Below are 55,331 nucleotides of genomic sequence, written 5' to 3'. Positions count from 1 at the left end.
GGCTTCACCGGGGGAACAGGATGCACACACCCGACACGTCGGAACGGCGTGGCGACATCAGAGCGACGGCATCAGCCGGCGCGGTGAAGGCGTTCCGGACGGCACGGCCGGAGAAGCCGCAGCCCTTGACCTTCGCCATCAGACCCTAGCCGTATGGCCCGAAACCCGGAGGGGTTCGGCGGAGCCCGGCGGGTGCGCAGCGGCCGCCCTGGCGGAGTGGGGCTCGACGACCGGACAGCAACGCTGGCCGGGAGCCGAAGGGGGCCATCGCCCTGCCCTGTTTTCGGGTTATGGCCACGAAGCTGCAGCATCACTTCTGCATTCAGGTCACCAGGCAAGAGAGGAAATTTTGAACACTCCGATGATTAATGCTAATGTACGCATCCATTAGCATTAATAACTGGTGCATGAAATGGCTGAAGAATCTCAGACTGAACAGTCCCGTGCTTATTTTTACCGCAACTTTAAATACACTCTCGAACATCTGACCCTGGATTATCAGGCCGACTGCAGCGTTATTCTGATGATTCGTGGGAATTCCCTCAGCGAGCTGCACGTCTCAGCGCTGCAGTTAAACGCTATAAAACGTACCGGATGCTGAATTTTATTTTTGAGATAGCTGACAGCATCGATCTGGATTTAACGCCGCTTATTGTAAAGCGTCTTTGTATGCGTCTTTTCGGCCGCTCGGGTAGCCAGGACATCATTGTCGCCACTTTTGGCCAGAAAGGTCGCCAGCACCGCAGCCGCGACAATACGCCTGCCATCCTGGATGAAATAGCTTCCCGCTACCGTCTTGCCGCACAATCCTGCCATGACTCCACCCTCAGTGATATTGAAAGTGTGAAAAAGCACTATCAGACAGGCATCCGCGCGGCACGGAACAGGGAAAAATGACTTTTGCCTATAATGCTAATGGATGCGTACATTAGCATTAATATAAATAGCGGAAGGGAAGAGAGCGGGCAGCGCCGGAGGCGCTGCCGCCCAGCCCCGTTCCCCGCAGGGGAACTGCCCTTCCCGGAAGTTCAGGCGTGCGGTCGCGTCGGGAAGGAAAAAGGGGCTACCGTTAAACCGGTAACCCCTTCATAAAGGCGCTTCAGGCATGTCCAGACAGCCTCAGCCCCTTAATGGCGGGGGTTTCCCCCCGCCGGGGTTGGCTACTTAGCGGATTCGTAAGCCATGAAAGCCGCCACCTCCCTGTTCGTGTCCCTGTAACGGATTTCGCAGAGCGATTTCCGTGTCAGGTAAGTGAATATCAGTAGTGTGAGACACACAATCAATACACACCAGATCAGGGTATTTCGTGGCAGTTTCATAGCCGTCTTCTCCTTGCCTTGCGGCTGCTAAGAGGCTATTCTGTTGGTGTCTAGTCAAGCAGATGGCCTCGTTTGGTTGGTTAATGAAAATTAACTTCCTACGGGGCTTTCTTCTTTTTGCCACACAACCGGTAACAAACCACCTTCACGTCATGAGGCAAAAAGCCTCAAGCGCCATCGCCATTATATCCCGTCGTCGATCATCTGCCCAGGAATAACAGTCTGAAAACTGTATAAATCCTCATCATTTTTCCGCGTCATTCAGTTCCTGAAATCCCCAGAGCCTCACGAATTTCAGCGGCTCGCTGTTTGCTTCCGGCGGCCACGCCGGCGTTATAGACAAGGCTGATTATCGCCTGCACTATCTCCCAGTCATCCCGCTCCAGCCGGGCATCGAGACGATACATGATCTTCCCGCTTTCAGCATGGCGGAACACGGTTCCGGGTTCTTTTTTGTCGAACCTGCGACTGATGATGTTCAATATCCCTCCCGGTTATCCGTACCTACTGACCATTCACGGATCTGGTCTTCGAGCGCCTCAAGGTGCCTGTCTATACTCTCAGCCAGCTGCTCGCTTTCGGTTTCCAGCCAGCCACTCAGTCCGTCCCACTCGCAACACATTTCTTTCAGCTTTGCGGACATGGTACGAAGCTTATTTCGCTGGCTGCGGGCGACCTTCAGCTCCGTTTTACAGGGGTTATTTCTCATTCTGCCCCCTGCTGATAACGCAGCTTGTTCGGTATCTGCCAGCGTTCAGCGACCCGGATGTGCTCAGGTGTTTCCCGGACAATAAACGGGATTTGGTACATGACTGAATACAGCGGGTCGCCGCTCATGCGAAGCCAGTCAAGTTCCTTCAGCGACGCGAACCGCGTCTGCCAGTTCCAGAACGGTGTGGCCAGCTCTGCCGCGTCAAACTCGTCGCTCCACCGGGTATACCAGGTGCAGACGGTTTCCGGTGACTGAAAATTCAGGTCGATTTTTGCCTGTTCCAGCAGGTTCTGGCGCAGTTTCCAGCGCTGTTCGTACTCACGGGACTGGCGGCGAAGCTGACGCGTGGTCTTAATGCTGGACCTGTGCAGCCGTCGACCCGTGCGGGTGTGCATGACTTCAGGGAATAGCTCGGCCTGAACGTCAATCGTGAGCGGCAGCGGGCAGGCTTCCCCTCCGGTGGCGATCATGGTGTTGAGTGCCTCCTCGACCTGTTTCAGGTTCGAATGGCGGTTGTTTGGTACCCAGTGCAGGCCAGGTATTTTATTGGCCACTGTGGCGTTGAGGCGACCGCTGCCCGTAAGAAGGCGCAGAAAGGTACGCACATACGGCATGGCGGGCAGTCGTGCGCCGCGTTCGCGGGCAGACTCAACATGGCTGATAGCCTGTATTGCTGCCTGACGGGCGGGCTTCAGGGAAACGAGCGCGTGTGAGGACGGGATCATGCTGTCACCTCCCCGCTCATCAGGTTCACCACGGTGCTGGCAGTGCAGTTAAAGCGGCGCATACCTGCCAGCTGCGCGATCAGCTGATTTATCCAGTCAGGCTGGAGCGTGTCGCTCTGGTATAGAGTACGCACCACATCACCGCCGGAAGAGAGCAGTACCAGAAGCCAGTACGGAGAGACTTCGCCGGGGCTGCACACGCACAGATGCCAGTCATCACTGCCGTCCGCGCTGAAGCGGCACTGGACGGGGAAGAAGCCGCCGAACTCGCTGCGGTATTCGGCGCAGACGCGCCATCCTTCTGGTGTCGACAGGAGGCCGGTCACGGCATCGCTGAGGGCGCGGCGCGCGTCCTCACCCTGCTGACGGATAAACTCCAGGTCGGAGGCGGTCAGGGTGTTGATTCGGTTCAGGTCATATTGCATGGTCATGTCTTTTCCCGCCGCCCGAAGGCGGCGGCCTCCGGTATTAAGCAGCATGGTCAGTGGTATCAGCGTCGGATTCAGTGGCTTCTTCAGCCTCAGCGGCTGGCGCTGTGCGCACCATCCAGTCAGGCAGCCAGCCCTGAGCATTCAGATCCTGCTCGGCGGCCTTCGCCGCATCGCGGCGCTTGAGCTTCACAACTTCACCCGCACGGGCGCTGAGTCCGGCTTCTTCATAGGCTTTGCCAATCTGGGAAATCGTGAGCTTACCGAAGTAGCTCTCAGCATCCGGCTGCCACCATTTGCGCAGGTCAAAGTCCAGCGCCGCTTCCAGCCCGTCCAGTTCGCTTTTCTGCGTATGGTTATACAGACGTTCCTGAATACCGTTGATACCATGCGCGGCACAGAATCCCAGCAGGGTGTTCACCTGCTCTGCTGACCATGACAGCAGCCAGGTGAAATCGAGATGCCAGTTTTCGGGCAACGTTGCCTGAAGCGCTTTTTTCTGTGCATTGAGCGCCGTCAGCGCCTTCCCTTCTTCACCGGATGGAGCCAGTGATGCAAGGTGATACTGATTCGAGGACACGGAGGCTTTCAGCGGTTCATTGCGCTTGCCGTAGGTGCGGTCAAAGAGCGCAAGACACAGCGTCCACGTCAGGAGCGCCACCGATACATCGGGGCGACCCGCCAGTTCTGCCTGAACGGCGAGAGTGCGCTCCGCAGACATGGCCTTAACCAGCGTTGCCGGATAGGCGTCAGCGGGTATTTCAGGCGTGGTGTGTCTGATCACGTTGCTTTCACGCTCCTGACGCGCCTGTTCTTCTTCTGCCCGGTCTTCGTCGGTCAGCCTGCGGATACCAGGCTGAACCTGGAAATTGTCACCATCCCATGACACCCAGATACCGTGCGCGGCGCGAAATTCCGGCGTGGCTTCGCGGTACTTCGCCTCGCAGTAAATGTCATCGATCTGCTGCTGAAGCTCGTATTCGTCATCGTAGGTTTCAGTGGCGTCCCTTTGTTCTTCCAGCTCACTGACGCGCTTCTGTTCTTCTTCCGTCAGGACTGCTTTCGGCATGGCAAAACGGTACAGTTTACCGTCCTCACCGCTGAAGCGTAGTTCCGTCATACGGAACTCAGCCCAGCCCCAGCCCTGCTCCTGCTTAACACGGGCGGCGAGCACGGTGAGCTTGCCAGCCAGCAGGGATTTCACCAGCGCCGCATCGGCAAAGGTGCTGTCCCTGTCGCTGAACAGGTCGGCGGTCAGCGTACCGCCAGCGGCGGTATAGGCTTCCTCGCCCACATACTCAAACATCGGGTGACTGATGGCCATCTTGTCGTCAGTCACCATTTTGCGCAGGGTCTGTACGGCAGGATCGCGCCACTGTTCAACAGCCTCTTTCCAGACCTGCTCCTGACGCTCATGGGTATCAGCAAGTGTCAGGACTTCACACTGTTCAAGGGAGATTTCATCCCGCGCAAGCGCATCCAGCAGGGAGGGGGCAAGATTCGCCAGCTTCAGGCAGCGCTGAACGTGGCGCGGGTGATAACCCATCAGTGCGCCGATCTGAGAAGCCGTTTTACCTTCCTGCTGAAGGGTACGAAAACCGATAATCTGCTCGGCGGGATGCATGTTTTTACGTCGACCGTTCTCGATCATCGAGGCCGCCACAGCCATCTCCACGGGCAGGACTTTCACCGGAACAAACGGCGTGTCTGCATCGAGAACACCGCGCATCACCAGAATGCCTGTGCCTCTGCGGCGACCTTCCCCGCCGACAATGCCGATCGTACCGTCCGGCAGTTCTGCACCGATCAGGTTTTGGAGGATGCCCATTGCCTGAATGCTGTCTGCCATCTCTTCCACTTCCTGATCGGTATGCGGAATGATGCGCGTGTTTAAGTCAGTGCGTGACAGGCGGGAGTACGGGAAGATTTGCACGGGCGTATCAGCGAGCAGCTGGACGAGCTTCTGCTCGGTAGACTGCGCGATTTTTTCCGCAGATTTTGTCTGACGGGTGGTCTTGGCTGGTTTTTTTGCCGTAGTATTGGTGGCGACCATGATTTTTACCTCTCAGTGATAGTTGTGGTTAGCCGTGGCCGGATTGCCCTCCGGTCACGGCACTCGGTTAATCAGTAATGCGTTTAGGGTGTGCTGCCAGTGCTGCAAAGGACGGATAGCCATCAAGAACCTGCATCATGACTTTTGCCCCTTCCAGCATCGCTTTATCCGTTACGCTGCCGCTGTTTTCACACACGTTGATCGTTGCCACGATCCCCGATTTCACATCTGAAAAACGCTCATACATGCGGTTGCTGAACAGGACACGTTTGCCTTCTGCCATCACCTGCCAGTTGTTGCAGTCATTAAATCGGGTGTCCACGTTGTCAAACTCGACCACGTGGGTGTCGCTGGCCTGAATGCGCAGCAGCTTCACGATTTCGGTGCTCTGCCCGACCTTACGGGTCGCCGGACGGGTGTTAAGGTTCTGCATGTTTCCTCCTTCTCTGGGTTAAGGCCGGACATCCGGCCTCCGGTTAAAGCTGCACGTATTGCAGATTGCGTTTCAGTTCAAAAAGAAAATCCGGTTCAAACGACCAGGCGTGCCAGTTAAGCGTTCCGTTGGTGCGGATCTCCACCTGCACGTCGCCATACCGGGAAACGTCGGACAGGGTGACGGTGACCCCCGCCTTCAGCGAAGTGGCCTGAGCCACCCACTCCCGTGCGACAGAAACAGGGTTTTGTTCTTCCCCCATCTTCCTGGAAGATTCTTGAGCGGCGGTTTTGACGTTGACGTTTCGTGTGTGCATCCTGGTTTTCTCCTGTGGTGATGGCTGGCCATCTCCCTGGTGAGTTCTCTCGCGGCAAAGGGCAAAGGAGCAACGGCGAAGGGAGGAAGGAAAGGGGCGGAGACAAAAGTTTTTGCGCCCCGCAAAAAGTTTTGGCGGAGTGCATTTCACCCCTTGGATGACGACCCGACGGTGCTACAAGCAGCCCTCCGCGTGAGGACGCACGGGGGATGGCTTCACCGGGGGAACAGGATGCACACACCCGACACGTCGGAACGGCGTGGCGACATCAGAGCGACGGCATCAGCCGGCGCGGTGAAGGCGTTCCGGACGGCACGGCCGGAGAAGCCGCAGCCCTTGACCTTCGCCATCAGACCCTAGCCGTATGGCCCGAAACCCGGAGGGGTTCGGCGGAGCCCGGCGGGTGCGCAGCGGCCGCCCTGGCGGAGTGGGGCTCGACGACCGGACAGCAACGCTGGCCGGGAGCCGAAGGGGGCCAGACTGGGGTTGATTTTTATTGTCGGAAATTTGCTGATCGGGTTTCAGAGCCAGTGGCCACGCCACGCCACGCCACGCCACGCCACGCCACGCCACGCCACGCAGGAGCGTATCCGTGACAAATTGCCCTCACAATGCTGTGCTTCAGCTTTGCTCTGACATCACACAAGGGCGAAGAGGGGTAGCGCCGCAGGCGCTTCCCCTGCCGCCCGTCAGCCCGCAGGGATGACAGGGTTTTTCGCGCGCGTACAGGCGGTGCATCAGCCCCGCCCTGCCGCATTACTGCCCGTCGCCCTGCCCGCCCTGGAGGATGAAGTGGCCACATAGATAGACCGCGCACTGGCGGGTTGCGGATTCGCAGATCTCATCCAGCACTTTCGCTGTGGTTACGGGGCAGAGTCCTAATTCGCGACGTCGCTCGTTAATGAGCGTTTTATACTGGAGCAGGATGCTGCGGGTTTCCGGTGACAGTTGCATGTTTTTCTCCTTTAGTCGGGCGGCATCGCCGCCCGTGGTCAGTCAAGGGCACGCCAGATGGTGGCGCTTTCCGGATGGGTATCAGCAAATGCCATAAGCTGTTCGTAACGGCGGCAGAAGTGGCGGCACAGCTCCTCATTGTCATGGTTACTGTGGTGCCAGCTCCGGTGATTCAGTACCAGCGCCGTGAGGATGATCCCCGCCACTTCCCCGCTGACAGTCTGCTCAAACCAGTTGTCCTGATTGCACAGGGTCAGGCTCTCCACGTCAGGCGCCATATATCCGCCGCCTTCCGGCAGCCGGTAAAACTGCCAGAATCCCCCCTGATACTCGGGGCAGTAGCGCTGGGCGTAGGCATACACGGACGCCTCGGACGTCATAAAATCGCCGCCAAACAAATCAGGCAGGAAAGTCAGGCGCTGCGCACCCTCAAGACGAACAGCATCACAGGTCACGGTCTGGTTCATAGATCCTCCACGGTTAACATATTCTCGGTTCCGGCATCGCCGTGACGACACGACAGACCGGCGAAAAGCGGAGGACACAGGGGCGACGCCGCAAGCCGCAGCGCAAAGCCTTCACGGGCTGAATGCACCGTGAAGGGTGCGAACGGGTGAGGACGGAGGCGTCAGCGAACCCTTGTGGCCGATGCGGCCGGGCTACAGTGAAGTCACGGCGCATGCCGTCACCGCACGGAGCTTCAGAGGAGTTTCATTGTCCCGACGTGGCCCGGAGGGCGGCGGCGGATAAAAGCGGAAGGCACTGACATCCTTTTCGCAGTGGATGGCCACCGGTTGCCGGGGCGTTACCCCGGCGTTCTCTCAGGCGGCCAGCGCCTCCTGTAGGCGCGAACGTTATTCAGCTCCTTTCTGACGGATTCCGGCTCCCGCCGCCCGGCTTCCCAGGCCATACCGATCCGGTTTTCCAGCTCGCATTCATAGTTACGCAGGACGCGGGACAGGAGTACCGCCGGAACACTCACCTGACGGTTTGCCGCTTCGCGCTGACGGGTCAGGAGATCGCTGACAGTCAGATTATTTACCCCCTCCTGTCGGTATTGCGTCATTTTCATTTCGCCGAGCGCCTTCATCACCTCCCGGATTTCACCGCCGTCCGGTTCTGGCTGGGCTTCACGGCAGGCCACACTAATCCCCTCTTCCGTCCAGACCAGCAGGACCAGGAGTTCGTCAGGCGTGAACATGTTTTCAAGCTGTACACAAAGTTCTTCGCGGGTTCCGTACATTGTTTATTTTCTCTTGTAAGGGGTTACAGGCCGGGCCTCAGCCCGGCAGGGTCAGTCAGTCCTGAAAAGTCTCGTCCAGCACCAGGGCTTCGCGGTAGGCTTCCAGAAGCAGGGTGTTGATCCGGCGCAGAGTCTGCGCTGCCATACGTTCAGTAAGCGTTGCCGCGTCGTGCCGGTGCTGCGATTCGAGGCGGTTCAGCAGCATCCGCACATCACACATGGCATTGCTGAGCGCGGCCACGTCCGCGCGCAGGTGTTCAAGGCCCGGGTAATTCATGCTGCCTCCGGATAGTCAGGGTAAAACGCGCCGTCATTGGCCGCCGGCATCCTTATCGCCCGTTCAACCTGTGCCAGACGGCGGACGCCGGCGGCGTGGTACTGCTCAAGCATCTCGATCCCGATATAGCGGCGGCTGGCTTCGGCGGCGGCCACGCAGGTGGAGCCGCTGCCGGCGAACGGGTCAAGGACAATGGCCCCCGGACGCGTGAACGATTCAATCAGTGGCCGCAGGCTCTGCACCGGCTTCTCCGTCGGGTGGTGTCGGTTGCCCGTGTATTTCCAGGGGATCACGTCCGGGATGGGACGGTCCGGGGTTTGCGGCCTCCCCTTCGCCAGCAGGTAGGCGCTCTCATGGGTGTAACCCACGAACGTCGATTTTGAGGCGTAGCTCTTGGCAAAGACGATATGGCCAACCACCCGGAAGCCGGCCGCTTTCCACGCATTCAGAAACAGATCCGCGCGGTTCCAGGCATAGAAGCTCACCATAAGGCTGTCGTTTTTCAGCACGCGGTACATTTCATGACATGCGGGCTGGAGCCATTCGGCAGAGTTGTCCCCGGCCAGGGTGCGGCCGGTACGATCCTTATAGCCAACCAGATACGGTGGATCGGTAAGAACAAAATCGACGGCACGCGCCGGAAAACGGGACATCACCTGCACGCAGTCACCCAGAATAAAACGGGACATAGACACACTCCTCTCTGATATGCGGCACCCTCTTGCGCCGTGCCGCCACAAAAACCCGGCGGAAAGCGGAGGGCGCAGGGGCGACGCCGCAAGCCTTTCACGGGCTGAATGCACCGTGAAAGGTGCGAACGGGTGAGGACGGAGACAACGTGAACCCTTGCGACCGCAGCGGTCGGGTTAGCGTGAAGGCACGGCGTTGAACACGCCGCCGGCTGGCGGCAATAAAGCGGAGAGAAACGACTTCCTTTTTATTCAGGAGGAGGAGGCAGAGGATAAGGACGAGGTAATGTATGGCGGCAGGGACACGATATCAGCCTGCCGTTTTTTAGTTCTGAAGTGTACGGGGCCGGATTTAACGCGCAGGTGCAGCACCGATACGTCTCAGCGCATCCTGAACTTCACGCAGCCCAAAAATATCTTCCGGCGGCTGCTCTTTTCCGGCCAGACTACAGACCGTAAAGACGGCATTTGATGCGGCTAATCTCTCACGGTGCAGCGCCTGCAGTGCCACAACGACCAGTGTGCGTTCGTCTCCTGACAGTTCTTCAAGCTTCATACCGTTTCCTTCAGGTTAATGTTCATATTCATCCCCGCCCCTTTGGTTTTTTCTCGTCAAACGCCAGGAGAACCCCGAGGCCGATCAGTGAGGCGTAGCAGACCTGCATCGCGATTGTCACCGGCAGGGAGATGTTATCAACCAGAACGCCGGGAACCACAACGGCCACGCCTGCCAGTATCATTCCCCTGCCGGTCTTTTTGACCCGTTCCGGCCACTGAGATTCAGGCACGTTCCTGGCGCGCAGAAAGTTATGAATGCACTGCTCTGCCTTCTGTTTAATCACTGACATGTTCTAGTCTCCGAATGCCCGTCGCATATTTTTCTTTATCCTGGTCGCTTCACCGGTTACCGGTGCGGCAGGCTCTGCTGGTTTCTCCGGTACTGCAGCTTTACTCACGCCAGCCGTACCGGCCATCTGCTGAACCAGAACCTGCAGCTCTCTGACCGTGCCGGGCGGTACCGGCATGCTGGCCAGCAGACGCGGCAGCTCCGGCGCGGTCGTATGCAGGGCCAGACCGGTGATAATCAGGTTTCTCAGCAGCTCTCCACGCAGGCGCGATGACACCCCCGTCAGCACACGCTCAACCCGTTCACTGCTCCGGTCATCCAGAAGCGTCAGGGTGTAACGCCGGCGCTGGTATTCCGTATCCGGTGACATGGCCAGAGCCGCCACGCCACCATCAGGCTCATCAGGAAGTCCTGAGAGTGAAGACCAGGTGCCGGAGACCAGGGCCATCACGGCGCAAAGCCGGATGGCGCTCAGATGCCCGTCAAAGAACACCGGGATCAGTGCCGGTAAACGGGCATCCGTCTGGTACATCACCGCCCCGGCGGTGGCGGCGGTCCGGATGAAGTCACCGCGCAGGGGCTGTGAGATGGTGCTGATGGTCGCCATCGCCGCGATGTCGGTGCGATCGTCGCTGTGCAGATAGAAAGAATACTGGCCGTCCGGCACGTTTAGTCCTCTTTATTGTAAAGGGCAATCTCTCTGGCCAGCGCCAGCTGCGGATCGCCTATAACCTCGATACGGTCAGGAGCCAGAGGCCAGGCCTGACGGATAGCCTCTTCAATGAGGGATGCCCCTCCCCCGACCAGGAATACCCGGTTAACGTTCCTGAAGGCCGTCAGCTCACTGGTGACACGCGCGCCCAGGGAAGTGATTGCCTCTGTAATTTTGTTCAGCACATCGTCGATTTTTCCGGCATCGTTGATCACACGCTGCAGATACTGACGATCATTGCGGTTGCGGATGACCGTGTCAGCAATAAGCGCGCTGGTTTCGCTGTCTGCAGCCCGCAGCGCGCCTGCAGCTGCGCGGGTGACCTGCGACACGCCGACAGACGGATTGCCGTGTACCGCACTGATATCGTCAAACTGTCCGACAATCACGCCGGCATCGAGCGTGGTTCCGCCGAGATCGATAATCAGGGTGGTCTCTGCGGGTCCGGGCTTCAGCTCCGCGAGACGGGAGAACGCCGCCGGCAGTGATTCCGGCATCACCTTCACGTCCGTTACGGTAAATGCCCTGCCCTTATTCAGAACCAGCTCACGCATCAGGTTTTCCCGTTTACGTCGGATGTTCTCCTCGTTCCGCTGGCAGTCCCCGTCATAATACTCGCTCAGGGGCAGCGTCACGGTCAGGCTCACCGGCTGCGGCTCAAGCCCGCTGTTCAGCAGCGCATGATGCACGGCCAGCAGGTTGAGATCACCGTACTGATACTCCACGTTTGTTGTCGGGATGGCATCCCGGCTGACGCTGTCCCAGGTGTATTTCAGCGTGCCCACCTGATAGTTGAACGTTGCAGCACTGAACTCCGCCACTTTCCAGCCATGCCGGAAGGAGTTAGCAGAAACCCGGGACTGCAGCTCGTTTCCTTCAAACCATGCCAGCTTAACATTAGTTGAACCATCATCGCAGTAAATATTCATCATTATGCTCCGTCAATTAAACTCAATTTGATACACATTATAAGAGCAAAATGGAAAAACAAAAGCCTTATTTCTCATTATGAGCAATATAAAATAATCAAAATGATATTTAAGAACATTTTGAGTAGCTTAGGTTACTTACACAGCACATTGAGCAGGTGATCTGGATTATCCTCACGCTGTTAAATATACTGTATGTATAACCAGTATATTTAGCCGTAAGGAGGAAAGATGAAACTGCAGCTTTTCAGCACCGGGAAAGAACTCCCGCCACAGGCCCATCCGTTGTTTGCAGACCTGGCCAGCTGCGGTTTTCCCAGCCCTGCAGCTGACTATGTCGAGTCCGACCTGGATCTCCATGATTACTGCATACGTCATCCGAGCGCGACTTACTACCTGCGTGCCAGCGGTGACAGTATGTCCGACGGCAGCCTTTACAACGGCGATCTGCTGGTTGTGGACAGTGCAGAGAAGCCTCAGCACGGTGATATCGTTGTGGCCAGCGTACAAGGGGAGTTTACGGTTAAACGGCTTCTGCTGACGCCACGACTGACGCTGCAGCCCATGAACGCCTCGTGGTCGCCGATTTATCCCGACCCGGACGATCTGGATATCTTTGGCGTCGTCACGCACATCATCCACCGCCCGAGGGAGATGTACTGATGTTTGCCCTGGCCGATGTGAACAGCTTTTATGCGAGCTGTGAACGTGTTTTCCGCCCGGATTTGAAAGGAAAACCGGTAGTAGTGCTCAGTAACAACGATGGCTGCGTAATCGCAAGAAGTGCCGAGGCAAAGCCCTGGATCATAATGGGCACGCCGTGGTTTCAGATGAAAAACGAAAGGTACCCGGAAAAAATATACGCGTTCTCAAGCAACTATGAACTTTATGCCTCGATGTCGGCGCGCGTGATGAGCTGCCTGGAGGAGCTGGCGCCCAGAGTAGAATTTTACTCAATTGACGAGCTCTTTGTTGACCTGGCTGGAGTGGAGCATTGCATGGACCTGGAGGACTTCGGCCGGCAGCTGCGCCAGCACGTGTATGACTGTACCCGTCTGACCATCGGCGTGGGCATCGGTCCGACGAAAACGCTGGCAAAATCAGCACAGTGGGCCTCAAAGGAGTGGAAACAGTTTCGTGGTGTGCTCGCCCTGACCCGGGGTAATCCTCAGCGAACGCGGAAACTGCTTTCACTGCAGCCGGTCGAAGAGATCTGGGGCGTGGCAAACCGTATTGCACGCAAGCTCAATGTTCTCGGCATCAAAACCGCGCTCGATCTGGCCCTGACGAACCCGGCCTTTATCCGCAAAAATTTCACCGTGGTTCTCGAGCGAACGGTGCGGGAACTGAACGGGGAAAGCTGCATGTCGCTTGAGGAAGCACCGCCAACAAAGCAGCAGATAGTCTGCAGCCGCAGCTTTGGTGAGAAGGTCACTGAATACGATTCGCTCCGCCAGGCTGTCTGTCAGTACGCAGAGCGGGCCTCTGAAAAGCTGCGTAAAGAGCACCAGTACTGCCGGCATATTTCCGTATTCATCAAAACGTCTCCGTTCGCCGTTAAAGAGCCTTACTACGGGAACGTGGCCACGGAGAAACTGCTTACCCCCACTCAGGACACCCGGGACATCATTGCGGCCGCCACAACGGCTTTGGGGCGAATCTGGAAGGACGGGCACCGGTATGCCAAAGCCGGTGTGATGCTGAATGACTTCACCGGCTCCGGCGTCTCGCAGCTGCAGCTGTTCGACGAACGTCCGCCACGTCCTCACAGCGCTGAGCTGATGAAGGTTCTCGATGGCATTAATCATTCCGGTCTGGGACAGGTCTGGTTTGCCGGACGAGGGATTGCGCCTGCATGGCAAATGAAACGCGATATGCTCTCCCCTGCGTACACCACCCGCTGGAAAGATATTCCCGTTGCGAGGATCAGATAAATTCTGCTTTTCAGAGAGGGCCAGTAGTGCTCGCCGCAGCCGAACGACAGGGCGAAGCCCGCGAGTGAGCGAGGAAGCACCAGGGGAACAAAACGAACATAATCTTCTTACGCACCGAAAACAGGAATCACTGTAACAATCTCAAAATCGGTATTGTGATAGAAACAACTGAACAGAGTGGGACCATGGTCCCAGTTAAATCCGGGGTGTGGAATCGATATTCCCAGTGGGGTTTGACGGGTGAGTTCTGCCACGCAAGTAGGAGGTGGGACCGTGGTCCCAGTTTAATCCGGTGTGTGGAATCAACATTCCGGGCGGGGTTGACGGATGAGTTCTGAAACGCAAGTAGGAGGTGTGACCATGGTCCCAGTTAATCTGGTGTGTGGAATCAGTATTCCGGGATGGGCTACCGTCTGTGTTCTGATATGCAGGTTGAGGGTGAACCGTGGAACTAGTTAAGAAAAAGTAGCATGAACTAGATTTTAGATTATGGTAACAATCAGGTTGAGAGAAGAAAACAGACCTTTTTAACAACACTGGGCTAGAGTGCAGAGAATAGCTGCTCCGGATGTATATATTCCGAAGCAGCATGTAACGCATTAAGGATATTGGAAATTAATGATAACGCTCGCTTGTATCATTAAACAGGCTAAACTTTTTGTAAGTCGCGAAGTATGCTTTCTATCTTCTCGATACACTCGGCAGGCAAGCGTGATTTGTCGAGATTAAAAATGACCCTATCGCCTTTGTAAAGAGCTGTAGCTCCAGGTACAAACTGGTGACGGGTACTGAGATTAACTTTTTTACCGGATGGCTCTTTAAGTACATCTGTTAGTAAACCGATAACTTCCTCGGGTTCAAATATAACCCCCGCTTTCTTTTGCTCATGAAGCTGCTGTGTCTGTTGCAATAGTAAAGCTTCTTTTCCCGAGAATGCCTTATACAGAGCCTCACCGGAACGGGCAGAAAGTTCACCGGGATGAGTAAAGAGGGCAACCACGGATTTTGGTAACAGAGCCGTGTTTATGCAGCGCGTGATAATTTTACGGGAAATATTCTCGGCGTCTGCCAGGGCGGAGACATTGCCGCTAAATTCATTTTCCAGCCGTAGTGCATAGCGCTTGCCCCGTTCATAAGCACTGACTGGGCGGTAATCATTACCCAACCTGGATAACGACATCATCTGTTCGTCATCGAGATCGCCAACAAGAACGCGATAATCCGATGATGTCAGTATGGCTGCTTTCCGACGACGACTACCATCTGCAATCTCGATGACACCTCCTTCTACCCGTCGTCCGAACGCAGGCGTCTGCTGACCACTCAGGAGGAAAGAGGGGATCAGATCATCAAGCGCGTCTTCGGTCAGTAGTTCCTGGTCACGTTCATTACCTGACCAGACCCTTGATGCCGTTTCAACGCTCTCGCCCGGGATGGCTTCGAGAATAAATTTCACTTCCCGGCCACAAACCGGAAGCAGAATGGTATTCCCGCGGGCCATGGCTCCCACCCGTGCAATTAATGAATCAACCATCGGTGCAGCGGGTGCCGCTGACGGATCAGTTTCGGGGCGGATATCTTTTACGGTATGTTTTGGAATAACTGGTGCACGTTTCATTATCTGATCTCCCAGCGAGGTTTAATCAGGCGATCAAAAATTTCATTACAGACAGGTTCCCAGATAGCCAGCGCATTTCGCCAAGCTCCTGTAGACGAGCGCTGATCGATAGCCTGCTCAAACACTGTTCTCATACGGATCTGACCTTTACCAACCTCGTCGGTCTCGCGTACAACGTTTTTCAGTACCATGCTTCCCCAAGCATCGCGGATCTGTTCCTCCATCCAGGGTGACTGTGAGCCATTGTTATTGCTGTACTTGGTCAGAAGAATTCTGACGTCAGGTTCAAAACCCTGCAGATCCACGTTTTTTAAAAGATCGCGCAGCATGTCAAAAAACTGAAGGGCAGAGGTGTAATCGAATAACTCTGCGGGTGTTGGCACGATGAGCACATCCGCAGCACAGACGACATTGATGGTACCAATACCGAGGTTTGGTGCACTGTCGATAACAATGACATCATAATCATGAGCCACCGTTTCGATGGCCAGACGAAGCATCATGTGAGGTTCTGTCGGCAGTTTCCCGTCGTCAAACCTTCCCATGAGCTCTGTCTCAATGCGGTGCAGGGCCAGGCATGACGGAATGATGTCGAGACCCGGCCAGCAGGTGGGCTTGACGGCATAGGCAGCATCATCGCGCTCACCCAGATAAAAAGGCAGCAGTGTATCTTCGGCATGGATATGCAAATCAGGAACCCAGCCGTGGTACATGGAGGCAGTGCCCTGAGGATCGTTCCCTTCGACAAGAAGGACCCGCAGCCCTTTCAGCGCCAGATCCTGTGCCAGATGGACAGATACGGATGTCTTATAGACCCCTCCTTTATGTGCTGCTACTGCGATAACGGGCGGAACGCTGTCATCAGGACGGCGCAGACGGGTGCCAAATACATCCCGCATGTGGTTAATTTGCTCAATGGTGTAGCCCACCCGTTGCTCCACACGTCCACGCATTTCCATATCAGGATGGGGAAGGCGTCCAGCTTTTTCTGCATCGCGGATCGCCTGAGAAGAAACGCCAATCAGATCAGCGGCTTCACCCACACGCCAGCGCCGGGTGATTTTCCTGGCCTCCGGGCTGTCATCATTAAACTGAGCAATCGCGATAGCTTTCGTCATTTCATGACCGGCCGCTATGCACTGGTCAAGCGTGTCCATCAGTCCCATTATATGTTCCTTGTCTTCAGCTTTGCATTAAGCTATTAAATCTTGATGAAAGTTGCAAAGCAACATTAAAATTGCAAACCACATCAAAAATTGCAAAGCTGATCGGAATACAACCATATTCATTTCAACATGACCCTGAGATGCCAGCCTGCACACCTTAGTAAATATCATCCGCTCGCCGCAGAAAGCGTGCGCACAGGCGCATGCGTCGAGGAAGCGGAATTACTGCACACTTGAAGGATCTGGTGACGCTCTACAGCTGACAAGGGTCACCGGTGGTCTGAAGTATGAATACTTCACTAAAGTATGCAGATTATTGACTGTGGTATGTAACTGATTAGGGTAAGGGGAGTGCAATGGAATGCATTTTCCTGCATATCGCAGTCAATATTATTATCTTTCGGGCTACTGAACTATCTCATTGTTGTACCTGAATTCGTTTTTTGTAATGTCAGTCGCCATGTGTACAGGACGCTGACAGTTATTCCATACTTCGATCCAGTAATTGATCCTTAAGGAGATCATCTTGAGATCAAAAAGAGATCCCCGGATCGTTCAATGCCCCGTTGCGCCTGGGCCTGGATGCTGTCTTCATTAACTGCGGTGTGTGGTATGTTGACTGTTGTGTGCGGGATCACCTATTGCGGTATGCGATTGTATTAACTGGGGTATGTATTTCCGTTGACTGTGATATGCATATATACTTTCCTTTGTGGATAACTGCGGGTTAATAAAATGGCTATGGAAAATAATGAGTTACCCCTGAATCTTCAGGAGGTCAACAAGACAACGGGCGAAGTTGTTAAGCTGGATGTCAACAGCGCCAGTACTGTTCAGCCTGTAGCGCTCATGAGACTTGGTCTTTTCGTTCCTACCCTGAAATCGACCTCCAGGAGTAAGACTAACCGCAAAAACGTCACGGATGCGACTGAGGAGCTCGTACAGCTGTCCATTGCCCGTAGTGAGGGGTACACCGATGTCAGGATCACCGGATCGCGCCTTGATATGGATACTGACTTCAAAGTCTGGCTCGGGATCATCCGTTCAATGTATGATTTTGGCGTCAAGGATGACACGCTTAAGCTGTCTTTTGTTGAGTTCGTTAAAATGTGTGGTTTTGACTCCCGACGCTCTAACAAAAAAATGCGCGACAGGATCAGCAACTCTCTGTTCAAGCTTGCGTCCGTGACCCTCAAGTTTCAGAGTGAAACGAAAGGGTGGACCACACACCTGGTTCAGTCTGCCTATTATGACATCACTGCCGATGTCGTGGAGATCAGGGCAGAGCCCAAGCTCTTTGAGCTTTATCAGATGGACAGGCGGGTTCTGTTGCGTCTGAAGGCCATCGATGCCCTGCAGCGCAAGGAGTCTGCGCAGGCACTCTATACCTACATCGAAAGCCTGCCACAGAATCCGGCTCCCATATCCATGAAACGTATGCGTGACAGACTCAATCTGACGTCTAACATCTACACGCAGAACCACACGGTGCGCAAAGCTATGGCGCAGTTGAAGGATATCGGCTATCTGGATTACACCGAATTCAAACGCGGCCGGGCCACCTACTTCAGCGTGCATTACCGTAATCCGAAACTCATTAGTAGCAAGGTCGTTGTTCCCCGTGAGCCGGAAGAGGAAGTACCTGAGCAGAACTATGACGAAGTGATTAAAGCCCTGAAGGCTGCAGGTATTGATCCTCAGAAACTGGCAAAAGCGCTCAGCAGCGTGAAATCGGAAAATGACTGAGGTATGCCATTTTAGGATGTGTTGACTGTGGTATGCGCTCTGCATACCACAGTCAATTTATACGGATTCATCATCCCGTTTAGGTTTTGCCTGCCTTGACTGCAATATGCGGATACGCCTCCCGGGGTATTGATATTGACTGCGGTGTGTGTAATAGCGGGCAGTCTACTGAACATCTTCACTGCAATATGTGTCCCTTCATCACTCAGTCAATATTGTGCGTTAGGCCGGATGCCCTGAGTCCGGTACTTTCACAAAGGGTCTTAACCCGTCGAGATCAAAGGATTCCGGGGTCAGCGTCCGGGATTCACCGATCCGCACACCGGTGTTCCAGAAAGTGGAGAACAGTATGTAATGGCGAAGATCCGGCATGTAGATGAGCAGGGCTTTCACTTCGGAGGCGAGGAGGAACGCCAGGGAGCGCCGGTTAAGATGGCCATCCTTCTGAGTGAGACCGCGGTCGCAAAGTCGACCCCATGGGCTATCGGCAACAGTGAAATGCGTTCTGGTGAAATGGGGTAATGCCAGGATGGACAGGATCGGAACGAGAAGGTAAATAATAAAGAAGAAGTAAAGTGTGCTACGTGAATTCCGGCCTTGTACCCTGTCAGTTTTCACGTAACGCAAGATTAATTTATTATCGAATAAGTGGGTTTCGTTACAACTGTCTGTAAACGTTTGCAAATTTAGTTATCTGGTTTTCAGCATTGCAAGAGCATCAGCCTCTGCCATTGAAAACTGTACCCTGTGTCTTGCTGCGACATCGAGCGCAAACACCTTCGTATACACCTCCGTCGAGCTGATGCTCTTATGTCCCATTAAACTCTGGAGCACCTTCAGCGGTATGCCGGCATACAGCATGTGCATGGCATAGCTGTGGCGGAATGTATGCGGTGTAACCGGCACGGAGAATGTCACCCCGTCTGCCGCCGCGGCCTCCACCGCTTCGCCGATCCAGGTGCGGACCGTCCGGTCGGTGATCTCCCAGATACGCGCCTTCTCGGTTCTTCCGCTTCGCTTGTTACGTCGTTCAAGGGGTATTTTAAGCGTGGCCACCATCATCTCCAACTGACCGACATAGTTAGCATCAGAAAGCGGAACGATACGATGAGGCTGGCTACCGGCCGGAGCACGGCCGGCCGTTCTGGCTGCCTTCTCGGCGCGCTGTTTGAGCGTGGCCAGCTGCACGAACGGGTACGGCGGTGCCAGCGAAAAATCTCCCCTTGTCAGGGCCAGTGCTTCGTTAATACGGGCGCCGGTGTTCCACAGGGTGGCCAGCAGCATCTTGCGGTGAAGATCGGGCACGTAGTGGAGCAGGGCGCTCACTTCCGGCGCCAGCAGGTATTTCGGCAGTTCGTCCTGAACGAGCGCCATCTGGCGCAGGGCCAGTGCGGCAGGATAGTCGATGGCCACCGGCAGCTGCGTGGCCGAAAAGGAAACGCCCTGGCCTGGTATTGCCGGCATCATTGCTTGTTGTCCCTGTCGGACAGGTATTGCTCTGTAAGTCGTGCCAGTGCTTTCTGCGCGTAATCCTCGCCCGGGAGCACACTGATTTCTCCCCGGCGTTCCATCTCGGCGCCGATGGCGCTGAGGGTCGTCGCTACCGGAAGCAGCCGGCGCAGCTGCAGGGCGTGCCCGCATGCGGAACGGATGCGATCGGCAAATTCATCCTCATCGCGGGAATATGCTCCCGGCGCCGGCCGTTCCCGGCCATCCTTTTCTGACTGCAGCTGCTGGCACAGTTCCAGAAGCTCGACAATATTATCGGAGATAGCGATTGCTTCAGAACTGTCATTCACTGCTTTCATTCTTCTTTCCCGGTAAATCACAAAGAGCCCTAATTTCTTTTTCCAGCTCAGCACATTCCTCAGAAAGATGCCTGTACCTTGCACGCCTTTCACGGAAGTAGGAGGCATTCTCCGGATAGTCATCGTGGACATCACTTTCAACTTCCAGATAGCGTTCAGTCGACTGTTGTCGCAGAGAAAGCTGTCGGATGCGGAGTAGCAATTCTCCCGGGAGCACAGCCCAGTCTCCCTCAATATCGCTTATATCAGGGAGTTGAGCATGGCGTGTAGGAATGCGGACCATTTCTTCATTCGCCTGGTTTCTGTATTCACCGGAGTCCGAAGCCACAAGTTTAAATTGATAGCGGCACTCTTTCAGATAGAGGATAAGGCCGGCACCGATGAATGCTCTGTCGGAAGCAAGTTTTTGTACCTTTTCATTTTTTTCCTTCCGCGCGATAAACCACTGGGTTACGATACCGCCGGCGATTGCCATCAAACCACCAATGAAGGCGGAAAACACTGGCACCCAGATTTGCAGATTATCAGCTACTGGCTGGGTACTCTTGATCATTGTTGTTGCTGGCTCAAGTCCCTGCATTCCTTCATGCGTAGCCGCGTCAGCGACACAGGAAGTACAGCCTAGTAATACCAGGGTGACCCCTTTTTCGGTAAGCTTTTTCATTATTCGTACCATTCTCAATTCCTTAAACCCTTTGTACCGGACTGCACCAGGGTAGCTGAGAAATCCCGCCTTCCCACCTGTTAATGCTTCTTTCTGAAGCCTGCCAAGAAGTCAGGCTGAATGTCATGCAGCATTGTGTCACCAACATCAGCCAGCTTTTGATCAAATTCTCCATTATCGGGTGAACAACCGTCCTTAACACCCGAGCCATCACAAGGTAGCCGCAGATGCCAGAACTCGCAGTCTGGCTCCTGAATAGCAATAACAAAGCCAGATGAATTCACCAGATAACGTGGATTAATCGGATATTCTAAATCCCGAATCCATAATGGAGTGCTGTTTGGGATACCAAGAGCCATTCTTATTTCCAGTAGTGTCCTGTAACCAGTTCGACCAGCAATACATCGGTTGCACATAAAATAGTCACTCAGAGTAATTATGGCGCGCAGCACAGTAAGCTGAGCACACCTTGAGTCCGTCATCCGGATGATTTTCCCATGACGTAATCATTTTCAGGCTGATAATAAGTAGCCATATAGCAACGCTGTTAAATTACCGGAAGCCCGTTTCATGGTGATCCGACTTTTCCGTTATTTCACGGTTTCCGGAAGTGTACCACGCGCACGGAATAACCACACCGCACTTTTCCGGTGGTGAGCGGCCGGTCACGGGGCAGGGGATAAACACAACATATTGACGATAATGCAGCTGATGGAGGGTCACATGTTGTGTTTCTGCGCCGCTTCGCGGTGTGGGGAAGAAAGCAGATCCGAAACTCAGGGTTTTCGGATCTCCGCTGAAATGAGAAGGGGCAGGCGTTGCTATAGCATTAAAATCATCACATTCAGTAATTCATACCTCATCACAAACTACAGCTTTAAATTATATTAATTTATAGCTCTTTCCATAAATGCTAGGTTAGCATGAAGAATGAAACAAATATGAAAGGAACGATGATGCTCAGCCAGCTTAACCTGCGTTTTCACAAAAAGCTGATCGAGGCGCTGAAAATGCGCGCCGGTCGGGAAAATACTTCGGTCAACGCCCTGGCCGAACGCTTCCTCGATAACGGGCTGAAAACGGCCGCCGCCGGCGACGGATATTTTCAGCTGGTCGCCGATCCGGAGGCGACGGTCCGGCAGCTGTACCGGCATATCATTCTCGGCCAGACCTTCGGCACCGCTCCGGTCTCCCGGGATGAGTTGCGCTTCATCCTGGCGTATGCCCGGGAGGCCTTTATTTGCGGCCGGAACAGAGTGGCCACGCTCCCGGCTCTGGACACACTGCTCGATATCACCCGTGACCTGCTGGCCTGGCAGGTGGAGCATGACCGCCCGGTGGACGGTCATTACCTGAAGGGGATCTTCCGCCTGTCCGGGGAAAACTGGATGGAAGAGTTTGACGCCTTCCGTGCAGCGCTGCGCCCGGTCGTGGATCAGATGTATGCCGAACACCTTCTGCGTCCGCTGGAGAGCGACTGCTTTAACCTCGCCGATATTCCCGCCAGTGCGCTCGCCGGGATTTTCACCCTGCCGCGTCTGAAAGCCATTTTCCCGCTGATGCTGCGTGGGCTGGACTGGAGCGGGGAAAAGGCCAGAGATCTGGCGCAGGAACTGCGCCCGGTTATTACGGCCGTCACGCAAACCATTGAGGCCGGCACGCTGCGCCTTGAGATCCGCATTGACGGCCAGCATCCCGGAGAACGCCCGGGTGCCTGGTACACCACGCCACGTCTGCACCTGCTGATCACCGGCCAGGACTTTGTGGTGCCGTACGGCTGGGAAGCCTTCTCCGAACTACTGGGCCTGTTCAGCCTGTACGCCAGACATCCGGAAGCCCTGGCGCACGGCCATCAGGGAGAGAGCGTGATGTTCTCCCCGCCCGGACATGTCACGCCGGAGGGATTTTTCGGGATAGACGGCCTGCGGATTTTTATGCCGGCAGAGGCCTTTGAGGCGCTGGTCCGGGAGCTCACCATGCGGTGCGCTGAAGGCATGCTGGCGGAGGCCCTGACCGGGCTGCGCTGTCTGTACGGGGATCTGTAATATGAAAATACTGAGACAACTGTGGAACCAGAAAGGGCTTGATGCGGCAGTTGAGGATGTATCTGAGGATCGGTACGGTTTCAGTAACATCGCAGAAAATATATCCCGGTCCATCCTTTCCCTTCCACAGGAGGCTTCAAATGTTGTCGGAATAGAAGGAGCATGGGGATCGGGTAAAACAAGCCTGCTGAACCTGATCTTGAAAAAATTTGCCCAGAAAAAAGACGGGCACACGCATGTGCTGCATATTTCCCCCTGGCTGAGTGGCGGCAGTGCGGTTGAAGCGCTCTTTCTTCCTGTTGCCACGGTTATCCAGCAGGAAATGGAAAAACGCCATCCTCCGAAGGGCTTCAAAAAGCTCTGGCGTAAATATCTGTTGTCACCGGAAGCGCAGAAAGTGATTGAGTATGCTCAGGATACTTCATCGCGCGTCCTTCCGCTGGTTCAGTATATTGGGCAGTTTTCCAGCATCGTCAACTGGATAGCTGGAGGGATAAAGGTATTTTCAGACAGCCGTCTGGCTGTTGATCAGAAAACAACGACAAAGCTTCGGGCTGAAATTGCAGGGCAACTGGTCAGTCTGGATCTGAAGTTCATTATTGTCATGGATGATCTGGACCGACTGGAGCCGTCCCAGGTGGCGGAAGTGTTCAGGCTGGTCCGTGCAGTGGCCGATCTGCCTCGCTTTACCCATATTCTTTGTTATGACAGGCAGATTATCACTCATGCCGTCGAGCATGCGCTGAATATCAAAGACGGCAGTCGTTACCTGCAGAAAATCATTCAGCTCAGTTTTAAATTACCCCGCCCTGAAGCCTTTGACCTACGCAATGAATTTCGCCAGCGGGCTGAGGAGTTGTATCAGCAAATTAATAATCAGCCGCAAGATTCCGGAATGGCAAGGGATCTCGCCGCGGTGACTGATACATATGGTGCCGCACTTTCGACGCCACGCGAGATCCATCAGGCCATTAATTCCCTGATTTTTCTGTATCCGGGGATGCGGGATTTTGTTTATTTCCCTGATTTGTGCCTGCTCCAGCTTATACGGGTGAAAAACCCGGCCCTGTATGACTGGGCAGAGCATTACCTGACAGAACGGTCCGTGATTGAAACCGGCCAGGGTATGCTTTCTGACAGAGAAAAGGCTGATTTCCGGAAGGGGCTTATCAGGTGTATGAAGATGTTGAGGGCTTCGAATGCAGACTCATATCTCAGTCTCGCCGAATGGATCCCTGGTATCAGCGGACATGATGATGAACATCTGAATCTGTTCGAGCCGGTCAGTGAAGATTTTCGTCACATCCAGACGACAGATAAACGACTCAGCAGCCTGACGCACTGGCGTTATTATTTTTCCTTCTCCTCACCTCAGAATGTTCTGCCCCCTGAATTTTTTAGCCAGCTTTTTGAGCTGGCTAGCGTACCGGAAAAACAGCAGCAGCTCTCTGAATTGCTCCTCTCAAAAATCAACAGCGTGGGCAGTCTGTCCGGAACCTGGTTCGAACATATACTGAGCAGACTGACGCCGGGCCTGATAAAAGAACGCAATTTCGAAGAATGCGCAGGGTTGGTTCGGTTTTTCTTCGATCACACCGATGAGGTAAGCACTCGCTTCCGGCTCCGTAACCCATGGTTTTCCCTGCGTGAAACCGGCATTAATCAGGTTGTACGGAATCTGCTGAAGCATATGCAGGCTATTGACGAGGCCAGAACAATCATGCGGATGGAAATGCTGATCGTTACGGGCGCTTCGCCATTCTGGATAGCCGATTTTATGCGGGGACTTATCTGGGAACACGGTCTTGCACAAAATGCGGTGCCTTCTGCCTCTGAAACTTTATTTAGTCGTGATATTACAGAACGGTTGCGTGACAGGTTTGCTGAACGTATGAATCAGCCAGAACTTCAGCAGCAACTGCTCATGCGCAAGTCTATTCTCGGATATCTCTACGCATGGAGGGACATGAGCTCAGTTGAAACGGTGAAGCAATGGGTCAGAGAAATGGCTTCCACCGATGAAGGCCTTGTTGACCTGTTGATACGTTTACAGACCAGTGTCTTTAGTTCTGACAAAGGGGCATATCGCCGGATTGCACGTGACCAGGTCAGCCCGTTCTTTGATGACTGGTCTGCAGTCGAAGAAAAGCTGAAGGGGATGCTTTCCGGCAACGAACTGACGCCAGAGCTGGAAGCGCTCAAAACTGCGCTGGAAAATGACGACTGACCCAAAATGAAGGCCGCATAGCGGCCTTTTTCTTACAAAATAAAGTGGATCAGGCGCTTAACGCTTTTTCCTTGTCAAAAGGAACACCGGCATATGACAGCTCACTCAGCAGCTTGCGTTTCCATCCACCATGCCCATCAAGCTCGGTATAGAGAACCCCGGCAAGATCTGAAGGGATTTCGATATCTCCCTTCCTCAGTACAAGTACCTTCCCGCGTCCAAGCTTCCCCGCGAAATATCCGAGCTCATACAGGACGTTCTGGCGTGCACGCAGACGTGTGCTTTCAGATGCCAGGGCACTGCCGCTGTCGTCGGGCGTCATCAGCACGATGGCAAAGCTGACATCCCCTGACTCCGCTTCAAATTTCTCGATTACCGTCCTTGAGCCATCAGGACGTTCAGAGAGAATGATTTCCTCCAGCCCTATCCGGGATATAAAGCGGGCAACAGACTGAAGGGCATCATTATCATGGCCGTGAACAATAAAAATTTTGCGCGAGACCTGACGTATTACTACTGGATCAGGCTCGAATTCATTCTCAACATACAGCTGGTAGTCACGAACAAAAGTTACCAGTAGCGAGGAGGTGAACTTACGGACAGATTCAATAATTTTTCGGTCATAGAAAAACGTATGGCAAAAATTGAATGCGAAATTATCGTTAACGGACATTTTCCTGATTAATAAAAGCTTCAGGCCTAAAATTTCACGCGGTTCTTCAGGCCACTGCAGGACGGCGGAGCCAGCCATACTGGATTCGGTTTCATGACTTTTCGCAAGAAAGGCGTCAAGATCGACATCACATGTCAGGCGTTCGTTAACAGCCTGTAGATTACCGTCGTTCAGCAGCCGGGCCAGTTGTTTCAGTGGTTGCTGATAGTTCTGTGCATCAGCACGCTGCAAATCATACACACAATTTTTGAGTGACTGAAAAATGTCAATTGCCATCCTGCCCGTTCTCCTGTCTTTGCTGTTCGGCACTATCCAGAATTTGCTGACGCAAATCCTCTTTCATGGCCTCGATCATGGGACTAATCATCGGATTATCGGCATACCGTGAGGCTCGCTCATCCAACATGCTGTACGCTTCCTGAATCGCAGTTTCAATGCTGACAGGATCGTTTGCATCAAAATTTACCGGATAACTACCATTAAGGGTTTCAGCCGCTTCCTCAACTTCTTTCAATTGTTTCTGCAATTTATCTATACCTGTAATTTTTACACCCAATGTAGCCTCCGCATCAGTGAAGTTCCTCAGCCGGTTATAGATAACATTTTGAAAATGGGAAGGAGTGGAGCCAACTCAAAATTCATACGATTTTACTGAGATCCGGAACTACCTTTTTTCGGAACTCTGCGAAAGAAGAGTGAATTGTGTATAGGTGTGACATATCCATATGCCAAGGATCTGCATATGTCACATCTATACATATGCTGCACATCTGCATATACTGAACATATGCACACACCCGGTGCAATGAACCTCATTCCGGATATGCATCACATATCCATACTTACCCGGGAGAAAAATCATGAGAATCGTATCTATTTTTAAAAACGGCAACAACCGTGCCATCCGCCTGCCCCGCGATCTGGATTTTGAGGGGGTCAGCGAGCTGGAGATTGTCCGGGAAGGGGACAGCATCATCCTGCGTCCCGTCCGGCCGACCTGGGGCTCATTCGCCAGCCTGGAAAAATCCGATCCGGATTTTATGGCGGAGCGTGAGGACGTTGTCACCGACGAAGGACGATTTGACCTGTGAACAAGACCTATATGCTCGACACCTGTATCTGCTCATTCATCATGCGCGAGCAGCCGGAAGCGGTGCTGAAGCGCCTGGAGCAGGCGGTGCTGCGCGGCCAGCGCATCGTGATCTCGGCCATCACCTATTCCGAAATGCGCTTCGGCGCCACCGGGCCGAAGGCTTCGCCCCGTCACGTGCAGCTGGTTGATGAATTCTGCAGCCGCCTCGATGCCATCCTGCCGTGGGACCGCGCCGCAGTGGACGCGACCACTGAGATAAAGGTGGCGCTGCGCCTCGCCGGGACGCCGATCGGCCCGAACGACACAGCGATTGCCGGACACGCCATTGCCGCCGGTGCGGTACTGGTGACGAATAATACGCGGGAGTTTGAGCGGGTGCCGGGCCTGGTGCTGGAAGACTGGGTAAAGTAGCAGCGTAAGAATTTCTTCGATCTGATGTCCGCTTTGTGCCAGAGTCGGACGTGGATGCTCTGAATGAACGGGAATGTCCTGAAGCATAAAGGGGAAATAAAAGATGGAATATACTGCTGTGGCATAATCGATAAAAGCATGTACACCACAGCAATGAAAACTATCAGGTAAAAATACTGTCTTTCAATAAATTATCCATCAAAGCCAGCGAGAGCGTTTGAGTTTAAGCCACAGTAAAACACAGGCTCCCAGCGTGACAGCGACTGTGGCCGGATAGCCATAGAGCGTCTTGAGTTCCGGCATATGGTCGAAGTTCATACCATACATGCTGAAAACCACCGTCGGGATCACGAGTATGGCCCCCCAACCGGCCAGTTTCTTCACGACTTCGTTTTGCTGCACTGAAACCAGTGCCAGGTTAACGTGCATCGCGCTGCTAAGCATCTCACGCATGTCATTAACATCCGTTACTACATGGCGTGCGTGATCCTGAATATCTCTAAATACGCCCTGAGGGGTTTTGGGATAAGTTCTTCATGAATGCGGATAAGCTCTGTACAGATTTCTTCTACTGGCTGAGCGGCGTTGCGCAGCCCGAGCAGATTACGGCGGAGTGAATACACGTCCTGAATAGCTTCACGGTCAAATTCACTGTGAAAAAGTGTCGCTTCTATATCACCAATTTTTGAGTTGAGGCGCGCTGCCAGCTCTGCATAACTGTCAACAATGAAATCCAGAATACAGAATACAGTATACAGAATACAGTATACTGTATAGAGGATAAGCCGGACCATACGAAAGCATCTCCGGGGCCTCTGCAGCACGGGCGCGTATAGGAGCATAGCTCTCTGAAGCACCATGGCGCACCGTAATAAGGAAGTTTCGGCCCACAAACAAATGCGTTTCGCCAAACTCAATATTGTCCCCCTGTCCACTGACGGTCTTCGCAACGATAAATGCCGAGCTGCCATAGCGCTCTATCTTAGGCCGCTGATGTGCATTCAGAGCATCCTCCACTGCCAGATCATGCAGACCGAACTCCTCCTGTACTTTATACATAAACGCAGGTTCAGGCTGCCAGAGCCCCAGCCATATAAACGCATCAGTGTCCTGGATGACTTCGCTGATATCCTCAATATCTACAGTTTCGGCGGGGTGGCCTGAACGGTAGACCATACAGTTAACAATCATTTTCTGACGATCCCTTAAGCATGATGATAAGAAGCTTAACCATTTCCATTAAATTTCCAAATTTTTAAGCACGAACCTCCGCTCCCCGCGCAAAGCGACTCTTGAAATTCTCACAGAATCTTTCCTCATACCACAACTCTTATCTATCACTTTTTTCCTCACCATTCCGAACCGGTGCCCATGACGGATCCGACGTTGGTAGTTTTTCGGATCTCACTAGGTGAGGAGAAGGATTATTGCCGGAAAATCATGATAAACGGCGGATTGTTGCGGTATGGGTATTATTGCAATTGAGGCAAATAAAGATGGCTTTATATGATGGACTCAAGAATGGTGATTTATGCGGTACGGCTGACTCCCGGGTCCGGCTATCGGGGTCAGCCGTAAAGAAAGGTGCCACGGTTCCGTTTTCCGGAACAGAGTCTTTCGTTTTTTCTTCAGGTACATCACTTCGTCACATTTACCGATCATTTCCGCCAGCGTCGCGTATTGGTCTGCGTTATTGATCAGTTCGCCAAAGGAATAATTGATGTTGTAGGGTTTACCCGAGGTGTCATTGTAATGATCGAGACTGGCACTCAGCGCGTGCAGAAAAGCTCCGGTGTTGCCGTCTCGCCGGAGAAGGGCGGCAAACTCATCCCCGCCGAGGCGGCCAGCAATTTCGCCCGGTTCAAGATGCTGATGCAGAAAGTCGGCAAAGACCTTAAGCACCTCGTCACCCTCAGCGTGTCCCCAGAGATCGTTAACCGGCTTGAACCTGTCCAGATCGAAATAAATAAGGCTGAACGTCGCTTCATGCTGATTCATCGAGCGGAACAGTTTTTCGCCGGCACGGTAAACCCTCGACGGTTGGGAATGCCCGTCAGGCTCGCCGGCTGGCCGGCGTAGAACCTGATGTGGGGCTCACCGGTGACCAGGGGGACGTGGAACCGCTCATCAGCAGCCGCATCGTGAATGATGAAGGGCCCCTCCTGCAGAATGGCATGCCCGCAGAACTAGATGTTACGCGGGGTTTCGCGAACATCGATTCCCTGACAGGCGAGGAGCCACTGTCGTTCGCGATCCAGCAGACTTATCAGGGCCACGGGCACCTGAAAAACTTTTCGGGCCAGCCGCGCCAGGCGCTCAAAACGCTGATCGTCACGGGTATCAAGAAGGCCGGCAATATACAGGGACTTTAGCCTCTGTTCTTCATTGTCCGGAATATCGGGTGCCTGCTTGTGATCACCTGAGATGTTCAACTTTATAAACCGATAAGAAGTATTTGAATCTGATTAAGTATAGATCACAGTTCTGCGGCTGGTAGGTTACCAGCTTTCATGTCAGTGACCTGCTCCTCGTTGATTAATACACCGCGATGTTAGTAATGTCTTCATAAGCCACATGAGGACATCTCCATGAAGAAGCGTTTTTCCGACGAACAGATCATCAGTATCCTCCGCGAAGCTGAAGCCGGGGTTTCTGCCCGTGAGCTCTGCCGCAAGCACGCCATTTCCGACGCCACCTTTTATACCTGGCGTAAAAAGTATGGTGGTATTGAGGTGTCCGAGGTTAAGCGCCTCAAGTCGCTTGAGGAAGAGAACGCCAGATTCAAGAAGCTGCTTGCCGAAGCCATGCTGGATAAGGAGGTACTTCAGGTGGCTCTGGGGCGAAAGTACTGACGACAGACCAGAAGCGGGAAGCCGTTGAGTTTATGTGTGATGCGACCGGTCTGTCGCAACGTCGTGCCTGCAGGCTTACAGGTTTGTCCCTGTCGACCTGCCGCTATGAGGCTCAGCGTCCGGCGGCTGATGCGCATTTATCAGGACGCATCACTGAGCTGGCACTGGAGCGCAGGCGTTTTGGCTACCGCCGCATCTGGCAGTTACTGCGCCGTGAAGGCCTTCATGTTAATCACAAGCGCTTGTACCGCCTTTATCATTTGAGAGGGCTGGGCGTAAAACGCAGACGACGTCGTAAAGGGCTGGCAACAGAACGTCTGCCGCTGCTCCGCCTGGCGGCACCCAACCTGGCCTGGTCGATGGATTTTGTCATGGACGAACTCGTCACCGGTCGCAGGATCAGGTGCCTGACCTATGTGGACGACTTCACGAAGGAATGCCTGACGGTCACTGTTGCCTTTGGGATTTCAGGCGTGCAGGTGACACACATTCTGGACAGCATTGCGCCATTTCGAGGCTATCCTGCGAGGATAAGAACTGACCAGTGGCCGGGGTTCACCTGCCGCGCACTGGATCAATGGGCTTTTGAGCATGGTGTTGAGTTGCGCTTAATCCAGCCGGGCAAGCCAACGCAGAACGGATTTATTGAGAGCTTTAACGGACGATTTCGCGATGAATGTCTGAATGAGCACTGGTTCAGCGATATCGTTCACGCCAGGAAAGTCATTAATGACTGGCGGCAGGATTATAACAAGTGTCGTCCATATTCAGCACTGAATTATCAGACGCCATCAGACTTTGCAGCACGGTGGCGGAATGGAAAATGTGAAGGTAAACAAACCGACATTACTAACTGACGGTTGTATCTAATACCAGGGGCAGGTCATTCGATGTACGCCTGAAAAATAGCACATTGAATCAACGTTCTAAGTTAAAAATTGTAATCTCAGTTAATTACAGAATGCTAATGTAAGATTGCTAATTAATGTAATGACAACATGTTGATAATTAATAAGTTGTAATTATAATTCATAGTGATTAATGTATTTTTAAATTAGTAGGCATGAAATATTTAAAAGATAAGCTATGATCATAGTGTCCCTTGGGTTGTTCTACTAACTAGTAAGGTTACCTCATGGCAGCTATGAAACTGTTCGAGCAAATATCATCTTTTCCTGTGGCAAGAGTTCAAACATATAACAACTTGGTTGTATTTGATACTTACGTTGCTAACAGTTCGATTCCCTCACAAAATGAAGACGATAAGCTAATTGTAAAAAAAGATGAATCTTATGGACCTGGCCACAGAATATCTTACTTAGGCTTTAATGCTGAAAGACTTAACATCCCTAATATAATTGGTTCGTTGACCTTAAGGCTCCATCCTACTAACAATGATAAGATAGGAAATGTAAGTGTTTACTTCGTTCCTGATGATTCATTTTGGAACACTACCTTTAAATATACGAATCGACCTCATGCTAGTATGTTGATTAATACATTTTCGACATCAGATACAGATGCTGATGGTTGGCTTACAATTGATATTAGCAATTCTGAAGTAATAGCTAAGTTTAGAAAGGATGGACATATCTCACTTGCGCTCATGGGGGAGAAGAGTTTGGTGTATCATGAGTTTTCATCATCAAAATCACCAGAACACTCACCGTTATTGCAGTTAAGTACTGCCAATACTGAAATTAACCCATCGAATTCAGTGCGATACGTGAGCTTTTCTATAATAAGTAATACTCCTCCCCAGCAAATATTAAAAATATCTGAATTTAATGTAATTAATTCTAATGGGGTGATTGTTGATAGAAGTAAATGGAGGGTAACTAATGCAACCAACATGGATGGATGGAATAAAATGTTTGATGGTATTCAGGGTAGTTTCTGGAAGGCAGAATCCCCAGTTCCTAATTTTTTTGTAGTGGATCTATTTGAACTTATTGACATTAAAGCTATTGTTTACACACCTGTTGTTGATGAGTTCTATGAATTTTCATCTGATCTTCTCGTTTATGGTAGTAATGATGGTAATTCGTGGTATCTTATTGGCTCAAGAGCTATTGACAAAAGCGAAAACAACTCTCCACATATTATATTCACAGGAAGTGAAGCTACATTAACTCATGTTGAAAAAACATATTCTTTTCCGATAAAAACTGCATGGGATATTGAAGTAGATAGGTTAAAAAACAAAGCAGGAAGAAGTCCGCTAAATGTTACTCAATTATGTTTCAACCAACCGGGTATTGTATGTATATGGGTTGGAGACGAAGAAGCAAAAGCTGATGATTTTCTCGAGGCCCGTGAAGGTCAATGGGATGGCTCTGAGCGTCATCGTTTGCGTTATGGCCTTAATTGTTTTCGTTCTAATTTAGGCAACCCATTATATTTGCAAATTGCTTCAAAATCTTCGCTCGATAATTCCAGAGTGGCATACGTTAAAATTATGGCATCAAACGCTCTTTTTTATCCAGTATTCATAACTCGTCAAACCGAACAATCAGATTGGCTGTCAATGATTGAAAATTATTCATCCACAAACTATTTTGAAATGATATCGAACAGAATTATTCTTGGTATTAATAGATTGCATTTTGAACCTTTTAAGAATGTGACTAATATGCAAGAACTTGCTGATACTTATGATGAGTGTCTGATTCCTACAGAACTGGCTGCAGGTATAAGAGATAACGACCATAATCCCATGCACCGACCAGATGTAAACCCATATTATTTTGTTCCCTCAAGTAGTGGCTTCATGACTACATATGTTAATAGAATCACATATCATTTAGATCTAACTAAAAGAATGGTAACGCCAAATGAAGTTAGAACATATTGGGGGATTTGGCATGAGGTAGGGCATAATCTTCAGACAACAGGCTTGAACTGGTCGGGACAGCAAGAAGTTTCAGTAAATATTTATGCATTTGGCGAGCGTGCATATTCTTCCACGCTTGATGCATTAATTGAGTCTTATGATAAAAGTTTTAGTAATTCTTTCAATGCCTTAAAAAATGTTGACTCATACACACAACTTTCAAATAGTAATAAAGAGAATCTTTTTCATCATCTTTTCTTTATTTTTGGCGAGGGGTTTATGTATGATCTACATCGCAGATATAGAGAAAATCTGAGTGGAAATGGAAATGATCCTGAGTTTTCAATTGGTGCTACGGCTGATGAGCAAATGAACACACTGGCTATAATCTCATCTAAAATATCCTCTCTCAATTTGGTTGATTTTTATATTTTCTGGAAGTTCCCATTAACAAATCAAACCATTAATAGTATTGGTAGTTATAATTTCAATGGAATTAAAGACTTTGAAAAACTGCCTTCTGCTCTTGTGAAAAGGAACCCTGATAATATGTATGATATGCGTTTTTAATGTATCTCTGATTCCGGGTTGTTTTTATCCCGGTACTTGTGAGGCCATGGTAAATTACTCCGTGGCCTTCTTTTTATGGGGCATATAGAATTTATGTTGTTTTGTAAAAACATTAGGTATTGATGCCGATTGAATCTTAATAATAAAAGTATTAGGTTGCCGTTATTTTTTTGACTGTTTTTTGATGAAAAATAATTTAAGGTGTGTTGCCATGAATTCATAGGTATCATTTATGTTCAAGGAACTGTTTGAAGTGCACAGAAGATTTGTGCATAATTCTTTACAGGATGATAAAAATGATTAATCAGTTAACTATTCACTTGGGTAATAAGAAATATTCTTATAAAAGTAATCAAAAAATCCTCTATCTATTTCGTCAATGTAGGCAAATACGGGCGCAAACCAGTCCGACTGTTCGATATCATGGCGGTGATCTAGGCGAGATATCCAGCCCCTCCTGTGACGACCTGAGCAGGACATAACGTGCCAGCAATTGCTTCAGGTGAAGCGCCGTCTGTTCGCGCAGGGCAGCAGGTTCCGTCGCGCCTTCTCGACGAGTGGCCTGCTGGCGTAACATCTCTTCCGCGGCCACTGTCTGGTTAAAGGCTTGGGTTATGAAAAAATCTACGACTTTTAAACACTCTGACCGTCATGTACTTTCCTATCTTTTCATCCAGATCATTGAGGTGTTTGGTCAGTTTCTGCAGCCAAGACATGCCTGAGTCCACCCGCGAATAGTGGGCACACGACTAAGTGAGTAAACTCTCAACCAGAGGCGGTTCATGATAAAATCCTCATGACCAGCAAAAAAACGCGTGAGCGATATACGCCTGAATTTTGTCATTAAGCCCTAAAACTCGCGGTAACGCATCGGCGTTGCCGCCGCAGCCTGTGAACTCAGTATTTACGAATCGCAGCTCTACGCATGGTGCAGTAAAATTAACAATGCCCGCAACTCTTTCGAATGTGAGCAGGAAATATCCGTTTAAATTGCCTGACTAAAGCGGCAACTGTTGGAACCGGCTGAGGAGATGGCCCTCCTCATAAAGGCCGCGACATACTTCGCGAAACACCTGAAGTGAAGTATGTCTTCATCGAGAAACATCAGGAGGAGTTCTGCGTCAAAGCCATTTCTCGTGTGCTTCGGAATTCGTTATGCCTTCCGTCTGCGTCGTCATCAGCTAGGCTGACTTCAGCACTTTCACTTCATTTGTGATGCAGCTGTCAGTATAGTCTTCACTAAAGCAAAATATCGATATGGTGCGCCTCGTCTGGCTGATGAACTGTCGGAGTCAACATCAAAACCATTGCTGCCAACCTGCGCCGTCAGGGACTGCGGCAAAAGCCAGCCGGTAGTTCAGTTAGGTCAGTTACTGTGAGTACGGCCTAGCGGTGTCTGAGAACCAGCTGAAAAAGGTTTTTTTACGACAGAGGTCCGAATCAGAGTGGGCGGCGACATCATGTACCTTCGCCCCGGTGAAGGCTGGCTGTACCTGCCGGCCATCGCAGCATGGTCGCCCTGACCTTACTGCAGAAACATATTTATCTGCGGGACCTGGCAGTGATGATTGACCGACTGTCACCCATTTTGCTGGCCGGATATCTGTCTTCATCGTAGGTGATATAGCAGGCACATTATATTTGACCGCAATATCGTCATGAAAATGACCGTTCTGACCGACGACGACCTGGCGCAGCTCCATCACTAATCCCCCTTACCTGACACTCCCTGTCCGGTCATCAGCGAATACTGGTGGGGCTGGGAGGCACCAGACTCAGGCACTGCCTCCCAGCCACAGCTTTTCAGCAGCGCATTCAGCGCATTCAGCCCGTCAGCCCGGCCGCCAATTCTGGCCGGCAATCGCATAACCTGCGTCCCGCCATCATTAAAACCGGTATCCAGCGCGCTTTTCAGCAGACAGATGCTGTTTACCGTCGCCGATGGCTGAACCTTACGCCGGCCGCTCCACTCACTGTCGCTGAGAACGTGATACACCCAGTCGTACTGCTTCGCCAGCTCCAGCGCGTAGGTCAGGCGAAAGAGATCGTTCTGCTGTGAAAGTTCATCCGTACAGCTGCGCCAGAGATAATCCAGCTTATGGCGCAGCTGCGCACGAACGCCGAGGGTCCGGCCCTGACTGATAATCCAGTCAATATCGGAGGCCACGTCACGTGAAAAACGGCGCTGTTTTTTAGCCTGCGCAAACCAGCGGGTGATAAACAGGTTTTCCTGCGACTCCGACGCCACCAGGCCATCTTCCCTGGCTGTCATGAGGGCTATAAGAGCACACCATGCCAGGTGACCCGTTTTTTCCATATCTCGCATAAAGTCCTCAGCCCGGTGCCTGTCCTTCAGCACGGATGATTATTACAGTCGGCTGTTTATCTGTGTGGTTTACTCCGGGTATACGTTAACCCTGAAAGTCATCCGGTGCAGCGTAAGGGACCGGACAATCTATTGTCCTCACAATCCGGTACACACGTCAACCATGCCGTACGGGGTACATACGTCTCCCTGTCTGAAAAGTAACGACAGGCGAAAACCACAACAAAGGGATGCAACCGGAGGGGTATGATAACCAGAATGCAAAAATGACACGCAGTTCTGCAGTTCAGAAAAAATGTAAAAAGCCCATTTCACGCAGGGCGCCGGTAATGAGCAGAATGAAGATAAGGGTATCAAACGGGTCTGGCATAAATAGCACTCCGGTTAAGCTGGTTTCGGCAGACACTGTGCTGCTCCTGAATACCCGGGCTCCCCTTCAGGTAAGGGCTTCTGTACGTAACAGCCAGGTCGCACCACCGCAACACAAACCTCCACTGACCTCCTCCCAGGTTTCGGTCTCAATCAGAAAACGGGCCAGCCCCTGAAAATCAGCGTTGCTGAGCAGTAAATCTTCCGGCTCTCCGGGGCGCTCCAGGACATAAAGGTCCGGGATTCGCGCCAGCGAGTGTTCCGCCTGCCAGGCAGCAACCCGGTAAAAGGTTCTGATGCATCCACCTCGCAACAGCGCCCCCAGAATGATGTTTTCAGCGACTTTCATTACCTGCAATCATTCGTGTGATGATACTGAAAGGATAGATAATATTTTCAGTTCAGTCATCCCGTCCGGCCGACCTGGGACTCGTTCGCGCAGCTCGAAAAAGCCGATCCGGACTTTATGGCGGAGCGTGAGGATGTTGTCAGCGACGAGTTTCGCCAAACTCAATATTGTCCCCCTGTCCACTGACGGTCTTCGCAACGATAAATGCCGAGCTGCCATAGCGCTCTATCTTAGGCCGCTGATGTGCATTCAGAGCATCCTCCACTGCCAGATCATGCAGACCGAACTCCTCCTGTACTTTATACATAAACGCAGGTTCAGGCTGCCAGAGCCCCAGCCATATAAACGCATTGGTGTCCTGGATGTCTTCGCTGATATCCTAAATATCTACGGTTTCGGCAGGGTGGCCTGAACGGTAGACCATACAGTTAACAATCATTTAATGACAATCCCTTAAGCATGATGATAAGAAACTTAACTATTTCCATTAAATTTCCGAATTTTTAAGCACGAATCTCCGCTCCCCGCCCAAAGCATCTCTTAAAATCCCCGCAGAATCTTTCCTCTTACCACTACTCTTATCTGTCATTTTTTTTCTTACCTTTCCGGCACGGTGCCCATGACGAATCCGACTTTTGATGGTTTTCGGATCGTCAAAAAGGACAAGAGAGATTGGTGCAGATAAATCACCAATTAATGAAAATTACTTCGGATAACGCATTATTGCTCAGCACGAAACTAAAATGACTTTATGCGTCATGAAATCAAAAAAGGTGTGTTTTGCTGTATGGACGAACCACGGGGCTGGGGATTGGGGTCAGCCGGTAAGGAAGTTGTCACGGTTCTGTTTTCTGTGACAGGGTCTTTCGTTTTTTCTTCAGGTACATCACTTCGTCACATTTGCAGATCATCTCCGCCAGTGTCACATACTGGTCTGCATTATTGATCAGTTCGCCAAAAGAATAATTGATGTTGTAGGGCTTACCCGAGGTGTCATTGTAATGATCCAGACTAGCGTTCAGCGACTGCAGAAAAGAGCCGGTATTCCCGTTTCGCCGGATCAGGGCGGCAAACTCATCTCCGCCGAGGCGGCCTGCAATTTCGCCAGGTTCGAGGTGCTGATGTAAAAAGCCAGCGAAGACCTTAAGCACCTCGTCTCCCTCAGCGTGTCCCCAGAGATCGTTAACCGGTTTGAACTTGTCCAGACCGAAATAGATAAGGCTGAACGATGCATCCTGCTGGTTAATCGTGCGGAAAAGTTTTTCGCCCGCACGATAGAACCCGCGACGGTTAAGAATGCCCGTCAGGCTGTCCGTCATGGCCATGCTTATGGCCTCGAGTTCGTCTTCCACAATGCAGGCAGGTCCCGGAGGGACGCAATGTCCTCATCCGTGAAGGCGCGGGGAGATGTGTGGATCAGGCACAGTGTACCGGCCACTGAGCCGTCAGGGAGGCTCACCGGCTGGCCTGCATAGAAACGGATATGTGGCTCACCGGTGACCAGAGGATTGTCATGGAAACGCGGGTCAGCAGCGGCATCTTGAATGATGAAAGGACCCTTGTGCAGAATGGCATGTCCGCAAAATGAAATATTACGCGGGGTTTCGCGGACGCCGACGCCCTGGCATGCGAGCAGCCACTGACGCTCGCGATCCAGCAGGCTAATCAGGGCCACCGGCACCTGAAAGGCTTTACGGGCCAGTCGCGTCAGGCGCTCAAAGCGTTCATCGTCACGTGTATCCAGAAGGCCGGTAATATACAGGGACTTCAGACGCTGTTCTTCATTTTCCGGAATGCCGGGTGTCTGCATGTACGTTCTGCCTGAATAAAAGTCAAAGGAAAAGGAGCTTCTGAATGAGTATAGCTCAAAGGTGTTAACCTGCCCTTAACCGCCAAGGTTCATTGAGGATATATTCAAAAGTTGGAGTCTATGGTGCTTTTTCATAAGAAAACCAAAAGTTAGCAAGCAGATTGGACTGACCCCGCCCCGGTAGACGATCCTGCCCTATAGTGGACTGAGGTAAGCATATCCACTCTGTTAAGGTAATCTAATTCAGTAAACCACTACACTATTCAGTTTGAGGACTTTCTGTGTCACGGTTGACTAGGTGCAGAGGTGCATATCGCGGATTTTGCGGCGGGAGTGGGCCCTACAGGCGGCTTCCGTTATCCGACCAGTACGGTACACCTCATTGAAACCGGCCTTTGTATCGGCCTGCAGAACGCCGCTGAAGCCAGCAAGATGGAGCTGCGTGTGTAGGCCTTTTCAGTCCAACAACAATCGAACTACGCGACCGGTGCAAGCTATAACCTTGCGTTGTGGTCATCATCTTGATGACTTTAATAAAATCGAGTTACATCCTCCATTTTAGAATGGGCAATTGAATATTCATGAGGTGTTATTCGGGTTCTCTCTCTTGCTATATTCGCAGCTCTCTTGTCGCATTGTGAGAAATCCATAGGATTCATTCCCTCTGTTATTTCACAGCCACCTCGATAATGAAAGTTAAAGGTTTTAGGAATAATCCCGGAGTAAAAGCGGCTTGAATATTCAGCTATACCTCCGTGTTTTTTTATGAAATTAACAATTTCATATCCAATATAGCTACTAGGCGTAGAGCACCGTAGGTAACTTTGCTTTCCATCTCCGCCAAAAACTGTAGCTTTAAGTCCCTTAATATTAATACCTTTTGCTTCCAAGGCACCTTTAATATCCATCAAATTTTTTTGTAAACCCAATGCTGAATCAAAATGCGCGCACAGAATATAATCTTGTTTCTCTGATAAAGCATAAAGTCCTAGGCAGGATTGTACTGCAGGCATTGACAGATTAAGCCCAGCTGTTTGAAAAATCCCATACTGCCCCTGAAATATAACAACCCTCATGTAAGTAAATACCTTCTTTGTTGATAAAACATGATGATAAACAATACAATAGCGTAAGTTATTAAAATCGATTTATTTTAGAGGCCAAATTTCCTTAGAGGTCATAGCATCTCTAAGCTTGTTAAACGTAAAAAATCATAATGCTATCGGTCAATACGGACAGGTGTAATTACCATCCTGCGCCTGCTTCCAGGGATAAAATCAAGCGACGCTGTCGGTGCTCTTTAAGGTGAGTGCTTCCGGTAAATATCGTTGAGCACGACCAGCATTACGTCTAAAAATATAATAAATATTGGCTTTAAATAAATATAGATAACAGTATATTATTTTTACAATGTTTTTCGCTCGTTCCACGCATCTGTAAACTTCACGTTACCGTCTACGTAGTGCCAGGTGATTTTTTCGTAATTTAGACTGACGTGTTCCACATGGTTAAGCTGTGAACTTGAAAGTTTCGTGTTAGGAATAGAAGTATTTACACTCGTAACCTTCACTTTTTCAAGAAGGATTATGTAATAACATACCTCTTGCCCCGCATCGTTAATTTTATAAAAACGGACTTCGGCGGATTGCAAAGTCTGTCCAGTAACTGCTGCGCGGTTAAGATAGGGCGAAGAGCGATCAATTTCCTTTTCAAGCATCATCGATGAATGCTGACGTGTGCCAGTGATTTTACCGTTCGCCCAGTCCACTGGCAGTGTCAAGCCATGGGATAACCCGATAATTTCAATACTACCTTCTCGATTCTGAACATCAACAGAGCCCTTGATGTCCGTACCACCATCATCTTTGATCCACATATTCGCAGGTATTGGCATTTTCAATTTTCCTCAGGTTGCTAGTTAATACTTTTAGAGATTGGATGTTTTTTTCTCGGAGATTAAATATCTTCCCACCTCAATCTGGTATGATGTATTGATATCATGTTTTAGGCAGATGAGATGCCGTTTAGGTCGAAGTTTTACATCAAAATTTAAATAATGTGAGGGTTGCATATTGAGCTCTTCAGATTATACTGCGGGCCCAGCAAACACTACCAGATGGCATCCATATCCCAATCGAAGCGACGAGTCTCTAATTCTTCCTGCTCAAGTTGTTTGCAACAAGTGTTCCGGTAAAATATCCGCATGCCCTCGGGTCTGATAGAGACAGACACCTTCACAGTAAGTGTTCAGACGTTGTGGCAGGATGATATGGATTTGCCATGTAACGCTCTGGTTGTCGACTCCAAGACTCGCTACCGAACATCGTTTTGCTTGTAATAGGGACCAAAGCACATGCTATCGGGTTGGTAGATTTTGGATTTTTTGCTGAAAGACCGCACCTCGGACGCTTAGAAAATAAATCTGTCAGTTCACCTTGTCTGTGAGTGAGCATGATAATTCAGGGATGAAAAACGTCATAAAACGCCCGCAACAGTTGCGACAGACGCTCCCGGTCATAATTAGCGAAGTAAAGAGCGCAGCCTGCCGCATTCATCAGCACACCTGTTGTGTTAGCCAGTGCCTCACCAAAATGCCCTCTATTAAGAGCGTCTAACGTATCGCGGGTAAATACGGCACTTTCTCGAAGAGATGAGCTAGCCTCTGTTCGCATACCGCCATGGTCCTGACGGACGTTGTCAGCAATAGTGCTGAGAGAACGTGAACTGAGGCCAATACCGAACTGTTTCAGCGTCTGATTGATGCAGCCTACTGCCGGGATGTAAACCGAACCAGGCGTATAATGGTTGCTTACCACTGATTCCAACTCATCGCGACGGGCAAGCCTTGGATTATCAAATACAGGCATTGTTCACTCCATAATTAACATATGATCAGCAGGGGTTACATAGCTAAGTACCTGTCAGGCAGTCTCACGTTCATTCCAGGAATCTGAATGAATGATGTTGCCATCTTTGTAATGCCAAGTGATTTTTTCGTAGCTCAACTGAATACTCTCCATATGGTTGAATTTCTCCGTCGCGGGATTTTTGACGTTATGCATCACAGGTGCAACACATACAACCTTCACGTTTTCCAGTTTTGTGTTGAAATATTCCTCTTCCTGCCCGGCATTATTAATGCGATACCACTTAAATTCAGCAGAGTTCAGTGTCTGCCCTGTTGTCACTGCCTTATACAGGTACGGAGAAGACGAATCGTATTCCTTCACAAACACCACGGGAGTGTGAATGCGAGTACCGGTCAAGTTACCGTAATTATTACTTGTCGGAATGGTTAGAGAGTGTACAAACTCAATAGCTTCGATACTACCCTCTCGATTCTGCACATCAACAGAACCTCTGATGTCCGCTCCACAATCATCTTTTAACCATAAATAAGCTGGAATTGCCATGTGAAAAACTCCTTTACTCGTCGAGTTTAGTACTTATCTCTAGTGATAACAGCGAGATTAACGTCCAGTGCAATACATTCATTCGTCCGCAAAATCTGACCAATTTCGATACGGCGGTAGAGCAAACGCCTGTTCGGCACCTTATTAATTGTGAACAGAAGGCCTGCGCCACAGCACTGGGAAGAATTAAACATACTATCCCCTATTTTATAATGTAATGAAATGTTCAATGCCAGTCAGGAATTAATAATATAGCACCTACAACTAATGCTATAAACCAAAAAGACGGAATATAAAATCGAGCGCATTCCATTCTCTAGCATGCCGACACTGTATTGTTAGAAGCTTGTCTTTTTCAGACGAAGCCGAATAGCAAGAGTTTAGAAAACTTTTACTATGGAACGGAAACAAATATATGTAACAATGTTTTGCTGGAGAGGTTGTTGATAAACACAGATCAACTCTTTTAGATAAAAAAATCGCATGTGTAATTTCTCCAATCCCCACGAGATAAGGGTTTATAAGAGGTGATAAATGAAATCCAGGAATGGTTTTGTGCAAAAAACAATCAATCACACGAAACGTCTGAATTTTTTTAAGCCAAATGAGATACGCAATGCGATTTAACACGTGAATACAGCTGATATATTAACAAATTCTCTTTTTATCATTGATTAGTTGCGGTAAAAAACGGGAGAACAGCGTCATGCAACTGAAACCGATTAAAGTTGTACGCGGCTATAAAGCGCCACCTCGTATCACTGTCAGGCCTTCAGGAGTAGCTGCTAATGGCGTGCAGCGGCAGTTTACCGTTGTCTGGGCCAATCAGGTCTGTTTCATCAATATTAATTATAATGCATCCAGAGTTAAGGGCGAGTGTCGAGGCTCAAATGAACCACTAGTCTTTCTGGTATATTGAATCGGTAATTCATGACGAGAAGCCCAACATTCCCACTGGGTGTGGTGGTGGAGAACCTGAGCGGTAATAACCTACAGCATACCCGCAGGGTGATGTAACAACGGGGATTAAGGCGAGACCATTAAGCCGAGACGATCCTCAAGATTGAGTGCCGAAAGGCTGAAGAACATGAACACGTTAAAACGCCTGTGTGGGTTCAAAATGTCACCACGGCATATTTGGTCTGACAGGCCGTGCAGAAGACACCAACATTGATAGATATGCAATGTTAATCGAAAGTGTTTTGATATGTAAGCAGAACAACGGGACAACAAGCCCTATCACGGGCACGTTGCTGACTTCTTCCAACTTGATGCTAGCAAAGACAAAGATTGTGATGAGCAGCATGCTTAGAATATCTGAGTCTAGGTAGGTGAACGTGGGGAGGTCAGCGATGGATGGTAAGGGGGAATGGTTCCGATGACGCCCTGACTTACGGAGATTCCGTAGTAGTCCGCGATGGTGAAAGCCCATTAAATGGCGAAGGGAAGCAGTTTAAATGTGTTTACTGCGTGAGTTAACTAACGTAATGAGGTGAAGCCCTTTAATAATCAGTGAAAAGCTATGTAAGTTTGCCATATGGATACAGGGAGATTGGAGTTGCCCCCGCTAAAACGGACACGTTTAATTTATAGCAAGTAATGAACTTCTGTATTCCCTTGGTGACTGCATCTTCAGCCCTTTACGGGGATGTCAGTCATTATAGACTTCCATCCATTCCGCCATTTTTTCCATTACGATTACTGCATCCGGCAGGTCATTCATATACACGTAGTCACGCTTGAACGTTTTCACGAACGATTCTGCCATCCCATTGCTTTCCGGACTGCGCACTGGCGTCGTACACACGATGAACCCGAGTGAGGCAGCGAACGTTCTTGTTGCGTCCGCTATGCAGCAACTCCCGTTATCAGTCAGCCACTCAACGGCGTGCGGCAGGTAAATTGTATTTCCAAAGCGCTTTTCTGCACTCTCTGTCAGCAGACCCTGCACCATAACGCTGTATATCCAGCCTGTTGTCGCCGACCAACTGATAACTTCGCGATCACAGCAATCAAGGCTGAACACCACCCGCACGACTTCCTGATTCCAGCAGCGGATTTCGAAGCCATCTGAACACCAGCGCGTATCTGGATTCAATGTCACGACGTCGCCGGTATGACAGCGCTCTGGCTTTTTATGGCCTGATTTTGCCAGCAACAGGTTATTCGCCTGCATGATCCGGTAAATACGTTTGGGTTAACCCGCCAGTTTTGTTCCTTCAGCGCACGATTGAGGTGTGCAGTCACGCGACGATAGTCGTTCGTCACCCGCTCACTGCATATCTGGCGGATAAGTGGCAACAGTCGGGCGTCATCGTCTTTGTTGTAGCGGGCTGACCGGTACTGGCGTTTCTCCAGCAGCCGTTCATAAAGATTCGAACGCGATACCTGTAGTATTTCAGCTATTCGGATGAGGGGATATCGTCCGGAGGTAGCAATGGCATGCGCGATATCAACTTTTTTGCCTGTGCTATCTCAAGCACGTCCCGAAGGATTTCGGCTTCCATCGTTTTGCGCCCCAGCATCTGCTCAAGCTGTTTATTTTTTTTCTCCAGCGCTTTAACTTCAGAGATGCTGACCACCTTTTTGCCAGCGGCGATCGCTGATTTCCCCACCATCATTCATGAGCCGTTTCCACTTAAATAGAAGACTGGGTGTGATGCCATATTGCCGGGCAACGAGTGAAACGGTGTAGCCGGGCTGCATGGCGAGCGCAAAAAACAGGCTTTCTCTTCGGGAGTATAACGACGGCGCTTTTGCTCGCCAGTGATAACTTCGATTCTTTGCACAGGGCACTCCTTAAACATAGTTCTATGACTATCTCTTACTGGTGAAGTGTCTGGTTTAAACGGGGGCTATTACAGTGATGCAGTAACTTCGGTATTCATACATGTACATATAAATGCGGATTATGGCGTGCTTTTTAAATTCAGTTTTCTTCTAGTGCTAGAAGTATAGATTCATTAATAACGATGGGGATATAATATGTGTATTTATAGTAATCTCTAATACCGCCTATACTTTCTCTTCGTGATATATCATACCCTTCTTTTCGTATGGCACCAAATTGAAGAAAGATAAGATCGTATATGTTTTTCACCATGGGAAAAGTATCTTGTAATTTCCCCACCCAAGAGAAACAAAGGTAATCTCCTTTTAAAGACAAATCACTTCCGACAGGCAGTTTATATTTGTCATTCAAAATGCATGGAGTTATTGTTATCTCATAAGAAGTTTTGTCATATGCTTTGAATTTGACACATGTCCATAGTTCATCTTGGTTAATACTATATTCCTTACAAAACTGGCTTTTAACAGCCTCGATTAATTCAAAATGACTTTTCATGATGTCATCAATAGAGCGAGTAAAAACAAAGCGCATGCCTTTGGCATGGGTGTTATGGTCAAACAAGCTAACAAAGGAACATGATAAATATTTTTTTGCAATTTTAATTTGAGGTTTAAAGCCGCCGATTAATTTTCTTTCATCAGTGTGATTAACACAAGACTGGATATTTCCAGTTAATTTTAGAAAATGCCTCTTAAAGTTATGGCTGTCTTTTATATTATATTTATGGCATATTTCTGTATATGTGCCAGTGGTGTATTTCAGCTCAATATAGATTCTGTAAGCTCGAATGATTTTTATATATTCAGAAGGGCGTTTTTTTGTGTAATCAACAAAAAGACGAGTTAAATGTCTTTTGCTATAACCAGAAATCTTTTGTAACTCCATCACGGTAATAATATTAGGTGATTTATTTCCGATGTAGCTTAAAAGCTTATAAATAACTGAGAAAGAGAAATTTTTTTCATTCTTTAACATGTTATCACACCTAATTAATTATGTCAGCACAAAGTAATATACAATAATTATTGTCTGTTGACAATTTCAATACGTATGCTTTTGATGATTGTATTTATATGGGTATCTAAACTGAATCGCCACGGGTTTAACAGACACCTATGAGTCATTTATGGACTGACCCCACGACAATAGACATTTCCTGTCCTCACGAAAAGGCCTGTTCAAAGGCCTCCGGACTGACGCCGCCGAGGTGTCTGTGACGCCGGGCCCGGTTGTGGAAGACTTCAATGTAATCGAAGATATCGGCCCGGGCCAGATCCCGGGTTTTATAGGTACGTATTCTAATCCGTTCTTTTTTTAGCGAACTCAAGAACGATTCGGTCACTGCATTATCCCAGCAGTTGCCACGCCGGCTCATGCTCGGTGCCAGGTTATTGGCTCAACAGAACCGTTGCCAGTCGTCACTGCCGTACTGGCTGCCCTGGACGCCCTTCTAAGAGTCAAGTCATTATTTGGGTACTGTTGATCTGCCGATTTTGATTTCGCAGCAGCGTATAGACTTCACGTGAGATACAGCGCTTGAGGCAACGCAGTGCTTCCATTTTAGAATGACATTCTGCTACCCGCTTTGCCACATATTCCTGTGTTCTCGCGTCTGTCCGTAATCGACCGATCGCGATAATATGCAGGGCACAATTGGCTGCGCGATCACCGCCACGATTAAGTCGGTGCCGGTTCGTTTTTCCGGAAGATACCGGGACAGGGCTTACGCCACACAGCGCCGCAAAGCCGGACTCAGAGTTCAGACGCTGAGGATTATCACCTGCAGTGATCAACAGCTGCGAAGCGCATTCATATCCCACCGCTTTACGTTTGATAAGCTCAGGTGCCAGCTCATCGGCTATTGACGTTATCATGACGTCCAGATCGGCTATTTCGTCATGGAGCTCAAGATATCTGCGGGCCAGCGATTTCAGGGAGTTATCTGATCTACTGAGTGCAGATAAAGGCGTTGGGGCTGCGACTGTTGCTGTATTGCTGGCTGAAGTTCCTGGGCTTGGTTCGCTCTCTCGACGTGAAATTAGCGCTCTTATTGGAGTTGCTCCAGTAAACAGGGATTCCAGTACGATGCGCGGTCGCCGAACAGTATTCGGAGGGCGAGCTTCCGTCCGTACAGCTCTCTATATGTCAGCTCTGGTTGGGATGAGGCACAACCCGGTAATTAAAGAGTTCTATACACGCCTGGTTGCCGCACGAAAGCCCAAAAAAGTTGCACTGACGGCGTGCATCAGAAAATTACTGACCATCTTGAACGCAATGCTGAAAAAGAATGAAGCATGGGATCCGATGTATCACCAGCATGCTTCGTAGTCGCGCCCGAAAGACAGTTGCTATGCTCAAACTATAGGGCAGGATCGTCTACGGGGGCGGGGTCAGTCCAACAACGGCTCAGAAGTGCCTAGATTATCCGTGGCGATTCAAACTTAACAAAATCACAGCATGTTAACAGATTGTTTCTGGTTTAGAAGAGGGAGACATTACATGCTACGGCCTGCATGGATGTCTATACTATTAGATACACATTTTTTGTTGTTCATTTTAAAAAAAGTTAAAGTTGAGTTGTACATTCATTATGTATATTTTGAGAATAAGTTTTTTAACTTTTAGTCTTCTGTCCTTGTCTTTATTAGTTGAAAGAAGAGCAAAAACTCTAGCGTTAACAAACCAAGATTCAGTCTTGGAGTCTGACACTTTTGTTTATAATGATGTTGATATAGATAATAATTCAACACTCAACGTCATATGTGGTGATGTGATTTTCTCCTTTACGGCTGCGGGGTAGGTTACGGGGCAGGCATTGTAAACATCGAAGAAGGAGGTATGACTTATTCAGGTGGGATTATCGGAGTCGACGGAGGACGTGCGCATGTCTTCATATCAAGTGAAGATAGTATATGGAATGCATCTCAATATTTTATGATTGCTCCCGATGAAACATCTTTTGCTGAGCTAGATATTGTTGATGGGGGTAGCCTAATTGCGCCAACAGTGAATGCAGGCACTGGAACTACAATTATTAACATTGGAAGTTTTGAAACAACTACCCTTGGGTATTTGATAATCGATAAAGTTATTTTATGGTCACATAAATTATGAGCATAGCGATAATAACTATACTGTTGATTATGGTTTTTCTGGTTCTGGTAACAAGTTTCTTACCGGAGGCATAACCTTTTTTCTGGGGAAACACTCTTAGTGATTATACCGTTGTAGACAAAGCAACGTTTAGAGCGCTAGACGTAAATGTAATGAGGGCATCATCTGAACACTTTATTTCTTCCAACGGTCTGATTGATTTGAATGGTTTCAGTCAAATCACAGGGGCAATAAATAATTCGGGTATAATTTATTTTAACGAAAGTGGCTCAACAGCTGGTACAACCTTAACCGTGAATGGTGACTATCATGGCCAGAATGGAAATCTCGTTTTCAACAGTGCTCTTGAGGGCGACGATTCGTTATCTGATACACTTCATATCACTGGAAATACAGATGGGGTTTCAAATGTACAAGTGCATAATTTAGGAGTTAATGGGGTGCAAATACATGTATTCGTTACGAATTCTAGTTTAGATATACAATCTAAGATGTTTCATAATTTTAGTGTGTAACCTCCCGGCAACATTTCTTTCAACATTGAATGTAATTTACAGTTATTTTAATACTATGAACAATATATCAATAATGAGTGACTGCACCTATATAAATATCGTTTCAGATCACTTGCTGCGATTTCTCGTAGATGATTTTCAAAACCACAGTGATAAATCAATTTGCATATTCTTTTTAGTCGGGGAGTTGAATGAAATTAGTCAAATTCATGATTTATTATATAATGAAGAAAATTACTTCTTGCTATTCACTACAGAAAAGAATTTGCGATTTATGGCTTCTTTGAAGCTCTCGAAAAATATTTCTTTTTTTAATTTAAATCTTCAGCTCACGCAAGTTTATAAAAAAATAAAGCAGTGTTTGAATAATATTATTGATAATGAAGAAAATTTTTATAAAAAAAAGTCTAAATTAAACCTTACAAAAATGGAACGCGATGTGGTTCTTCTTTATGTTAGTGGCGTGCCCATTTATAATATCGCGAAAAAGAAAAGCCATTCCACTAAAACAACATACTCACAAATAAGCTCTTCTATAAGTAAATTAGGGCTTCGAACTAGAGTTGAACTTTTCAAAAAATCAAAAATTATAAAACAATGTTCAGATGAAGGTTTTTTTTGATTCCTAGATTACTAAATTGTAATCATTTGCAAATAATCACTATAAGCTTAGGCAAATGTTGCGTACTGCTCTGGCTTGATTGATAATTATTTTTTTGGTATGTAACATCGCTACGCCTACCCTTAAGGAGCTTGAAAGCAATGATTATGGTTACGAAAGAAATCACTAACAATTTGATAAAATCTATTTTTTCGTATAGATGTAAAATCAGAAGATTATGACGTTTATTTTATTAAAATAATTAGCTTGATGATGTAATATCTATTTGGATTGTATAAAAACACAGACAAATTTTCAAGACGTTGTGTTTGGCTCATGGCCTGCCGGGCTTGCCCGGCTTTTTTTTATTACTGATACAAAGCTCCATAGGTTAACCATTGGCGAGAAAGGAGGGCATGAACATCCCCCCAGTATTAGTTACAACTATCCGTTAGTAATGTAGGTTTGTTTACCTTCACATTTTCCAATTCTCCACCGTGCTGAAAACTCTAATGGCGTCTGATAATCCAGTGCCGAATGTGGCCGACACTCGATATAATCCTGTCGCCAGTCGTCAATGATTTTCCTGCCGTGAACGATCTCGCTGTACCAGTGTTCATTCAGACATTTATCGCGAAATCGTCCGGTAAAGCTCTCAATAAATTCGTTCTGCGTTGGTTTACCCCGCTGGATTAACTGTAACTCAACACCATGCTCAGAGGCCCATAGATCCTGTGCGCAGCAGGTGAACTCCGGCCCCTGGTCCGTTCTTATCGTGGTCGGATAGCCTCGAAACAGTGCAATACTGTCCAGAATACGTGTTACCTGAACGCCTGAAGTTTCTAATGCGGTGATAATTCTCAGGCACTTCTTTATAACGTCGTCCACATAGGTCAGGCACTTGATCCTGCCACCATTGGTCAGCGTCATGACTAAATTCATTGACCTGGTCAGAGGTGGTGTCGGAAATGGCGTACTTATGGCAGAGCTAGCAGGCATAAACCCCGGCTTCAGCCTCGCGGAGGATACTGATGATCTGTTCGGAGGAAAAACGTTTCATCATGGGGATGTCCTCATGTGGATTATGAAGACATTACTAACATCGGCGTTGCCGCCGCAGCCTGTAACTCAGTATTTACGAATCGCAGCTCTACGCATGGTGCAGTAAAATTAATAATACAACATCAAAACCATTGCTGCCAACCTGCGCCATCAGGAACTGCGGCAAAAGCCAGACGGTAGTTCAGTCAGGTCAGCTACCTGGTCTTTCTGCCCTGCACCGTAAAGCGTCACGTCGCCCATCCTCACGCCTGCTTCTTCACTGTTGTGTATCCAGTTTGCGGCCAGATAAGGTTTCCAGACACTGTCCTTGCCCGAGCGGTGCTCCATAAAGCCCTTCACGCCCACCCGGCTCTGTACGTTGTTATCCCCCCTACCTGAAACTCGAGTCCCGTTTGTTTCACGATGTTCATCCATCTTAACATCGTTCCACACAATCTGAGCCTGAGGCTGAACAAAGAACGTATTCTGCTCCGTTCCCCCAGTCAGGAACGGTATACCCCCCTTCCAGCGAAACCTGCAGCCCGCCGGAATCATATTTCTCAGCGGGCAATCCCTTTTCCTGCACTTCATTGCTGAACCAGGCATACTGCACCCAGCTGTCAAGGTAAGCCCCGATTTTCTGGTCAGCATTATGATACCAGGTGCCATAGACCCCCGCACTGTAGCCGCTGACGCTGCCCTCAGACCGGTAATCTGTCAGGGATGAGGTGGTTGTGCTGTGGCTGCTGCCGTATCCCGCCATCAATCCGGTACGCCACCTGTCCGTACCCGTGAACGAGCCGCTGAGGACAGCCCCGCCCAGCTGTACCGCATAACGGTTCTCACGGGTATCGAGCTGCTCAGTAGCTTGTTTGCTGTCCAGGTGGCGGCCTTCTGTACGTAATCACATACTGGTTATCTTCTCTTCGCCCGTCAGCATATCGGTATATGCCTGCATACCATCGCGGTCTTCAAGGCGTGTAATGAGCATTTCACGGGCAGCAGCAAGGTTAGTGATATAACTGCCCGAACCCGGACGGACTTAGTGGGTGCCCGCCCAGGTTGTTGACCTGAACGTAGCTGTTGCCTGCCGCATTTCCCTTGACGTGCAGCCTGTCAGAGAGTGAGTTATCCCCCTCCAGAACCGAGTTGAACACCAGCGTCCCGCCATCACCGATATACTCATTCATCGTGAGGGGGGGCCCGACAGAAGACTGATGCTGATTAAAGAATACCGTACCGCCGTTAACCAGAGAATACACGGTCTGGTTATACCCGCTGAGATCAAGCGCCCCTCCGGTATGCACGGCGTAGCTGGACTTGTCACTGAATGCCCCTTCAGCCCCTGCCGCCAGGGTACCGCCCTGAACGGAGGTGGTTCCGTAATAGGTATTGTTTCCGGCCAGAGTGGTGTAGCCATGCAGGACATTAATGTTCCCGTAGCCGGTTACCGAGGAGACGAAGACGTAGTCTGCGTCCGTATGATTGAAGTTAATTTCACCCTGTTGTAGGGTATCGGTGTAAAGCGCGATGCGGTCAGCCTCCATCTTCCCGGCCCCGGTGGCTTCCTGACTGGCGGCCCTCCCGATATTAAGGGTGCCATTAATGAGGTGAATAACCGCGGCGTTCAGTATGCCGTGGTTACTGGCTGTGACCGTGCTGGTAGCACCATAAAAAGTGCCGACACTTATATAGTCCGCAGAGACGGACGCCCCGTTATCAACCGTCATGGTGCCGGTGGCGGTCGCGCCATCGCTATCGCCATAGCCGACATATATATCGTAGTTTGCAGAGACACTCCCCGGTTCAGGCTCTGATGCGCCCGCGCCGTTAATGGTCAGAGAAGCACCTCCAGGTGAACTGCTAACGAAAATGTCATCATTCCAGTTTTTCGCCCACCGTTAACTGGAGCTCCTCCTCCGGCCGGATTACTGTCAGGTCGGCCGCTCCGGCAGGGAAGGAAAAGCCGATGGTCAGCGATACAGCCAGAGGGGATAAATTAAAGCGCTGACTCTTTCCTGACTCAGAGACAGGCATTGAAGTAATTGAATTGAACACAGGTAGTTTACCAGTTAAACAGTTTTTGCCTGATGCACGCATGGTTAAAATCTGCCTGAACAGGTCGGCCCAGTGGGAGCGAAGCTACAAAATGCGACATTTGCGTGAAGACTTACCCGGCAGCTTTTGCCACCGGGTTTAAACACATGGATTGTGGTTGCGACATTACCGTTTCGCAGATGTGGGGATCAGTCCCCGACCCGGAAGAGTCTGACAGGCTGCTCCTGCAGATGGAGGGGCAGTTTCAGGATATTTATCGTCAGGCGTAATATACACTTGGGTTGTGGCCACATACCCGTCACTGAAGATAGCCTCAATGTAAGTGGCCTGCCATCCGCTGTCGGGGACCGTCAGCGGAATGCTGAGTGTATCACCGCCGCCACTCAGACTGACGGGAACTGAGTTGTATCTGACATCGCACGCATAGCGAAAATCCCTTGCTGTCGGGTTCCTGGCTGTCCACTGTAAAACGGTTGCCGGCTTCTCTGAGAAGCTTACCGCCAGCTCTTTTTTCCCCTCCCCGCTGTTTTGTACTTTTTCCATAATTTCAGGGAGCTTTTGCTTCTCCTGAAAACGGTTAACAAAGCTTATAAGCGACTGCTCCGCAACGGACAGAATTCCGTTATGTGAGGAGTTAGGTACAACCCGCAGGGACTTGGAACCGGGTAACTGGTCATAATAAAAATGACTGTTGTCAGGCACATAGAAATCATCACCGCTGGCATTAATAATATATTTATCAATTTTCAGGCGATCCCCCATATCGGTATTCAGATAAGTCAGAGGGTCTTCAAGCGTCATCAGGCTTGCAAATTCATCCGTACCAATCTGCTGGTCAACGCCCTGTTTATAATAGGGATAAAAGGCTACCGGCCAGTTTTTTCCATATGACTGATACATGTGTTCAAGAGACTTTTTAGTATCCAGCAGGTCCATAACGAAAGGAACAACGGCATCGACGTCCGGGTCCGACAGCGCTGTCAGCCACGCGGCCCAGCCACGTTTGGAGGCGCCGGCGACAATAAATTTAGTTATTTTCTGCTGTGCCAGTTCTTTCTTCGCCAGCCTGAACGCCTGCGATACCGACGCTGCCATAGGGATATGAAGGGACGCGTTCTGGTATTTCTGAGTATCGCCGATAAACAGTTTCCAGGTATATGCCACACTGTCATCTTCAGCCAGCGGTGTTGTTACTCCCTGATAACTCAGTACCTGATTAGGAACGTTACTGACTGAGATCACCACAGTTCGTGTGGCAACCGCAATACGTGTAAGTTCTTCCTCGCTGAAGTTTGTGGGCGCCACAGGACTGCCCGAGCCATTGCTGTTGCTGCCGTTATTGATAACAACAAGCGCATTATTTTCTCTGGCGGAATCAGGAATATAGATATCCACCCCGTTCTGCCAGCGTTCCGGAGAGACGACGCCTTGCGGGGACCACGCCTGTGAATTCAGGTTATACCTCTGCAGCATAACCCCGGGGAGTTGTTTTTTTTCCAGGAGAGAATAATCGAGAGGAAGTGCCGCAAGTGACATCCGGTAATCAGAAATGACATGCGTCAGATTTGTGGTTTTATACTTTTCTCCGGGAGAAGACAACGCCAGACAGGCAGGCGAGATAAACAGCATCGCCATATATAATACTTTGATTTTCATCATTTAACTCCTTTTAAAGTGGGAACAAAAACTCATTCATTACAGGCTGACAACTATCATGGTCTTCAGCCTTATTGCTGCATATTAACTTCCGGCCTTATCCCGCAAACGAATAACAGTCTGCCGCGAGGTGCCAAATTCTCTGGCAATAGCACTAATACTTGCTCCAGCTTTAAGACGTTCCAGCACCACCTGTTGCTGTTCCCCATTGAGTGACGAAGGACGCCCGAAGCGTTTTCCCGAAGCCCTGGCACGCGCAATACCTGAATGTGTGCGCTCAATCAACAGGTCCTTCTCAAACTCAGCGACAGCCGAGATCACCTGCATGGTCATTTTCCCCGCCGGACTGGTCAGATCCACGCCACCCAGCGCCAGGCAGTGAACCCTGATATCCGATGTCGCCAGTTGTTCCACCGTTTTCCTGACGTCCATAGCGTTTCGTCCAAGACGATCCAGTTTGGTGACAATCAGCACGTCACCATTTTCCATTCTGTCGAGCAGGCGGGTAAATCCAGGCCGCTCACTGGCGGCAACGGAACCACTGATGTGCTCCTCGATCAGCCGCTGGGATTTGACGGCAAACCCGGCTGCTTCAATTTCCCTGCGCTGGTTTTCCGTGTTCTGCTCCAGTGTGGAAACACGGCAGTAGGCAAAAACGCGTGACATGACCAAATTTCCGTACGAAAAGGATGTACGAATCATAATGCATATCCGCAATTAATTTCACTTACTTTCGGACAGTATTGAGACCCGGTGTACGAAACCGGACGGTTATGGACACTTTCAGGCTGCCAGCGCCAGCCGTTGATCCATGTTCAGTTCGATACGACCATATGGATTAACATGGTTGTATATCAATGGCGTCAGACCACGCCAGTCTTCTTCTGTCATTCGCTGCTGCCAGACCGGCTCTGCGAGCACATTCTGGATCAACAAGGTATTGATATAGACCAGACTGATTTGCAACAGGTGCAGAGAGAGCATCGACAGCTCCTGATCCGCAGGCCGGTTGCTGGTGAATTCTCCCTGTTCGCCATAAAAAATAAAATTATTGGCGCTGTTCCAGTTTTCAACGACGTTGAGACCCGCATTAATTTCGCAACGCAGTGACTCATCGTGTAAATAACGGCAGAGGAAGATAGTCTTAATCGCTTTACCCAGCTCTGCGAGTGCCTTATAGGTTGGATGCTGAATGTTATTGCGGGTGAATCGTCGTAATATGGCCTCGGGTTCGGCGGTTCCGGTTTTAAGTGCCGCTGTATATTTGATTATCTCGTCATACTGTTGTGCAATAAGCTCCCAGTCGATCCCCCGGGTTAAAATTGGCGTCAGATGCGGGTACAACGAGGCATCCTGCTTTTCGCACACATACAGTTTCTGCCGGGCGATAGCTTTCAGGCGCGGCAACAAATCGAACCCCAACACATCACTGAACGCAAAGGCCACTTCACTTTGTCCGTGGCTGTCCACGTACTGGTGGTTGATTTCCATGTCAGTACAGTGACGCAGAACGCCTTCCATCATCGCGGCCACTTCCGATGAGGAACAGCGGCGCAATTGTGAATAAATACACGTGGAGTGCGTATCGACATGCCAGTAAATCATCACACCGCGCCCGCCATAGCGGGCATGCCATTCGGTCATCAGATTCTGATCATAAGCACCAAACTTTCGGGAGTCCGCAGCACAGGATGTCGTCGCGTTTCCCCAGATAGCGGGCTGACGAATACGGAAAATACCGTTCACAATATGTGAAATAGCCGAGCGTAAAGCATCTTTCTGAATAAACCGTCGTTTAACGTAGCGCAATTCATCATAGTTAACGCGGGGTTGCTGGCTGGCGATACGCTTCAGGCCTACATTGGTGCCGAGGCCAAACAGACATAACAACAGGCGGTGTTGTAATACCTCGGGCTCAAGAACTTCCCGACTGGCAGATGTGCGAAATAAC

52 protein-coding genes and 17 pseudogenes (1 of these 69 only partly in view) are annotated in these 55,331 nt (G+C 50.0%); 19 read left to right on the top strand and 50 right to left on the bottom strand.

Going from position 1 to position 55,331, the window contains the following annotated elements; all coding sequences use genetic code 11:
• Positions 1 to 412: 412 nt before the first annotated feature.
• Positions 413 to 897: pseudogene (locus ACW9E7_RS22265) on the top strand (cytoplasmic protein).
• Positions 898 to 1,160: 263 nt separating this feature from the next.
• Here ACW9E7_RS22265 and ACW9E7_RS22260 read toward each other — a convergent pair.
• The 18 genes and pseudogenes from ACW9E7_RS22260 to parM form a co-directional block, all read right to left on the bottom strand.
• On the bottom strand, positions 1,161 to 1,283 hold the full coding sequence (locus tag ACW9E7_RS22260; RefSeq protein WP_224776414.1) for a type I toxin-antitoxin system Hok family toxin: 123 nt from the start codon (positions 1,281 to 1,283) through the stop codon (positions 1,161 to 1,163).
• Positions 1,228 to 1,443: pseudogene (locus ACW9E7_RS22255) on the bottom strand (DUF5431 family protein); the annotation flags it as partial. The gene ACW9E7_RS22260 and the pseudogene ACW9E7_RS22255, both read right to left, overlap by 56 nt.
• Before the next feature lie 133 nt (positions 1,444 to 1,576).
• Entirely contained in the window at positions 1,577 to 1,801 is a 225-nt protein-coding gene (locus ACW9E7_RS22250) for a hypothetical protein (protein ID WP_004146150.1), read from the bottom strand.
• On the bottom strand, positions 1,798 to 2,028 hold the full coding sequence (locus tag ACW9E7_RS22245; RefSeq protein ID WP_338628878.1) for a hypothetical protein: 231 nt from the start codon (positions 2,026 to 2,028) through the stop codon (positions 1,798 to 1,800). The genes ACW9E7_RS22250 and ACW9E7_RS22245 overlap by 4 nt, the downstream gene beginning before the upstream one ends.
• Positions 2,025 to 2,756 carry a plasmid SOS inhibition protein A gene (locus tag ACW9E7_RS22240; RefSeq protein WP_458728452.1) on the bottom strand — a complete coding sequence of 244 codons (732 nt, stop codon included), beginning with the start codon at positions 2,754 to 2,756 and terminating at the stop codon, positions 2,025 to 2,027. The genes ACW9E7_RS22245 and ACW9E7_RS22240 overlap by 4 nt, the downstream gene beginning before the upstream one ends.
• Positions 2,753 to 3,187, bottom strand: a complete 435-nt coding sequence (psiB, locus tag ACW9E7_RS22235; RefSeq protein ID WP_192979293.1) for a conjugation system SOS inhibitor PsiB — start codon at positions 3,185 to 3,187, stop codon at positions 2,753 to 2,755. The genes ACW9E7_RS22240 and psiB overlap by 4 nt, the downstream gene beginning before the upstream one ends.
• Positions 3,188 to 3,224: 37 nt before the next feature.
• A complete protein-coding gene (locus tag ACW9E7_RS22230) occupies positions 3,225 to 5,237 on the bottom strand; it encodes a ParB/RepB/Spo0J family partition protein (protein ID WP_458728451.1) in 2,013 nt (670 codons plus the stop codon).
• A 67-nt stretch (positions 5,238 to 5,304) separates the two neighbouring features.
• Positions 5,305 to 5,670, bottom strand: coding sequence for a hypothetical protein (locus ACW9E7_RS22225; RefSeq protein ID WP_458728450.1), 366 nt, complete (start codon positions 5,668 to 5,670; stop codon positions 5,305 to 5,307).
• A 43-nt stretch (positions 5,671 to 5,713) separates the two neighbouring features.
• Complete coding sequence (locus ACW9E7_RS22220; RefSeq protein ID WP_069733705.1) at positions 5,714 to 5,986, bottom strand: hypothetical protein; 273 nt, start codon at positions 5,984 to 5,986, stop codon at positions 5,714 to 5,716.
• A 756-nt stretch (positions 5,987 to 6,742) separates the two neighbouring features.
• Positions 6,743 to 6,940: a hypothetical protein gene (locus ACW9E7_RS22215; RefSeq protein ID WP_458728449.1), complete on the bottom strand. Its 198-nt coding sequence runs from the start codon at positions 6,938 to 6,940 to the stop codon at positions 6,743 to 6,745.
• A 38-nt stretch (positions 6,941 to 6,978) separates the two neighbouring features.
• Positions 6,979 to 7,407, bottom strand: a complete 429-nt coding sequence (locus ACW9E7_RS22210; RefSeq protein WP_458728448.1) for an antirestriction protein — start codon at positions 7,405 to 7,407, stop codon at positions 6,979 to 6,981.
• Between the two features lie 338 nt (positions 7,408 to 7,745).
• Positions 7,746 to 8,183 (bottom strand): DUF1380 family protein, encoded by a 438-nt coding sequence (locus ACW9E7_RS22205; RefSeq protein WP_458728447.1) that lies wholly within the window; start codon positions 8,181 to 8,183, stop codon positions 7,746 to 7,748.
• Between the two features lie 55 nt (positions 8,184 to 8,238).
• Positions 8,239 to 8,460: a hypothetical protein gene (locus tag ACW9E7_RS22200; RefSeq protein ID WP_013087144.1), complete on the bottom strand. Its 222-nt coding sequence runs from the start codon at positions 8,458 to 8,460 to the stop codon at positions 8,239 to 8,241.
• The gene (locus ACW9E7_RS22195; RefSeq protein WP_458728446.1) at positions 8,457 to 9,149 is read right to left on the bottom strand and encodes a DNA methylase; all 693 of its coding nucleotides are present in this window, start codon (positions 9,147 to 9,149) and stop codon (positions 8,457 to 8,459) included. The genes ACW9E7_RS22200 and ACW9E7_RS22195 overlap by 4 nt, the downstream gene beginning before the upstream one ends.
• 352 nt (positions 9,150 to 9,501) lie before the next feature.
• A complete protein-coding gene (locus ACW9E7_RS22190; RefSeq protein WP_261905524.1) occupies positions 9,502 to 9,705 on the bottom strand; it encodes a hypothetical protein in 204 nt (67 codons plus the stop codon).
• Between the two features lie 28 nt (positions 9,706 to 9,733).
• Positions 9,734 to 9,997, bottom strand: a complete 264-nt coding sequence (locus ACW9E7_RS22185; protein WP_062939626.1) for a hypothetical protein — start codon at positions 9,995 to 9,997, stop codon at positions 9,734 to 9,736.
• Positions 9,998 to 10,000: 3 nt separating this feature from the next.
• Positions 10,001 to 10,663, bottom strand: coding sequence for a plasmid partitioning/stability family protein (locus ACW9E7_RS22180; RefSeq protein ID WP_458728445.1), 663 nt, complete (start codon positions 10,661 to 10,663; stop codon positions 10,001 to 10,003).
• Between the two features lie 2 nt (positions 10,664 to 10,665).
• Entirely contained in the window at positions 10,666 to 11,637 is a 972-nt protein-coding gene (parM, locus tag ACW9E7_RS22175; protein WP_458728469.1) for a plasmid segregation protein ParM domain-containing protein, read from the bottom strand.
• A gap of 231 nt (positions 11,638 to 11,868) precedes the next feature.
• On the opposite strand from parM, the gene umuD reads away from it, so the two are divergent.
• Together umuD and ACW9E7_RS22165 are read left to right on the top strand one after the other, a co-directional pair.
• Positions 11,869 to 12,300 carry a translesion error-prone DNA polymerase V autoproteolytic subunit gene (gene umuD, locus ACW9E7_RS22170; protein ID WP_102751525.1) on the top strand — a complete coding sequence of 144 codons (432 nt, stop codon included), beginning with the start codon at positions 11,869 to 11,871 and terminating at the stop codon, positions 12,298 to 12,300.
• The gene (locus ACW9E7_RS22165; RefSeq protein ID WP_458728444.1) at positions 12,300 to 13,571 is read left to right on the top strand and encodes a Y-family DNA polymerase; all 1,272 of its coding nucleotides are present in this window, start codon (positions 12,300 to 12,302) and stop codon (positions 13,569 to 13,571) included. The genes umuD and ACW9E7_RS22165 overlap by 1 nt, the downstream gene beginning before the upstream one ends.
• Before the next feature lie 649 nt (positions 13,572 to 14,220).
• Here ACW9E7_RS22165 and ACW9E7_RS22160 read toward each other — a convergent pair.
• Positions 14,221 to 15,189 carry a ParB/RepB/Spo0J family plasmid partition protein gene (locus ACW9E7_RS22160; RefSeq protein WP_458728443.1) on the bottom strand — a complete coding sequence of 323 codons (969 nt, stop codon included), beginning with the start codon at positions 15,187 to 15,189 and terminating at the stop codon, positions 14,221 to 14,223.
• Positions 15,189 to 16,355, bottom strand: a complete 1,167-nt coding sequence (gene sopA, locus ACW9E7_RS22155) for a plasmid-partitioning protein SopA (RefSeq protein ID WP_231793571.1) — start codon at positions 16,353 to 16,355, stop codon at positions 15,189 to 15,191. Before sopA ends, ACW9E7_RS22160 begins: the two co-directional genes overlap by 1 nt.
• Before the next feature lie 735 nt (positions 16,356 to 17,090).
• On the opposite strand from sopA, the gene ACW9E7_RS22150 reads away from it, so the two are divergent.
• Positions 17,091 to 18,101, top strand: coding sequence for a RepB family plasmid replication initiator protein (locus tag ACW9E7_RS22150; RefSeq protein ID WP_023345604.1), 1,011 nt, complete (start codon positions 17,091 to 17,093; stop codon positions 18,099 to 18,101).
• 246 nt (positions 18,102 to 18,347) lie between these two features.
• Here ACW9E7_RS22150 and ACW9E7_RS22145 read toward each other — a convergent pair.
• The 5 genes and pseudogenes from ACW9E7_RS22145 to ACW9E7_RS22125 all read right to left on the bottom strand — a co-directional run.
• Positions 18,348 to 18,616, bottom strand: a pseudogene (locus ACW9E7_RS22145) (tyrosine-type recombinase/integrase); the annotation flags it as partial.
• A gap of 175 nt (positions 18,617 to 18,791) precedes the next feature.
• Complete coding sequence (locus tag ACW9E7_RS22140) at positions 18,792 to 19,568, bottom strand: site-specific integrase (RefSeq protein ID WP_458728442.1); 777 nt, start codon at positions 19,566 to 19,568, stop codon at positions 18,792 to 18,794.
• On the bottom strand, positions 19,565 to 19,909 hold the full coding sequence (locus ACW9E7_RS22135) for a hypothetical protein (RefSeq protein WP_023345601.1): 345 nt from the start codon (positions 19,907 to 19,909) through the stop codon (positions 19,565 to 19,567). Before ACW9E7_RS22135 ends, ACW9E7_RS22140 begins: the two co-directional genes overlap by 4 nt.
• Positions 19,893 to 20,573, bottom strand: coding sequence for a hypothetical protein (locus tag ACW9E7_RS22130; protein WP_458728441.1), 681 nt, complete (start codon positions 20,571 to 20,573; stop codon positions 19,893 to 19,895). Before ACW9E7_RS22130 ends, ACW9E7_RS22135 begins: the two co-directional genes overlap by 17 nt.
• Before the next feature lie 80 nt (positions 20,574 to 20,653).
• A complete protein-coding gene (locus tag ACW9E7_RS22125; protein ID WP_458728440.1) occupies positions 20,654 to 20,932 on the bottom strand; it encodes a hypothetical protein in 279 nt (92 codons plus the stop codon).
• 597 nt (positions 20,933 to 21,529) lie between these two features.
• On the opposite strand from ACW9E7_RS22125, the gene pifC reads away from it, so the two are divergent.
• Together pifC and ACW9E7_RS22115 are read left to right on the top strand one after the other, a co-directional pair.
• Positions 21,530 to 22,618, top strand: a complete 1,089-nt coding sequence (gene pifC / locus ACW9E7_RS22120) for a transcriptional repressor PifC (RefSeq protein ID WP_248202714.1) — start codon at positions 21,530 to 21,532, stop codon at positions 22,616 to 22,618.
• 1 nt (position 22,619) lies between these two features.
• On the top strand, positions 22,620 to 24,845 hold the full coding sequence (locus ACW9E7_RS22115) for a KAP family P-loop NTPase fold protein (protein WP_248202674.1): 2,226 nt from the start codon (positions 22,620 to 22,622) through the stop codon (positions 24,843 to 24,845).
• A 49-nt stretch (positions 24,846 to 24,894) separates the two neighbouring features.
• Here ACW9E7_RS22115 and ACW9E7_RS22110 read toward each other — a convergent pair whose 3' ends face one another.
• Together ACW9E7_RS22110 and ACW9E7_RS22105 are read right to left on the bottom strand one after the other, a co-directional pair.
• A complete protein-coding gene (locus ACW9E7_RS22110) occupies positions 24,895 to 25,794 on the bottom strand; it encodes a TIR domain-containing protein (protein ID WP_248202672.1) in 900 nt (299 codons plus the stop codon).
• Positions 25,784 to 26,074, bottom strand: coding sequence for a hypothetical protein (locus tag ACW9E7_RS22105; protein WP_032650491.1), 291 nt, complete (start codon positions 26,072 to 26,074; stop codon positions 25,784 to 25,786). The genes ACW9E7_RS22110 and ACW9E7_RS22105 overlap by 11 nt, the downstream gene beginning before the upstream one ends.
• Before the next feature lie 304 nt (positions 26,075 to 26,378).
• On the opposite strand from ACW9E7_RS22105, the gene vapB reads away from it, so the two are divergent.
• Together vapB and ACW9E7_RS22095 are read left to right on the top strand one after the other, a co-directional pair.
• Complete coding sequence (vapB, locus tag ACW9E7_RS22100) at positions 26,379 to 26,609, top strand: type II toxin-antitoxin system VapB family antitoxin (protein ID WP_252076441.1); 231 nt, start codon at positions 26,379 to 26,381, stop codon at positions 26,607 to 26,609.
• A complete protein-coding gene (locus ACW9E7_RS22095; protein WP_252076442.1) occupies positions 26,606 to 27,022 on the top strand; it encodes a type II toxin-antitoxin system VapC family toxin in 417 nt (138 codons plus the stop codon). The genes vapB and ACW9E7_RS22095 overlap by 4 nt, the downstream gene beginning before the upstream one ends.
• A 198-nt stretch (positions 27,023 to 27,220) precedes the next feature.
• On the opposite strand, the pseudogene ACW9E7_RS22090 reads toward ACW9E7_RS22095, so the two are convergent.
• Together ACW9E7_RS22090 and ACW9E7_RS22085 are read right to left on the bottom strand one after the other, a co-directional pair.
• Positions 27,221 to 28,213, bottom strand: a pseudogene (locus ACW9E7_RS22090) (magnesium and cobalt transport protein CorA).
• A 324-nt stretch (positions 28,214 to 28,537) separates the two neighbouring features.
• A pseudogene (locus tag ACW9E7_RS22085) lies at positions 28,538 to 29,448 on the bottom strand (sensor domain-containing diguanylate cyclase).
• Positions 29,449 to 29,610: 162 nt separating this feature from the next.
• On the opposite strand from ACW9E7_RS22085, the gene ACW9E7_RS22080 reads away from it, so the two are divergent.
• The 4 genes and pseudogenes from ACW9E7_RS22080 to ACW9E7_RS22065 all read left to right on the top strand — a co-directional run.
• A protein-coding gene (locus ACW9E7_RS22080) for an IS3 family transposase (protein WP_252076443.1) occupies positions 29,611 to 30,731 on the top strand; the annotation gives its coding sequence in 2 pieces (ribosomal slippage) (positions 29,611 to 29,869 and positions 29,869 to 30,731; 1,122 coding nt in all).
• A gap of 278 nt (positions 30,732 to 31,009) precedes the next feature.
• A complete protein-coding gene (locus ACW9E7_RS22075; protein ID WP_252076444.1) occupies positions 31,010 to 33,277 on the top strand; it encodes a M60 family metallopeptidase in 2,268 nt (755 codons plus the stop codon).
• Positions 33,278 to 34,073: 796 nt separating this feature from the next.
• Positions 34,074 to 34,794: pseudogene (locus tag ACW9E7_RS22070) on the top strand (transposase family protein); the annotation flags it as partial.
• A pseudogene (locus ACW9E7_RS22065) lies at positions 34,773 to 34,892 on the top strand (ISNCY family transposase); the annotation flags it as partial. The pseudogenes ACW9E7_RS22070 and ACW9E7_RS22065, both read left to right, overlap by 22 nt.
• Positions 34,893 to 34,982: 90 nt before the next feature.
• On the opposite strand, the gene ACW9E7_RS22060 reads toward ACW9E7_RS22065, so the two are convergent.
• Both ACW9E7_RS22060 and ACW9E7_RS22055 read right to left on the bottom strand, forming a co-directional pair.
• A complete protein-coding gene (locus tag ACW9E7_RS22060) occupies positions 34,983 to 35,594 on the bottom strand; it encodes a DUF2913 family protein (RefSeq protein ID WP_416177369.1) in 612 nt (203 codons plus the stop codon).
• Positions 35,595 to 36,039: 445 nt separating this feature from the next.
• Entirely contained in the window at positions 36,040 to 36,321 is a 282-nt protein-coding gene (locus ACW9E7_RS22055) for a cytoplasmic protein (RefSeq protein ID WP_252076446.1), read from the bottom strand.
• A 60-nt stretch (positions 36,322 to 36,381) separates the two neighbouring features.
• On the opposite strand from ACW9E7_RS22055, the pseudogene ACW9E7_RS22050 reads away from it, so the two are divergent.
• Positions 36,382 to 36,507: pseudogene (locus ACW9E7_RS22050) on the top strand (AbrB/MazE/SpoVT family DNA-binding domain-containing protein); the annotation flags it as partial.
• On the opposite strand, the gene ACW9E7_RS22045 reads toward ACW9E7_RS22050, so the two are convergent.
• From ACW9E7_RS22045 to ACW9E7_RS22015, 7 genes and pseudogenes are all read right to left on the bottom strand, one after another.
• Positions 36,461 to 36,658 (bottom strand): magnesium transporter CorA family protein, encoded by a 198-nt coding sequence (locus ACW9E7_RS22045; protein WP_416177374.1) that lies wholly within the window; start codon positions 36,656 to 36,658, stop codon positions 36,461 to 36,463. The pseudogene ACW9E7_RS22050 and the gene ACW9E7_RS22045 overlap by 47 nt on opposite strands.
• 499 nt (positions 36,659 to 37,157) lie before the next feature.
• Positions 37,158 to 38,131, bottom strand: a pseudogene (locus ACW9E7_RS22040) (GGDEF domain-containing protein).
• Between the two features lie 297 nt (positions 38,132 to 38,428).
• Positions 38,429 to 38,587: pseudogene (locus tag ACW9E7_RS22035) on the bottom strand (IS66 family transposase); the annotation flags it as partial.
• A gap of 74 nt (positions 38,588 to 38,661) precedes the next feature.
• Positions 38,662 to 39,207, bottom strand: coding sequence for a hypothetical protein (locus ACW9E7_RS22030; protein ID WP_252076396.1), 546 nt, complete (start codon positions 39,205 to 39,207; stop codon positions 38,662 to 38,664).
• Between the two features lie 329 nt (positions 39,208 to 39,536).
• The gene (locus ACW9E7_RS22025) at positions 39,537 to 40,025 is read right to left on the bottom strand and encodes an Hcp family type VI secretion system effector (protein ID WP_252076397.1); all 489 of its coding nucleotides are present in this window, start codon (positions 40,023 to 40,025) and stop codon (positions 39,537 to 39,539) included.
• A gap of 565 nt (positions 40,026 to 40,590) precedes the next feature.
• Positions 40,591 to 40,998: a hypothetical protein gene (locus ACW9E7_RS22020; protein WP_458728439.1), complete on the bottom strand. Its 408-nt coding sequence runs from the start codon at positions 40,996 to 40,998 to the stop codon at positions 40,591 to 40,593.
• 54 nt (positions 40,999 to 41,052) lie between these two features.
• Positions 41,053 to 41,544, bottom strand: a complete 492-nt coding sequence (locus ACW9E7_RS22015) for an Hcp family type VI secretion system effector (protein ID WP_252076399.1) — start codon at positions 41,542 to 41,544, stop codon at positions 41,053 to 41,055.
• A 676-nt stretch (positions 41,545 to 42,220) separates the two neighbouring features.
• Between ACW9E7_RS22015 and ACW9E7_RS22010 the strand changes: the two are divergent.
• A pseudogene (locus ACW9E7_RS22010) lies at positions 42,221 to 42,397 on the top strand (IS3 family transposase); the annotation flags it as partial.
• A gap of 801 nt (positions 42,398 to 43,198) precedes the next feature.
• On the opposite strand, the pseudogene ACW9E7_RS22005 reads toward ACW9E7_RS22010, so the two are convergent.
• The 4 genes and pseudogenes from ACW9E7_RS22005 to ACW9E7_RS21990 form a co-directional block, all read right to left on the bottom strand.
• Positions 43,199 to 44,333, bottom strand: a pseudogene (locus ACW9E7_RS22005) (IS3 family transposase); the annotation flags it as partial.
• 140 nt (positions 44,334 to 44,473) lie between these two features.
• Positions 44,474 to 45,370, bottom strand: coding sequence for a helix-turn-helix domain-containing protein (locus tag ACW9E7_RS22000; RefSeq protein ID WP_252076400.1), 897 nt, complete (start codon positions 45,368 to 45,370; stop codon positions 44,474 to 44,476).
• A gap of 187 nt (positions 45,371 to 45,557) precedes the next feature.
• A pseudogene (locus tag ACW9E7_RS21995) lies at positions 45,558 to 45,836 on the bottom strand (IS3 family transposase); the annotation flags it as partial.
• 16 nt (positions 45,837 to 45,852) lie between these two features.
• A pseudogene (locus ACW9E7_RS21990) lies at positions 45,853 to 46,332 on the bottom strand (transposase); the annotation flags it as partial.
• Here ACW9E7_RS21990 and ACW9E7_RS21985 point away from each other — a divergent pair.
• From ACW9E7_RS21985 to ACW9E7_RS21970, 4 genes and pseudogenes are all read left to right on the top strand, one after another.
• Positions 46,319 to 46,723, top strand: a pseudogene (locus tag ACW9E7_RS21985) (transposase); the annotation flags it as partial. The pseudogenes ACW9E7_RS21990 and ACW9E7_RS21985 sit on opposite strands and share 14 nt — an antisense overlap.
• A 510-nt stretch (positions 46,724 to 47,233) precedes the next feature.
• Positions 47,234 to 47,509: a hypothetical protein gene (locus ACW9E7_RS21980; protein WP_252076401.1), complete on the top strand. Its 276-nt coding sequence runs from the start codon at positions 47,234 to 47,236 to the stop codon at positions 47,507 to 47,509.
• A 152-nt stretch (positions 47,510 to 47,661) separates the two neighbouring features.
• A complete protein-coding gene (locus ACW9E7_RS21975; protein ID WP_458728438.1) occupies positions 47,662 to 48,024 on the top strand; it encodes an autotransporter outer membrane beta-barrel domain-containing protein in 363 nt (120 codons plus the stop codon).
• A gap of 73 nt (positions 48,025 to 48,097) precedes the next feature.
• Positions 48,098 to 48,646 (top strand): helix-turn-helix transcriptional regulator, encoded by a 549-nt coding sequence (locus ACW9E7_RS21970; protein ID WP_458728437.1) that lies wholly within the window; start codon positions 48,098 to 48,100, stop codon positions 48,644 to 48,646.
• Positions 48,647 to 49,069: 423 nt separating this feature from the next.
• Here ACW9E7_RS21970 and ACW9E7_RS21965 read toward each other — a convergent pair.
• Positions 49,070 to 49,585 (bottom strand): annotated as a pseudogene (locus ACW9E7_RS21965) (integrase core domain-containing protein); the annotation flags it as partial.
• On the opposite strand from ACW9E7_RS21965, the gene ACW9E7_RS21960 reads away from it, so the two are divergent.
• Positions 49,554 to 49,793 carry a hypothetical protein gene (locus tag ACW9E7_RS21960; RefSeq protein ID WP_252076451.1) on the top strand — a complete coding sequence of 80 codons (240 nt, stop codon included), beginning with the start codon at positions 49,554 to 49,556 and terminating at the stop codon, positions 49,791 to 49,793. The pseudogene ACW9E7_RS21965 and the gene ACW9E7_RS21960 sit on opposite strands and share 32 nt — an antisense overlap.
• Positions 49,794 to 49,837: 44 nt before the next feature.
• Here the strand turns inward: ACW9E7_RS21960 and ACW9E7_RS21955 are convergent, their stop codons facing one another.
• The 7 genes and pseudogenes from ACW9E7_RS21955 to ACW9E7_RS21925 all read right to left on the bottom strand — a co-directional run.
• Complete coding sequence (locus ACW9E7_RS21955) at positions 49,838 to 50,221, bottom strand: autotransporter outer membrane beta-barrel domain-containing protein (RefSeq protein ID WP_458728468.1); 384 nt, start codon at positions 50,219 to 50,221, stop codon at positions 49,838 to 49,840.
• Positions 50,103 to 50,555, bottom strand: a pseudogene (locus ACW9E7_RS21950) (autotransporter outer membrane beta-barrel domain-containing protein); the annotation flags it as partial. The pseudogene ACW9E7_RS21950 and the gene ACW9E7_RS21955, both read right to left, overlap by 119 nt.
• Positions 50,556 to 50,676: 121 nt before the next feature.
• Entirely contained in the window at positions 50,677 to 51,396 is a 720-nt protein-coding gene (locus tag ACW9E7_RS21945; RefSeq protein WP_458728436.1) for an autotransporter outer membrane beta-barrel domain-containing protein, read from the bottom strand.
• A 148-nt stretch (positions 51,397 to 51,544) separates the two neighbouring features.
• The gene (locus ACW9E7_RS21940) at positions 51,545 to 51,766 is read right to left on the bottom strand and encodes a hypothetical protein (protein ID WP_458728435.1); all 222 of its coding nucleotides are present in this window, start codon (positions 51,764 to 51,766) and stop codon (positions 51,545 to 51,547) included.
• Between the two features lie 123 nt (positions 51,767 to 51,889).
• Entirely contained in the window at positions 51,890 to 53,383 is a 1,494-nt protein-coding gene (locus ACW9E7_RS21935; RefSeq protein WP_458728434.1) for a PhoPQ-activated protein PqaA family protein, read from the bottom strand.
• A gap of 81 nt (positions 53,384 to 53,464) precedes the next feature.
• On the bottom strand, positions 53,465 to 54,046 hold the full coding sequence (locus ACW9E7_RS21930; protein WP_106668269.1) for a recombinase family protein: 582 nt from the start codon (positions 54,044 to 54,046) through the stop codon (positions 53,465 to 53,467).
• Positions 54,047 to 54,163: 117 nt separating this feature from the next.
• Positions 54,164 to 55,331, bottom strand: the 3' end of a protein-coding gene (locus ACW9E7_RS21925; RefSeq protein WP_458728467.1) for a Tn3 family transposase. Its footprint extends 1,784 nt past the window's final position; only the last 1,168 of its 2,952 coding nucleotides appear in the window; its start codon lies beyond the right edge, outside the window; the stop codon is at positions 54,164 to 54,166.

It is taken from the genome of Enterobacter sp. H2G27, from assembly GCF_054403075.1.
The sequence above is the reverse complement of the archived record's forward strand: the minus strand, read 5'-3'. Positions and strand labels throughout refer to the sequence as shown.

Excerpts from the sequence above, each read along its gene's own strand:
- ACW9E7_RS21960 (WP_252076451.1), top strand. The coding sequence starts at position 49,554 with ATGACTAAATTCATTGACCTGGTCAGAGGTGGTGTCGGAAATGGCGTA.
- parM (WP_458728469.1), bottom strand. The coding sequence starts at position 11,637 with ATGAATATTTACTGCGATGATGGTTCAACTAATGTTAAGCTGGCATGG.
- ACW9E7_RS22000 (WP_252076400.1), bottom strand. The coding sequence starts at position 45,370 with ATGTTAAAGAATGAAAAAAATTTCTCTTTCTCAGTTATTTATAAGCTT.
- pifC (WP_248202714.1), top strand. The coding sequence starts at position 21,530 with ATGCTCAGCCAGCTTAACCTGCGTTTTCACAAAAAGCTGATCGAGGCG.
- ACW9E7_RS21980 (WP_252076401.1), top strand. The coding sequence starts at position 47,234 with ATGACTTATTCAGGTGGGATTATCGGAGTCGACGGAGGACGTGCGCAT.
- ACW9E7_RS22135 (WP_023345601.1), bottom strand. The coding sequence starts at position 19,909 with ATGAAAGCAGTGAATGACAGTTCTGAAGCAATCGCTATCTCCGATAAT.
- ACW9E7_RS22215 (WP_458728449.1), bottom strand. The coding sequence starts at position 6,940 with ATGCAACTGTCACCGGAAACCCGCAGCATCCTGCTCCAGTATAAAACG.
- ACW9E7_RS21935 (WP_458728434.1), bottom strand. The coding sequence starts at position 53,383 with ATGATGAAAATCAAAGTATTATATATGGCGATGCTGTTTATCTCGCCT.
- ACW9E7_RS22150 (WP_023345604.1), top strand. The coding sequence starts at position 17,091 with ATGGCTATGGAAAATAATGAGTTACCCCTGAATCTTCAGGAGGTCAAC.
- ACW9E7_RS22030 (WP_252076396.1), bottom strand. The coding sequence starts at position 39,207 with ATGAGGGTTGTTATATTTCAGGGGCAGTATGGGATTTTTCAAACAGCT.
- ACW9E7_RS22200 (WP_013087144.1), bottom strand. The coding sequence starts at position 8,460 with ATGAATTACCCGGGCCTTGAACACCTGCGCGCGGACGTGGCCGCGCTC.
- ACW9E7_RS22225 (WP_458728450.1), bottom strand. The coding sequence starts at position 5,670 with ATGCAGAACCTTAACACCCGTCCGGCGACCCGTAAGGTCGGGCAGAGC.
- ACW9E7_RS21930 (WP_106668269.1), bottom strand. The coding sequence starts at position 54,046 with ATGTCACGCGTTTTTGCCTACTGCCGTGTTTCCACACTGGAGCAGAAC.
- sopA (WP_231793571.1), bottom strand. The coding sequence starts at position 16,355 with ATGGGACTGATGGACACGCTTGACCAGTGCATAGCGGCCGGTCATGAA.
- ACW9E7_RS22245 (WP_338628878.1), bottom strand. The coding sequence starts at position 2,028 with ATGAGAAATAACCCCTGTAAAACGGAGCTGAAGGTCGCCCGCAGCCAG.
- ACW9E7_RS22140 (WP_458728442.1), bottom strand. The coding sequence starts at position 19,568 with ATGATGCCGGCAATACCAGGCCAGGGCGTTTCCTTTTCGGCCACGCAG.
- ACW9E7_RS22195 (WP_458728446.1), bottom strand. The coding sequence starts at position 9,149 with ATGTCCCGTTTTATTCTGGGTGACTGCGTGCAGGTGATGTCCCGTTTT.
- umuD (WP_102751525.1), top strand. The coding sequence starts at position 11,869 with ATGAAACTGCAGCTTTTCAGCACCGGGAAAGAACTCCCGCCACAGGCC.
- ACW9E7_RS22165 (WP_458728444.1), top strand. The coding sequence starts at position 12,300 with ATGTTTGCCCTGGCCGATGTGAACAGCTTTTATGCGAGCTGTGAACGT.
- ACW9E7_RS22185 (WP_062939626.1), bottom strand. The coding sequence starts at position 9,997 with ATGTCAGTGATTAAACAGAAGGCAGAGCAGTGCATTCATAACTTTCTG.
- ACW9E7_RS22060 (WP_416177369.1), bottom strand. The coding sequence starts at position 35,594 with ATGGAAAAAACGGGTCACCTGGCATGGTGTGCTCTTATAGCCCTCATG.
- vapB (WP_252076441.1), top strand. The coding sequence starts at position 26,379 with ATGAGAATCGTATCTATTTTTAAAAACGGCAACAACCGTGCCATCCGC.
- ACW9E7_RS21940 (WP_458728435.1), bottom strand. The coding sequence starts at position 51,766 with ATGCGTGCATCAGGCAAAAACTGTTTAACTGGTAAACTACCTGTGTTC.
- ACW9E7_RS21945 (WP_458728436.1), bottom strand. The coding sequence starts at position 51,396 with ATGACGGTTGATAACGGGGCGTCCGTCTCTGCGGACTATATAAGTGTC.
- ACW9E7_RS22210 (WP_458728448.1), bottom strand. The coding sequence starts at position 7,407 with ATGAACCAGACCGTGACCTGTGATGCTGTTCGTCTTGAGGGTGCGCAG.
- ACW9E7_RS22160 (WP_458728443.1), bottom strand. The coding sequence starts at position 15,189 with ATGAAACGTGCACCAGTTATTCCAAAACATACCGTAAAAGATATCCGC.
- ACW9E7_RS22075 (WP_252076444.1), top strand. The coding sequence starts at position 31,010 with ATGGCAGCTATGAAACTGTTCGAGCAAATATCATCTTTTCCTGTGGCA.
- ACW9E7_RS22220 (WP_069733705.1), bottom strand. The coding sequence starts at position 5,986 with ATGCACACACGAAACGTCAACGTCAAAACCGCCGCTCAAGAATCTTCC.
- ACW9E7_RS22115 (WP_248202674.1), top strand. The coding sequence starts at position 22,620 with ATGAAAATACTGAGACAACTGTGGAACCAGAAAGGGCTTGATGCGGCA.
- ACW9E7_RS22130 (WP_458728441.1), bottom strand. The coding sequence starts at position 20,573 with ATGAAAAAGCTTACCGAAAAAGGGGTCACCCTGGTATTACTAGGCTGT.
- ACW9E7_RS22240 (WP_458728452.1), bottom strand. The coding sequence starts at position 2,756 with ATGATCCCGTCCTCACACGCGCTCGTTTCCCTGAAGCCCGCCCGTCAG.
- ACW9E7_RS22190 (WP_261905524.1), bottom strand. The coding sequence starts at position 9,705 with ATGAAGCTTGAAGAACTGTCAGGAGACGAACGCACACTGGTCGTTGTG.
- ACW9E7_RS22110 (WP_248202672.1), bottom strand. The coding sequence starts at position 25,794 with ATGGCAATTGACATTTTTCAGTCACTCAAAAATTGTGTGTATGATTTG.
- psiB (WP_192979293.1), bottom strand. The coding sequence starts at position 3,187 with ATGACCATGCAATATGACCTGAACCGAATCAACACCCTGACCGCCTCC.
- ACW9E7_RS22205 (WP_458728447.1), bottom strand. The coding sequence starts at position 8,183 with ATGTACGGAACCCGCGAAGAACTTTGTGTACAGCTTGAAAACATGTTC.
- ACW9E7_RS22125 (WP_458728440.1), bottom strand. The coding sequence starts at position 20,932 with ATGGCTCTTGGTATCCCAAACAGCACTCCATTATGGATTCGGGATTTA.
- ACW9E7_RS22025 (WP_252076397.1), bottom strand. The coding sequence starts at position 40,025 with ATGCCAATACCTGCGAATATGTGGATCAAAGATGATGGTGGTACGGAC.
- ACW9E7_RS21955 (WP_458728468.1), bottom strand. The coding sequence starts at position 50,221 with ATGATTCCGGCGGGCTGCAGGTTTCGCTGGAAGGGGGGTATACCGTTC.
- ACW9E7_RS21975 (WP_458728438.1), top strand. The coding sequence starts at position 47,662 with ATGAGGGCATCATCTGAACACTTTATTTCTTCCAACGGTCTGATTGAT.
- ACW9E7_RS22230 (WP_458728451.1), bottom strand. The coding sequence starts at position 5,237 with ATGGTCGCCACCAATACTACGGCAAAAAAACCAGCCAAGACCACCCGT.
- ACW9E7_RS22015 (WP_252076399.1), bottom strand. The coding sequence starts at position 41,544 with ATGGCAATTCCAGCTTATTTATGGTTAAAAGATGATTGTGGAGCGGAC.
- ACW9E7_RS22020 (WP_458728439.1), bottom strand. The coding sequence starts at position 40,998 with ATGCCTGTATTTGATAATCCAAGGCTTGCCCGTCGCGATGAGTTGGAA.
- ACW9E7_RS21970 (WP_458728437.1), top strand. The coding sequence starts at position 48,098 with ATGAGTGACTGCACCTATATAAATATCGTTTCAGATCACTTGCTGCGA.
- ACW9E7_RS22055 (WP_252076446.1), bottom strand. The coding sequence starts at position 36,321 with ATGAAAGTCGCTGAAAACATCATTCTGGGGGCGCTGTTGCGAGGTGGA.